Genomic DNA, 55,734 nt, shown 5'->3' on the forward strand with positions numbered 1-55,734 from the left:
AGGACCTCGGGGTCCGCCGTGAGGGCGCGCGCGAGCACGAGCCGCTGCCGCTGGCCGCCCGAGAACGTCCGGCCGCGTTCGGCGACCAGGGTGTCGAGGCCGTCGGGCAGGGCCACGAGGATGTCGTCGGCCGAGGCGGTGTCGAGCGCCTGGGCGACCGTGCCGGTGCCCGTGGTGTCCAGTCGGTCGCCAAGGCGCCCGGAGAAGAGGATGGCGCCGGTGTCGGAGACGACGATGCGGTCGCGGACCTCGGCCCGTCGCAGCGAGGTGAGCGGCACCCCGCCGAGCGTGACCTCGTCGTCGACGACGGCGGCGCACAGGCCGAGACGATCGGCCAGCGCGGCGGACTCGTCGGGCTGCTCGCTGACCACCGCGGTCAGGCGGCCGGCGCGGACGTGCAGGCCGGTGCGCGCGTCGAGCAGGTCGGAGCCCGGCGGCGGCGACGCGGCCGGGACCTCCGGGTCGACCACGTCGGGGGTCAGGGCCAGGACCCGGCAGACGCGGCGCGCCGCGACCCGGGCCCGGATGATCTTGTTGGCGTACTCGGTCGCGGTGCGCAGCGGGATCATCAGGAACGCCGAGTAGCCGTAGAACGCGACCAGCTCACCGGGGGTGATCCGGCCCTCGACGGCGTAGCGGGCGCCGAGCCAGACGACCAGCACGACGAACACGCCGGGCAGGAAGACCTGCAGCGCGTCGAGCACCGACTGGAGCTTGGCGACCTCGACGCCGGCGCGTCGTACGGTCTGGGACTCGCGGCGGTAGCGGTCGTGGAAGACCTGCTCGCCGCCGATCCCGCGGAGCACCCGCAGGCCGCCGACGATGTCGCTGGCGGTGTTGGACAGCTCGCCCATCAGGTGGCGCTGGGTGGCGGAGCGCTCCTGGAGCGGCGAGAGCAGGGGCCCGACGAGCAGCATCAGGAGGGGTACGCCGACCAGGACCACCAGGCCGAGCGTGACCGAGGTGCTCAGCAGGATCACCGACACGAGCAGGAACGACACGACGGCGCCGGCGAACCGCGCGGACACGTCCATGACCTGGCCCAGGTGGGACAGGTCGCTGGTGCCGATCGCGACGACCTCGCCGGTGGAGACCTTGCGGGGGAGCGTGCCGCCGAGGTGGACGGTCTGGCGACCGACGAGCTGCACGGTCCGGTAGGCCGCCGTGAGCCAGTTGGTCACCGCGAACCGGTGCCGGATGATGCCGCTGACCGCCTGGACCAGGCCGATCGCGAACATGACCGTCGCCCACTTCAGCAGCTCGGAGCCGTCCCGGGCAGCGACGCCGCGGTCGATCGCGCGGCCGATGACGGCCGGCAGCACTGCCTGCGAGCTCATCCAGACGATGCCGAAGAACATGCCGAGCGCGAGGGTGTGCCACTGGCCCTTCGCCATCCACAGCAGGAACCGTCCCGGCGAGCGGTGGTCGGCGGTGCCGGGATGGTCGAGAGGCAGGTGTCGCACCCCCGAACGGTACGGATCCGGGGGTGGTCGGGGCGAACCGTTTATCGCCGACGGGTCGGCGGTGGGATCAGAACGTCTCGTCCGACAACCGGGCGGGCAGCAGCACGAGGACCGTCACCAGGTAGGCCAGGAGGGCGCCGGCCACCGCCACCGCGACCCACCGGTCCACCACGACGTCGAAGATCAGCAGCGCCATGCCGGCGATCAGGGTCGAGACGCCGAGCAGCACGACGTGGACGAGCCGGTGCGCGGTGACGACGACGCGCTCCTTGACGTGCTCGCCGGAGAGTCGCCGGTGCACGGCCACCGGACCCATGACGGTGGCGGTGGTGAGGGCGGCGACCGCGACCAGGAAGAGGTAGAGGGTGCGCTGGAAGTCGTCGAGCGTGGCGAACTTCTGCTGGAACGGCAGCGTGAGCAGGAAGCCGGCCGTCAGCTGCGCGCCGGTCTGCATCACCCGGAGCTCCTGCAGGAGGTCCTCCCACTTGCGGTCCAGGCGCTCCTTGTCGGTCTCCTCGGCGTCATGCTGGTCGTCACTCATGGCGACAGTCTGGACCCGATCCGGGGCGAGCGTGGGTCACACGCCGAGGTCGGTGACCACCTCGGCGCCGGGGATCTCGGCGAGCAGCCGCCCGGGCAGGAGCAGCTTGCAGCTGCGGACCCCCGCACCGACGATGGCCACGTCGATGTCGACGCAGCGCGCGTCGACCAGCAGCCGCCAGTCGTTGGGCAGGCCGACCGGCGTGATGCCGCCGTACTCCATACCGGACTCCTCGACGGCCCGGTCGGTGGAGAGGAACGACGCCTTGCGCACGTCGAGGGTCCGCTTGACGAGGCTGTTGACGTCGGCCCGGGTGTCGGCGCGTACGACGCAGGCCGCGACCCGCTCCTCGCCACCGCGGCGGCCGGCGACGACCACGCAGTTGGCGCTGTTGAGCATCGACAGGCCGTAGGCCTCGGTCATCGCGGCCGTGTCGGCGAGGTCGGGGTCGATCTCGACCACCGCCACCTCCGCGGCGCCGGGCCAGGAGCGGAGCGCGGCCGCGACCGGCGCACCGACGAGGTCGAGGTGCTCGAGGACGGGCAGGGACGTCAGGGTGCCGAGGCTCGGGATCGTCACGCGCCCATCCTGACGGGCTCGTCCCCCGATGGTCACCCGGGGTTCACGCGCACCCCGTCGCACGGTCACGATGCCCCCGGACGCTGGAGGTCATGACGACCCGCCGTCTCCCCGAGCAGCTGCCCCTGGTGATCGGCCACCGAGGCGCCTGCGGCTACCGGCCCGAGCACACCCTCGCTTCCTACCGGCTCGCGATCGCGCTCGGCTGCGACTACGTCGAGCCGGACCTCGTCTCCACCCGCGACGGGGTGCTCGTCGCGCGTCACGAGAACAACATCGCCGCCACCACCGATGTGGCCGACCACCCGGAGTTCGCGGACCGCTGGGCGACGCGCAGCGTCGACGGGGTCGTGGTGTCCGGCTGGTTCACCGAGGACTTCACGCTCGCCGAGCTCAAGACCCTGCGCGCCACCGAGCGGCTGCCCGAGCTGCGCCCCCGCAACACCCGGTACGACGGCCTGTTCGAGGTCCCGACCTTCGACGAGATCCTGGAGCTGGTCGCCGCCGAGTCACGCCGCACGGGCCGCCGGATCGGCGTCTACCCGGAGACCAAGCACCCGTCGTACTTCGCGGGCCTGGGGCTGGCGCTCGAGGAGCCGATGCTCGCGGCGCTGCGCCGCCACGGCCTGGACCACCCGGGCTCGCGGGTCTTCCTGCAGTCGTTCGAGGAGGGCAACCTGCGGGCGCTGGCCCGGCGCACCGAGCTGCCGCTGATCCAGCTGGTCGACGCGCCCGACGCGGGGATGCTCACCCGCGCGGGCCTGGCCACGATCGCGACGTACGCCGCCGGCGTGGGCGTCCACAAGGACCTCGTGCTGCCGCGTGACCCGGCGACGGGGGCGACGGGGGAGGCGTCGACGCTGGTGGGCAACGCGCACGCCGCAGGGCTGGTCGTCCACGTGTGGACGCTCCGCGACGAGAACCACTTCCTCGGCACCAACTTCCGGGTGCCGGGCTCCGCGGGAGTCCGCGGCAACGCCCTCGGCGAGGCCCGGGCGTTCCTCGAGGCGGGTGTCGACGGCGTCTTCACCGACGCCAGCGACACCGTGGCGGAAGCGCGCCGCCTCTGGGCCGAGGCGGCACGCGTCCTGGTCTGACCGGGCTCACTCCTCGGGCAGCAGCAGCCACATGACGGCGTAGGCCACGACGAGCGAGCCCATGCCGAAGATCGCGCCGAGCACGGTCAGCACCCGCACGAGCGTGACGTCGATGCCGAGGTAGTCCGCGACGCCGGAGCAGACGCCGCCGATCATCCGGTTGTCCGAGCGGCGTACGAGCCGCCGCGTGGGGATCGGGGACGGCTGGGGCTGGGTGGTCATCGGGTCTCCTCGTGGGTGATGGGGGTGGTCTCGGTGGTCGGGTCGGCGGCGTCGTTCGTGCCCACCCAGCCCGTGCTGCGCGTGGACCAGCGGTCACGGCTGGTCATGGTCGTGGCGATGAGTCCGGCGAAGCCGGCGACCACCCACGGGACCGGCAGGAGCCAGCGGATGTCGTCGCCCTGGACGACGTCGCCCTGGACCAGCGCCCAGACCCCGATGAGTCCGACGAAGGCCAGGCCCATGACGAGGTGGCCGATGCTGACGGGGTGCCAGCCGGAGATGCGCTCGGGCTGCCCGAGCTGGTCGGTGTCCATGGTCTGCTCCTTCATCACTGGTGCACCTCGATCGAGCCGACGCTGAGCTCGGCGTCGATGGTCAGAGTGGGTGCCTTCGGGTTGGTGGCCGGGCGGACGCGGGACATCTGGACGTCGATGCCGCCCGACTCCTCGCCGAAGAGCTTGATGTCGCCGGGCCCGTGGACGCGGGCGGTGACGGAGGTGCTCAGGCCCGGAGGCACGATCACCTCGATCCGGCCGAACTTCGCGTCCAGGTGGAGGGTGCGTCCGTCCAGGGCCCCGAGGTCACGCACCTGCCGGAGGTCGAGGACCACCTCGCCGTTGGAGATCTCGTAGCCGTCCGCCAGGGCGACCGACGACGTCGGCGTCGGGTGCAGCTGGGTGCCGTCGAACTCACCGGCCGCGGTGGTGCCGGCCAGGGCGGCCGCACCGATCAGGCCGACCAGGATCAGGCCTCCGGCCCGTCCGAAGAACGCGCCGACCAGCAGCATCACGCCGGTGATCGCGACGGCCAGCGCCGGGTAGGCCGACGGCACGACGTGCAGGCCCGCGACGTCCACGATCCCCAGGGTCCCCTCGGCCAGGGCGATCAGCGCGAGGGTGAACCAGAACAGGATGGGCCCGCGCCGCTTCGGCGGCCACGGCCGCGCCGGGGCGACGGTGGAGGCCGGCGGCACCCAGCGGATGTCGGAGTACTGCGCGCCGCTCGGCGGGACGGCGTACTGCGCGGTGTACGGCGCGGGGCTGGTGGCCTCGTGCGGCGCCGTCTGCGGAGCGGCGTCGGGGGCGGCGTACGGCGCTGCGTACGGCGCTGCGTACGGCGCTGCGTACGGCGGGGGGCCGGCCGCGGGCGGGACCGCCGCGCGGCGGTTCTTCCGGGTGAGGAAGAACAGCACGGCGAGGGCGATGATGACGAGCGGCCACGGGTACCAGACGCCGGACCAGGTGTTGCCCATCAGCGTCAGCGCCGCGATGACGCCACCGATGATGAGCGCGACGGCGCGGCTGCGGTCGTCGAGGCCGAAGGGCCGGCGCGGGCTGCCCTCCTCGGGCAGCAGCAGCCAGCAGGCGCCGTAGAAGATCAGGCCGGCGCCGAAGAACGCCGTCACGACGAACGTCACCCGCACGACCAGGGGGTCGATGTCGAGGTGGCGTGCGATGCCGCCCGCCACGCCGGCGACCTTGCGGTCGTCGACCGTGCGGCGCAGGCGGCTCAGGTCACGGACGTCGTCGCGGTTGACGCGGGGTCCGTGGTCGGCGCCGGGCGCCGGGCCGGAAGGTGCATCGGGCGGTGTCGTTGTCATGGCACCAGCCTCGTCCGCCGCGAGTCCGCGCACCATCGGGGAAATACCTGATCTGTGGACCGTTCGGCCCGTCTCGACCCCGGGAGGCGGTCAGGGTCGTCTCGGGGTCATGCCTCATGGTTGGCGGCCCCGCGCTGTGTGACGATTGCGGCGAGATGACGACCACCGCACCCACCGCGGCCGGCACGAGCCGTGCCACCCGCCGCGCCACGCGCAACGCGCAGGACCCCATGATCGGCGGCGTCGCCGGGGGCCTCGCGCGGCACCTCGCCGTGCCGGTGCTGTGGGTGCGGATCTTCTTCGTCGTCTCCGGCGTGCTGGGCGGCCTCGGCATCGCGCTGTACGCCGGCCTCTGGCTCGTGCTGCCGTCCGACAGTCGCTTCGACACCGGGGCCCCGGGCCTCGAGAGCGCCAGCCGTGCCGGCATGCGGCCGGGCCGGATCCGCCGGCTCGCCGACGCCGGCCCGGCGGTCGCGGTCGCGGCGCTGTGCTTCGGCCTGATCCTGCTGGCCGAGGCGGTGCTGGGCCAGGGGGCGGTCTTCTGGCCGCTCTTCATCGGCGTCGTCGGCGTCGCGCTGCTGTGGCGTCAGGCCGACGAGGCGCAGCGCGAGCGGTGGCTGGACACGACCGGCCGCATCGACCCCGTGCGCGTGGTCCTCGGCTCGGGCGGCTGGGCCGCCTGGGCGCGGCTCGCCGCGGGGGTCGGCATGGTCATCACGGCGCTCTCGCTGTTCGCCTTCCGCGGCGGCTCGCTGGCGATGGCCCGCGACGTCACGGTCGCGGCGGCGCTCGGGGTCGTCGGCATCGGCATCGTCGTGGGTCCGTGGGTCTACCGGCTGGCCTCCGACCTGACGGCCGAGCGCGCCGAGCGCGTGCGCACCCAGGAGCGCGCGGACGTGGCGGCGCACCTGCACGACTCGGTCCTCCAGACGCTCGCCCTGATCCAGAAGAACGCGTACGACGGCACGACCGTCGCCCGTCTCGCCCGCGCCCAGGAGCGCGACCTCCGGTCGTGGCTCTATGCCGGTGAGTCCACCGACGACTCGACCCTGGCCAGCGCCCTCCGGGGCGCAGCGGCCGCGATCGAGGACGCCCACGGCGTCACCGTCGACGTGGTCACGGTCGGCGACTGCGACTTCGACGAGAGCCTGCGGGCCGTGGTCGCGGCCGCCCGCGAGGCGGTCACCAACGCGGCCAAGCACGCCGGCACCGGTCGGGTCGACGTCTACGCCGAGGTGACGCCCACCGCCGTCGACGTGTTCGTGCGCGACCGGGGCCACGGCTTCGACCCCGCGGACACCCCGGCCGACCGCTACGGCGTCCGCCACAGCATCATCGACCGCATGGACCGACACGGCGGCACCGCCGAGGTGCGGTCCACCCCGGGCGAGGGCACCGAGGTGCGCCTGCACCTGCCCCGTCACCCCGGCGCCGAGGCGCCCCGACAGGAGGACTCCGATGACTGACGCACCGACCCCGGTGGGCCCGGTGACGATCGTGATCGTCGACGACCACGGCATGTTCCGCCGCGGCGTCCGGGCCGAGCTCGAGTCGGCCGGGGCATCGGAGATCGACGTACGCGCCGAGGCGGCGGACGTCGACGAGGCCGTCGCCGCGATCGCCGAGCACCACCCCGACGTCGTGCTCCTCGACGTGCACCTGCCCGGCGGTGGCGGCGTCGAGGTGATGCGCAGGCACCCCTGGCCGGACTCCCGCTACCTCGCACTGTCGGTCAGTGACGCGGCCGAGGACGTGATCGGCACGATCCGCGGGGGAGCCCGCGGCTACGTCACCAAGACCATCACCGGCCCCGAGCTCGTCCAGGCGATCCAGCGCGTCGCGACCGGCGACGCCGTGTTCAGCCCCCGCCTCGCGGGCTTCGTGCTCGACGCCTTCGCCGGCACCATCGAGGTCTCCGCCGTCGACGAGGACCTCGACCGCCTCACCGAGCGGGAGCGCGAGGTGATGCGCCTGATCGCGCGGGGCTACGCCTACAAGGAGGTCGCGAAGGAGCTGTTCATCTCCATCAAGACCGTCGAGACCCACATGTCCAACGTGCTGCGCAAGCTCCAGCTGTCCTCGCGCCACGAGCTGACGCGCTGGGCCTCGGACCGGCGCCTCCTCTGACCCTCGCCGCTAGGTGCAGGTGGCCGCGCCTACGGCGCGGTTCAGAGAATTACGTGGTCACCGCAGGGCTCGCACGAGGTGCCTCCGGGCCCTGCTTGCCGGCTTTCGGTCGCCTGGCTCGACCGTCGTGATCAAGGTTCACAGATGGGTCGTCCGTCGGCCTATGTCCGCCTGGTGAAGGCGACCTTCCCGCCGGCCTGTGTGGTCATCGTGAACTTCGGGTCATGGGCCCGGGCGTGGTGGTGCGGGCAGAGCAGCATCCCGTCTTTGTTGGTCTCCCCGTCCTGGCTCCAGGGGATGGGGTGGTGCCCGTGGCACAGCCCCGGCGGCCAGTCACACCCTTCGGCGTTGCAGCCGCCCTGCTCGATCGCCATCGCGATCCGCTGGGACTCGCTGTGGAAGCGGCGCTTGCGGCCCAGGTCGAGCACCTGGGACTTCCCGCCCAGGACGGCGGGGATGATCCCCGCCTCGCACGCGAGCCTCCTGGCTTGGCCGGCGGTGATCCGCTCGCCGGTGTCCAGCGACGCCGCCTTGAGACCGCCCATCAGGGTGGAGATGTCCATCGTGACCACGACGGTGGCGGACACACCACCGGCCTTGGGAAGCTTCTTGACGGGGTAACGCTCGATCAGCTCGACGAACGCCTGCCCCATCCGCTCCGCCGACGGCCGACGTTCACCCAGCCCGCCGTCGACCGCGGCGCGGTGCTTTGGCGCGGCGAACGCGAGCAGTGCCTTCTTCAGCATCGCGGCCTGCGCCGAGGGCAACGTGAACCGGCCGTGGACCTTGCCGTGCCCGTCGTCGGTCATGGTCAGCTTGGTCGACATCGCGGCAGCGCGTTCTTCGTCCTCGAGCTGCTTGGCCTCGTGTGCCTCGGCCGCTTCGGGGTCGAGGAAGTCCAGGATCCGCCGGCCCAGCACCTTCAACGCCTTCGCGTCGTGGTCGGCGGCGAACTTGATCAGCATCGCTTCGGCCTCGTCGCGGTGCTCGGCGGGGAGGACCTCGACGGCGTCGACGATGACGCGGGCCTGCTCCACGAGGACGTGACCGGTCGCGACCGCCGTGCGCAACGCCGGCCGGGCCGCGAGGGCGAGGGCGAGGCGCATCTTCCCGTGGGCGGCAGGGCGGGTCTGGTGGGTGGCGTGCGCCCAGAAGTTCGTGGTCGAGGTGGCACCGACGGAGTCCCCGACGCCGACGGTCTTGGCGTGCTCGGCGACCCGCATCTCCAGCTCGGCGAGCTGGGCGGACAGCCGGGTCACGGCCGTCAGCGTCGCCGCGGACTCGTCCGCATCCATTGACCACAACGACACATCCGAGAGCTCCGAGAGCTGCGACTGCATGGTCTCGACAGCGCGCGACACCTGGTGTCGAGGAGGCTGGGTGACCATCGCTGTCATGGGTCAATTCCAGCAGGGACCACCGACAAAACCGCAGGCCAGAGCCCCTATTTCGACCGGAGAAAGGTAAAGAATCGAAAGATTTTTGAACCCTGATCACGACGGTCGAGCCAAGTGACCGAAAGCCGGGAATCAGGGCCCGAAGGCACCTCGTGCGAACCCTGCGGCGACCAAGAAATTCTGGAAATACGCGCCGAAGGCGCGAAATCCCGCAGCAAGACGTCGGCGAACAAGTCCCCACGTCCACCAGCGAAGCGAGAATGTCCGAATGGACGCGCACCACCTGACCCGCACCGACGCCCGGCGCATCGCGGTCCGCGCCCAGCTGCTCGACCTGCCCCGCCCCACCGGCCTGCACGAGGTGGCCCGCCACCTGACGGTGCTGCAGGCCGACCCGACGGCGGCGGTGGCGCCGAGCGCCGACCTGGTGGTGTGGTCGCGGCTGGGGGCGGAGCACCGGCGCGGTGACCTCGAGGACGCCGTGGCGTCGGGCTCGCTGATCGAGCTGCAGGGGATGCTCCGGCCGGCCGAGGACATCGCGCTCTTCCGGGCGGAGATGGCGGTGTGGCCGGGGACCGGGGACCTGATCGAGTGGCAGCGCGACACCCGAGACTGGCTGGAGACCAACGACGGGTGCCGTCGCGACATCCTCGACAAGCTGTACGACGAGGGGCCGCTGCCGTCGAGCGCGCTGCCCGACACGACCGTGCTGCCGTGGGAGTCGAGCGGCTGGAACAACGACCGCAACGTGCGGATGCTGCTCGGGCTGCTGGTCCGCCGCGGGGAGGTGGCGGCGGCCGGCTACGAGGGTCGCGACCGGCTGTGGGACCTCGCCGAGCGGGTCTATCCCGATGTGCCGGTGGTCCCGCTCGACCAGGCGCTGCGGATCCGGGACGAACGCCACCTGCGCTCGCTGGGGATCGCCCGGCGCGCCGGACAGGCGGGGGAGCGGGCCGTCGTCGAGGGGCTGCGGGGCACGTGGCGGGTCGACCCGACGTACCTCGACGACACCTTCACCGGGCGCACCGTGCTGCTGTCCCCGCTCGACCGGCTGGTCTTCGACCGCAAGCGGATGGAGGACCTGTTCGAGTTCGACTACCAGCTCGAGATGTACAAGCCGGCGGCCAAGCGGCGCTTCGGCTACTGGGCCATGCCGATCCTGCACGGCGACCGGCTGGTCGGGAAACTGGACGCGACGGCCGACCGCCGGGCCGGGGTCCTGCGCGTCGATGCGGTGCACGAGGACGAGCCGTTCGGCAAGCGGCTGGCGGCCGAGGTGCGGGAGGAGATCGAGGACCTCGCCGACTGGCTCGAGCTGGAGCTGGAGATCAGCTGCGGGTGAGGTGGGCGCTCCAGCGCTCGTCGATCCGCCCGAGCTTCCAGATGGCGACCGAGGCGGCCCAGGTGACGACGAAGAGCAGCACGATGCCGTAGCCGACGTACTCGAGGTCGACGTGGGCGGCCGCAGCGAGCGGGCCGTGGGTGACGCCCGCCTTGTCGGCGAGGAGGCCGACGATCTCGATGCCGCCGATGATGAGCGCGACAGCGACCGAGAGGGCCGTGACGGTCATGTTGTAGTAGATCTTGCGCACCGGGCGGGCGAAGGCCCAGCCGTAGGCGACGGTCATGAAGGCGCCGTCGAGGGTGTCGAGCAGGCTCATGCCGGCCGCGAACAGGATCGGCAGCGTGATCACGGCCCACCACGGCAGGCTGGCCGCGACCGCGCCGCCGGCGATGACCAGCAGGCCGATCTCGGTCACGGTGTCGAAGCCGAGGCCGAAGAGGAAGCCGGTGGGGTACATGTGCCACGGCTTGGTGACCGCGCGGGTGACGCGTCCCAGGATCCGGTTGAGGAAGCCGCGCTGGTCGAGCTGGCGGTCGAGCTCGGCCTCGTCGAAGTGGCCGCGGCGCATCGACCGGAAGACCTGCACGATGCCGATGAGCGCGGCGAGGTTGATCAGGCCGATGGCGAGCAGGAAGCCGCCGCTGATCAGCGTGCCCCAGACGCCGCTGAGCTGCTGGAGCGCGGAGTTCTGGTCGTTGATGCCCGAGGAGAGGGCGCGGACGCCGAGCGCCACCCCCATCACCATCACGAACACGACCGACGAGTGGCCCAGGCTGAACCAGAAGCCGACGCTCATCGGGCGCTTCCCCTCGGCCATCAGCTTGCGGGTGGTGTTGTCGATCGCGGCGATGTGGTCGGCGTCGAAGGCGTGCCGCATGCCGAGTGTGTACGCCGTCAGGCCCAGCCCGACGCCGAGGACCTTGCCCCCGACCTCGTAGTCGTGCGGCGCGACGACGCCCACCAGGAGGCCCCAGCCCACGACGTGCAGCAGGAGCACGAACCCCAGCGTGCGGACGAGACTGCGCTTCTCGCCGGCCGAGAGCGGCCGACGGACCGGGCGGTCGATCGTCGTGGGCGTCATGTTGCCCAGCGTACCCACTTGCGAACAATGTGCAATAAGCAGGTCGGCGTGCCCCTAGGATCTGGCCATGGAAACGCTCCGGCTGGTGCTGCTCTTCCTCCACATCGTCGGCTTCGCCGCCCTCCTCGGTGGGTTGCTGGTCCAGGCCCGGCTCCCCGAGAAGGTCGTCAACGCCCCCATGCGCGACGGCATCGGCACGGCCTTCCTCGCCGGCCTGCTGCTCGTCGGCGTGCTGGAGTCCGGTGACGACCCGGTCAACCACGCCAAGATCGCGGTGAAGTTCGCGATCGGCCTGGTGATCCTGGTGCTGGTCATGGCCAACATGCGCAAGGAGCGCATCCCGCAGGGGCTGTGGGCCGGGATCCTCCTGCTCACGCTGGCCAACGTCGCCGTCGCGCTCTTCTGGTCGCCGGTCCACGCGTCCTGACGGACAGGCGCGCGGTCAGCCTCCCGGGCAGAAGGCCGTGCCCGGATCCAGGTCCGGGTGGATCGGGCCCTCGCGGCCGCTGATCGCGCCCGCGCCGGCTGCGCCGCGTCGTACGGCGACGATCTCGGCGAGGATCGAGACCGCGATCTCACCGGGCTCGTCGGCGCCGATGTCGAGGCCGATCGGCGCCCGCAACGCGGCCAGGTCCGCCTCGGTGACCCCGTGCTCGGTGAGCCACTCGCGGCGGCGGGCCTGGGTCTTGCGCGAGCCCATCGCCCCGACGTACGACGTCCCGGACGTCAGTGCCGCCTTGATGGCCGGCGCGTCCACCTCGTCGTGGTGACTGAGCACCACGACGGCATCGACGCCCGCGAGGCCCGTCCACACCTCCTCCATCGTGGTCGCGACGACGGGTGACCAGCCGAGGGTCTCCAGCATCGGCACGAGCGCGGTGGCGACGGGTCCGTCGCCGACCACCAGCACGTTCGTTGCTTGCGTCATACGGGGCAGTATCCGCCCGATCCGGCTGTCCGTCATGGCACGTAGGGTTGGGCGGGAGATGAGCACCCCCTTCCCGATCCCCGGCCTCGAGCACCTGACCGCGACCGACGAGCCCCGGACCACGCGCCGCGGTCCGTCCCGCGAGGAGCTGCTCGAGGGGCTCAACGAGCCCCAGCGTGCCGCGGTGGTCCACGAAGGTGCGCCGCTGCTGGTCGTCGCCGGTGCCGGCTCGGGCAAGACCCGGGTGCTCACCCGCCGGATCGCGTGGCTGATCTCCGAGCGCCGGGCCCACCCCGGCTCGATCCTGGCGATCACCTTCACCAACAAGGCCGCCGCCGAGATGAAGGAGCGCGTCGAGGACCTCGTCGGCAAGCGCGCCCGGATCATGTGGGTCTCGACGTTCCACTCCGCGTGCGTGCGGATCCTGCGCAAGGAGATCGACAAGTTCGGCTTCAAGTCCAACTTCTCGATCTACGACGCCGCCGACCAGAAGCGGCTGATGGCCCTGGTCGCCAAGGACCTCGACCTCGACCCCAAGCGCTACCAGCCCAACGCACTGCTGCACTGGGTCTCCAACCACAAGAACGAGCTGCGCGACGCCGAGGAGGCGACCAAGGACGCGCACAACAAGCTCGAGGAGACGTACGCCGCGGCGTACACCCTCTACCAGCGCCGGCTGACCGAGGCCAACGCGCTGGACTTCGACGACCTGATCATGATGACCGTCCACCTCTTCCAGCAGTTCCCGGAGGTGCGCGAGACCTACCGGCGCCGCTTCCGGCACGTGCTCGTCGACGAGTACCAGGACACCAACCACGCGCAGTACGCCCTCATCCACCAGCTCTGCGCCGACCAGATGGAGGAGCCCGTCGCCGCCGGCGACGAGCCCCAGGAGCGGGTCGAGCCGGCCGAGCTGATGGTCGTGGGTGACGCCGACCAGTCGATCTACGCCTTCCGCGGCGCCAACATCCGCAACATCCTCGACTTCGAGCAGGACTTCCCCAACGCGACGTCGATCCTGCTGGAGCAGAACTACCGCTCCACCCAGACCATCCTCAACGCCGCCAACTCCGTCATCGGTCACAACAAGGGCCGCAAGCCCAAGCGGCTGTGGTCCGAGGCCGGCGACGGGGAGCGGATCGTGGGCTACGTCGCCGACGACGAGCACGACGAGGCCCGCTTCGTCTCCGAGGAGATCGACAAGCTCACCGACGAGGGCGCCCACAAGGCCGCCGACGTCGCGGTCTTCTACCGCACCAACGCCCAGTCGCGGGTGTTCGAGGAGGTGTTCATCCGCACCGGCCAGCCCTACAAGGTCGTCGGCGGGGTGCGCTTCTACGAGCGGCGCGAGGTGCGCGACGCGCTGGCCTACCTCCGGATGCTGGTCAACCCGGCCGACCAGGTCTCCCTGCGCCGGATCCTCAACACCCCCAAGCGCGGCATCGGCGACCGCGCCGTGGAGTGCGTGCAGGCCCTGGCCGAGCGCGAGCGGCTGACCTTCTGGGAGGCACTGCGCCGTGCCGACGACGCCCCGGGCCTCGCGACCCGGTCGCTGACCAACATCCGCGGCTTCGTCGCGATGGTCGAGGAGCTCCAGTCGATGGTGGACGCGGGGGAGCGGGCCGACGTGGTGCTCGAGAGCGTGCTGTCCCGCTCGGGCTACCTCGCCGAGCTCGAGGCCTCCGACGACCCGCAGGACGAGACCCGCGTCGAGAACCTCGCCGAGCTCGTGGCCGTCGCGCGCGAGTTCTCCGACGACCCGGTCGCCGGCCCCTCTGCCGACCCCTCGGACGTCGACGCCGGCCAGGTCGCGCCCGGGCTCTCGGACTTCCTCGAGCGGGTCGCCCTGGTCGCCGACACCGACCAGATCCCCGACGACGACGCCGGTGTGGTCACCCTGATGACCCTGCACACCGCCAAGGGCCTGGAGTTCCCGGTCGTCTTCCTGACCGGTCTCGAGGACGGCGTCTTCCCGCACGCGCGGGCGCTCGGCGACCAGCCCGAGCTGGAGGAGGAGCGCCGGCTCGCCTACGTCGGCGTCACCCGCGCCCGCGAGCGCCTCTACATCTCCCGCGCTGTCGTCCGCTCCGCCTGGGGCGCGCCCTCGCACAACCCCGGCTCACGCTTCCTCGACGAGCTGCCGATCGACCTCGTCGACTGGCGCCGAACCGAGGCCTCCCAGACCCGCTGGGGCCGGCCCGACCTGTCCGGCTCGGTCCGGATGGGCGAGCCCACCGCCGCCGGCCGCCGCAACTTCTCCTCCGCCGCCCTGCGGGCGGACGCCGCGTCCAAGGCCAAGCCGGCCCGGGCGATCCCGTCGCTGGAGCCCGGAGACCGGGTCATCCACGACTCGTTCGGCATGGGCACCGTCGTCGCCCTCGAGGGGGTCGCCGAGAAGGCCGTCGCCTCGATCGACTTCGGGTCCGAGGGCGTCAAGCGGCTGCTGCTGCGCTACGCGCCCGTCGAGAAGCTCTAGCCCTCCGCGAGCGGGCAGTTGGGGGAACTCTCGGGGGCGCGAGCGGGCAGTTGGGGGAACTCTCGGGGGAGCGAGGGGGCAGTTGGAGTCTCACAAGTGCCCGGTCGGCGGTCTGGGAGTGCCGCGGAGTGCCGTGTCGGCTGGGTCAGGGCTGGAGGCCGTGGACGACCAGCGCCTGGTACGGGTCCACCGGGTCGCCTCCACCGGGGCGGACCTCGAGGTGGAGGTGCGGGCCGGTGACGTTGCCGGTCGCTCCGACGTACCCGATCAGCTGGCCGGCGCGGACGGTCTCGCCCGGGCTGACGGCGTACGACGTCTGGTGGCAGAACCACAGCTCGGTGCCGTCGTCGAGGGTGATGACGGTCTTGTTGCCGTAGGAGCCGTCGTAGCCGGTGGAGGTGACGACACCGCCGGCGACCGCGACGATCGGGGTGCCGCTGGGCGCCGCGAAGTCGAGGCCGGTGTGGAAGTGGGACCAGAGGCCGCTGTACTCGCCGAAGCGGGCGGTCAGGTGGTAGCCCTGCACCGGCAGCACCCACGCGTTGAGCTTGAGCTTGGCGGCCTGCGCCTCGGCCAGCTTCGCGAACTGCGCGAGCGCGGCGTTGCGCTGCTTCATCTGCGCCTCGGCCTGCTGCACGAGCTCGGCGTTGGCGGCGTCGGCCTGCGCGTCCCGGCGCGAGTCACGGCTGACGGTGGCCTTGCGGCCGTCGAGGAGGCTGCTGGAGTCGGTGCCGCTCAGGCCGCTCAGCGCGCTGGCCTGGCTCAGGCGCGCGGTGTCCGAGCCGGTCAGGGCCGGGTCGGCGGCGACGACCGCGCCGCCGGCGGAGACGGCGAGGGCGGTGATGCCGATGAGGATCGGGGCGGAGGGCAGTCCGCGGAAGAGCGGTCCGCGCGAGCCGGAGCGGCGCGGGGTGGCCTTCTCGGCGCGGCGCTTGCCGGCGGCCTGCCGGGCCGGAGCCTGCTCGGTGGCGCGGCGGCTGACGGTGGTGGCCTCCGCGGCGGCCCGACGGGACCGGGCGGGGGCGGCCGGAGCGACCGCCTCGACCACGGGGAGCTCAGCGGTCGGGGTCTCCGAGGGACGGCGGCTGGAGCCGCGGCGTTCCGCTCGGTGGTTGCCCATGAAGAGATCTCCGCTGGTCGTCGGGGGGTATTTCAGCGAGCCATGACTGTAACGGACCGGTCACGGCCCGGGAAATCAGGACCAGTCGAGGAGTGTGCCCGACGAGGGGCCCGATCGGGCCATTTCCGGCGATCTGAGGCAAATTCAGGCGGAATCCGGCGTGTCCGGAGGTGCCGTCATCGCCCAGCGGACACGCCTCGTGGCGAGACTCACGCCCGCCTGACGCGTTCTGACTAGTCCGTTCGGGTGGTGTCAACCATCTCGGGTAGTCCGGGCGGGTGTCGCACCTGGGCGGCGCAGCCCGCGGCCGAGGCCGTCCGGGAGCGCTATGCCGTGCGTCACGTCGGCCCGCCCGGCCTCGTCGCCCGCGAGCCGTCGGGACTAAGGTGCCGGGGAGATACGTGCGGTCGCAGTCCAACGACCGGCAGCTTCGAACAGAACTGGGTGAATCAGTGGATCTGATGGAATTCCAGGCGAAGGAGCTCTTCGCCAAGCATGACGTGCCGGGTACCCCTGGCATTGTCGCGACCACGCCCGCCGAGGCCCGCGCCGCCGCCGAGAAGCTCGGTGTGTGCGTCGTCAAGGCCCAGGTCAAGGCCGGCGGCCGCGGCAAGGCCGGCGGCGTCAAGCTCGCCAAGACCCCCGACGAGGCCGAGGCGCACGCCACGGCCATCCTCGGGATGGAGATCAAGGGCCTCACGGTCCACCGGGTGCTCATCGCGCCCGCCGCCAGCATCGAGGAGGAGTACTACTTCTCCTTCCTGCTCGACCGCGCGAACCGCCAGTACCTCTGCATCGCCAGCGTCGAGGGCGGTGTCGAGATCGAAGAGGTCGCGAAGACCAACCCCGACGCCGTCAAGCAGATCCCGATCGACCCGGGCACCGGCGTCGACGAGGAGAAGGCCCGCGCCATCGTGGCCGAGGCCGGCTTCCCCGAGGTCCTCACCGAGCAGGCCGTCACGACCGTGCTCAACCTGTGGAAGGTCTTCGTCGAGGAGGACGCCACCCTCGTCGAGGTCAACCCGCTGGCCCGCCTCGCCGGTGACAAGCTCGAGGCGCTCGACGGCAAGGTCTCGCTCGACGAGAACGCCGAGTTCCGCCACGCCGACCACGCCGAGTTCGAGGACAAGGCCGCGGCCGACCCGCTCGAGGCGAAGGCCAAGGCCAAGGGCCTCAACTACGTGAAGCTCGACGGCGCCGTCGGCATCATCGGCAACGGCGCGGGTCTCGTGATGAGCACCCTCGACGTCGTCGCGTACGCCGGCGAGGCCCACGGTGGCGTCAAGCCCGCCAACTTCCTCGACATCGGTGGCGGCGCGTCCGCCCAGGTGATGGCCGACGGCCTCGACGTGATCCTGCACGACCCGCAGGTCAAGTCCGTGTTCGTCAACGTCTTCGGTGGCATCACGTCCTGCGACGCGGTGGCCAACGGCATCGTCGGCGCGCTGGACATCCTCGGCGACGAGGCCACCAAGCCGCTGGTCGTGCGCCTCGACGGCAACAACGTGGAGGAGGGTCGTCGCATCCTCGAGGAGCGGAACCACCCGCTGGTCACCCTCGTGGCGACGATGGACGGTGCGGCCGACAAGGCCGCCGAGCTGGCGAACGCCTGAGAACGGGACTGAGAACAACATGTCTATCTACCTGAACAAGGACTCCAAGGTCATCGTCCAGGGCATCACCGGCGGCGAAGGCACCAAGCACACCGCCCTGATGCTCAAGTGCGGCACCCAGGTCGTCGGCGGCGTCAACGCCCGCAAGGCCGGCACGACCGTCACCCACCAGGACGCCGACGGCAACGACGTCGAGCTCCCCGTGTTCGGCTCCGTCAAGGAGGCCATGAGCGAGACCGGCGCGGACGTGTCCGTGGCGTTCGTGCCCCCGGCCTTCACCAAGGACGCCTGCATCGAGGCGATCGACGCCGGCATCGGCCTGCTCGTGGTCATCACCGAGGGCGTGCCCGTCCAGGACACCGCCGAGGTGTGGTCCTACCTGCAGGGCAAGTCCACCCGGATGATCGGCCCCAACTGCCCCGGCATCATCACGCCGGGCGAGGCGCTGGCCGGCATCACGCCCGCCACCATCTCGGGCTCGGGTCCGGTCGGCCTCGTGTCGAAGTCGGGCACGCTGACCTACCAGATGATGTTCGAGCTGCGTGACTTCGGCTTCTCGACCGCCATCGGCATCGGCGGCGACCCGATCGTCGGCACCACGCACATCGACGCCCTCGAGGCGTTCGAGGCGGACCCCGACACCAAGGCGATCGTGATGATCGGCGAGATCGGCGGCGACGCCGAGGAGCGGGCCGCGGCGTACATCAAGGACCACGTCACCAAGCCGGTCGTCGGCTACGTCGCGGGCTTCACCGCCCCCGAGGGCAAGACGATGGGCCACGCCGGTGCGATCGTGTCGGGCTCGTCCGGCACCGCGCAGGCCAAGAAGGAGGCCCTCGAGGCCGTCGGCGTGAAGGTCGGCAAGACGCCGTCCGAGACCGCGGCCCTGATGCGGGAGATCCTGCAGAACCTCTGACCCACGCGCGAGAGGGCGTTCGCGTCCACTCTCGACGCACCGAGAGGGCACTTCCTGCGGCTGATGCCGCACGAAGTGCCCTCTCGGCCATTTCAGAGTCCCTCCCAGTGCCCTGTCAGCAGCCCCGGTCGGTGTAGAGGCACATCGCGTCGACGATGCCCTGCACCGACGAGAGGCCCTTGTCGACCTGGACGTTGACCTCCTGGTCGGGGTGCTGGCCGGCGCCCCCCTCGTTGTAGGTCTCCGAGAGGAGTACGGCGTTGCCGCGCTGCACGAGGGTGTCCACCCGGAGGCCGGGGGTGAAGCCGCCCTGGCGCCGGTACTGCGTCACGAGCGTGGCGTGCTCCTCGCCCTCGAGGACGGAGCGGACGGTGGTGTAGCCGTCGCTGGTCTGCTCCTCGGGGCAGTCGGCCCAGAGCCCGGTCAGCGACCGCACCCAGGCGGCGGCGGCGTCCGGTGTCGCGAAGGTGACCAGCTGGCGGGTCCGGAAGTCCTCGGGGTTGGTCCAGCCTCCCGTCAGCGTCGCGGTGGCCTCCGGCGCCGGGGACTTCGTCCCGCAGGCCTCGAGCCGGATCACGGGCTGGCCGGTGTCCGGGCCGGAGCGCCCGAAGGACCCGCTCTCGGACTGGCTGTCCTCGGGGTAGCCGTCCAGGATCGGGAAGTCCGCCGGGATCGTCGTGGCGCCCTGGGGCGGCTCGGCGCACGGGTTCGCGGCGAAGATGCACAGGTCGCTCAGCACCGGCGCGGAGTCGGTGGCCATCAGCTGCCGGGTGTAGTCGATGACCTGCTGGGCCGCACCGCCGGCCCCGTAGTAGGACAGCGCGTGGATCGCGTTGCCGACCCGCACGTTCTGCACCACCGTGAGCTCCGAGCTGAGCTCGCCGCCCTGCCGGACCCGCGCGATCCAGGTGAAGGACTGGTCGCCGTAGTCGGAGGGGACGGCGTCGAAGAGGTACGTCGTGCCCTGGTGGGTCTGGCTCGGGCAACCGGCGATGTCGTCCTCGACCGCCTGCATGGCCGCGATCGCGGCGTCCTCGTCGTCGTAGACCGCGAGCACCGCCTCGCGACGGTCCTCGGACTCGCCGAGGTAGGTCACGCTGGCCCGGTCGGCCGTCGGGGCCGGGCCAGACCGCTGGGTGCCGTAGCCCAGGCACGGCATGAACACCTCGACGTCAGTCGGCTTCTGGACGGTGACGGGCGAGCCGTCGTTGCCGTTGGTCTTCGGGAAGCCCTGGGTCAGCGGGAAGTCGGCCGGGATGCTCTGGCGCCAGGCGACCTTGGTCCCGCCATCGGCCGTGGCCGAGGGGCTGGTGGTGGCAGGGCCGGGCTGGGGCGCGGAGTGGTTGCTGCCACCCGCGGCGATGGACAGCGGGACGGCGACCAGGGCGATCGCGGCGATGCCGCCGGCGACGGCCACGGCCGTGTTGCGGCGCCGCATCCGGTCACCCCGGCGGCGCACCTCGGAGGCGGGGAGCGGGTTCACGTCGATTCCTTGCTGGAGGTGTCGGAGCTCGTCGAGGGGGTCAGACATGGCTTGCTCCTTCCTGGAGGCCACCGTTGGTGTCGTCGGAGAGCAGGGCGGCCAGCGCCGCGCGGCCGCGGCTGAGGCGGGCCTTGACGGTGCCCTCGGGCACCCCCATCTCGTGGGCCACGGCCTGCACGGGCAGGTCGCACATGTGGTGCAGCACCAGCGCACGGCGTTGCGGCTCGGGCAGCTTCTTCAGCGCCGCGACGACGGCCACGTGGGCCTCGCTCGGCGGGGCGGCGGCCGTGGGCAGCGCGACGGCGCGGTCGGCGGGGCGGCGGCCACGCGTCGTACGTCGCCAGCGGCTCACCGCCAGGCGGTAGGCCGTGGTGCGCACCCACGCCTCGGGGTGCTCCGCCTTCCGCAGCGTGCGCCGATGGGCCCAGGCCCGCACGAAGGCCTCCTGGACGCACTCCTGTGCCTCGTCGCGGTTGCCGATCATGGCGTAGACCTGGGCCGTGATCCGCTCGAACGACGCTGTGTAGAAGTCGTCGAACTCGCGCTCGTCCATCTCCTCGTTCCCCGTCCGGTGTGTGGTGTCGGGAGGGATACGCACCGGGTGCACCCACGGTTGCACGGAATCGGCAGAAATCTTCCGCACCCGGGCGGGTGCCGTCAGGACTTGGGCGCGGGGAGCTCCGGGAGCCGCTCGAGGGCACGGCGGACCAGGTTGACGAACGTCGCCGGCGGCATGGTGGCCCGACCGTCGGGGACGAAGCCGACCTGGGCGACCGACGTGCCGTCGCGGGCGATGCCCATGAAGAAGTCGACCTTGGACTTGTCGCTGAGCTCGGTCGTGACCCGCCAGACCGTGAGGTCCTGGCGCTTGGTCGTGGCCTGGGCGATCCGGGTGACGTCGGTGCCGAGGTTCTTGTCGTGGCAGGCGGCGAGGCGAGTGCGGACCTGCTCGACGAAGGCCTTGGCGCGCCTCTCGGGCAGCGAGCCCACGGTCTCGGTGAGACCGAAGGCGTCGGCGAGCTTCGTGCCGGGGACGAGGAAGGTCCGGGTCACGTTGTTGGAGATGCCGGCCGAGTTGAAGTCGGTCTGGTCGCAGCCGGTCGAGGCCGCGTTGGAGACGGCCTTGCGCGGCTCCGTGCCGACCCAGGGCTTGTCGATCCCGTTGACCGGCGGCAGGTCGACCTCGCCGAGCATCGCCTGGACCTGGCCGACCGGCAGCGGGGCGACGACCTCGAGCTTCGGGCCCACCTCGGCGCACGCGCCGCCGCCGGGGAGGTGGCACAGGCCGCCGACGGCGGTCGCGAGCATGCGGGCGCTGGCGCCGAAGTCCGGCGTCGCGTCGCCGGGGACGCTCGTCAGCGTCGTGGTGGTCAGCACGCCGGTGCGGGCGACGCCGACGACCGTCGTGGTCACGGGGGCGTCCCAGTCGCGCAGCACGAACAGCATCGCCTCGTCGCCGACGCGACCGACCCGGCGGGTGGAGAGCAGCTGGGCGCGCTCGTCGGTGCACCCGGCGTACCAGCCCAGGGCGCTGTCGTAGGCGGCCTTCGCGCGGTCCACGGTCGCGGAGACCTCCGCCTCCTGGCCGGCCGTGGAGCCGGGCGCCTTGCCCCTCCCCGGCGCCTCGAAGCGGCGGAAGAGGGCAGCGGTGCCCTTCGGGTCGGCGTACCGCTCCTGCTGGCAGGGCAGCACGATCCCGTCGCCGGCGGTGTTGTCGTCGGTGGAGGTGACCTTCCAGTGCCGGCTGTGGGCGAACGACCCGACCTCGTCGGCGGTCAGCAAGGCCTCCTGGGGCACCTCCGCGCGCGGGGCGTCCGGGGAGGCGGCGGGGTGGTCGAAGGTCGCGTCGGTGAGGCCCGCGCCGTCGCGCGACAGCGTCGGGTGCACGCCGGCGGTGTCGGTGATCAGGCTGCCGGAGACGATGAGCACGGCGACGGCGAGCGCCGCCCCGACGGCGGTGTGCGTACGCCGGCGCGCGGCCCCGGCCCGCCGGATGATCGTGGCCCGCGGCCAGCGGGTGTCCTCGACGTGCTCGCGCAGCGGCTCGAAGAGGGGCTGGATGCCGGTGGTGAGCACGTCGCGGTGCACGGCGAACTGCGCCGCGGCGGTCTGGAGGGTGCGCTCGGCCTCGTCGAGGGGGAGCCCGATCTCGCGGGCCATCTCGCCCATCGGCAGGTTGGTCAGGTGGTTGAGCAGCAGCGCCTTGCGCTGGGTGACCGGCAGCTTGCCGAGCGCGTCGAGGGTGGCCTTGACCTCGGGGTCCAGGCCCTTCTCGCGGTGCCAGATGCGTGCGGTGTGCCGACGCTGCGCGTGCGCCCAGGCGTGCGGCCGGGCCCACGTCTCCGGGTCGGGTTGACGCGTGATCTTGCGCCAGTGGTGCCAGGCGACGACGAAGGAGTCCCGGACGGCGGACCGGCTGGCGCCGAGGTCGCCGGTGAGCGCGTAGGTCTGCAGGAGCAGCCGCGAACGGGCGTCCTTGTAGAACGCGTCGAACTGGTCGGGATTCCTCATGGCCCGTCCACGGTACGGGAGTTGCGGGGGGCCGGGCCAACCGGCGTGGGAGCACGGATCGCCTTCCCGGCCGGGTCATGATGGCGGGGCCATGACTTCGCTGCTCCCTCGGTCGACCACGGCGTCCACCCGTCCCTCCCGCGACTCCGGGACCGACGCGGGACACCGCCGACCACTGGTCCTGCTGGCCACGCTGGGCGGGGTGGCCGCGGCCGCGAGCCCGCTCCTGATCTGCCTGGCCGTGGGCGTGATCGGCTGGTTCGTCACCGACGCCGGCGCCCACGGGACGCCCCGCGACGGCCTCCGGACCGGCGCCCTCGGGTGGCTGATGGCGCACGGCTCGGGCATCCACGTCGAGCACGTCGCGATCACCGCCGTGCCGCTCGGCCTGACCCTGCTCTGCGCGTGGGCGGTCTGGCGGATCGGCCACCGCGTGGGGGACTCGGTCTCCGGCCACGGTCCCGACGCCGACCGCATCGCCGACGGCGAACGTGACTGGACGGTGCCCGTGGCCACCGCCTTCTTCACGATCGGGTACGTCGCCACCGCGATCGTCACGGCCCGCCTCGCCTCCTCGCCCGACACGGCACCGTCGACCGCCCGCGTCGTGCTCTGGGCGATCCTCCTGTGCCTGCTGCTCGGCGGCCCGGCCATCGCGATCGGCTCGGGGCGCGCCGCGATCTGGACGTCGTTCCTGCCGATGTCGCTGCGCGCCGGGGCCTCGACCGCGCTCCGGATCCTGGGCGCCTACCTGCTCGTCTCGACCGTGATGTTCGTGGCCGCGCTGGCCGTCGACTTCGGCTCCGCGGCCAACGTGCTCTCGCAGCTCCACGCCGACGCCGGCGACGCCACCCTGCTGATCGGGCTCATGTCGGTCGTGGTGCCCAACGCCGTCGCCTTCTCCGGTTCCTACCTGCTCGGCCCGGGCTTCGCCGTCGGGGCGCAGACGCTCGTCTCGCCCGCGGTCGTGGTGCTCGGTCCGCTGCCGATGTTCCCGATGCTGGCCGCCCTCCCGGACGCCGGCAGCAGCGCGTGGACGCCGTACCTCATGGCCCTGCCGCCGCTCACCGCCGCGGTGGCGGCGGCCCGCACCCAGCGCCGCCTGCCCACCCTGCGCTGGGAGGAGGGCGCCCTGCGTGGCTGCGTCGGCGGCGTCGTGGCCGGCCTCCTGTTCGCCTGCCTCGCCGGGCTGTCCGGCGGCGCGGTCGGGCCGGGCCGGATGCGCGACGTCGGGCCGCTGGCCTTCGACGTGCTCGTCCACGCGATCACCGCGTTCGGCATCGGCGGCCTCCTCGGAGGCCTCGCCATGACGTGGTGGCAGCGTCGCGCGGCCCGCCTGTCGGCCGCCGAGACCGCGTAGACCGGGACGACCCGCGCCGTCGCTAGACTGCCGGGCGTGTCGACCTCTCCCGCGCGCCTCGTCGTGCTCGTCTCCGGCGCCGGCACCAACCTCCAGGCCCTGCTCGATGCCTGCGCGGACCCCTCCTACGGCGCCCGCGTGGTCGCTGTCGGCGCCGACCGTGACGACATCGAGGGGCTGGCCCGGGCCGAGCGGGCCGGCGTCCCGACGTTCGTGAAGAAGGTCGGGCAGTTCTCCAGCCGCGACAGCTGGGACCGCGCCATGGCCGAGACCGTGGCCGGCTTCGAGCCGGACCTCGTCGTCTCCGCGGGCTTCATGAAGCTGGCGGGCGAGCACTTCCTCGCGCGGTTCGGGGGCCGCTACGTCAACACCCACCCGGCCCTGCTGCCGTCGTTCCCGGGGATGCACGGCGCCGCGGACGCTCTGGACTACGGCGTGCGCGTCACCGGCGCCACGCTCTTCATCGTCGACGCCGGGGTCGACACCGGGCCGATCCTGGCCCAGACGGTCGTCGCCGTGGAGGACGACGACACCGTCGAGTCGCTGCACGAACGCATCAAGGGCGCCGAGCGGGAGATGCTCGTCGACGCCGTGGGCCGTATGTCCCGCGAGGGATTCCGGATCGAGGGCCGCAAGGTGAGGTACGGCGCCCCCGTCCACTAGGCTGGGGCTTCACGACTGGCGCAGGTGGGCCACCACCAGGGAGTGCCCCGGGAGACCGGGGAGAGCGCGCATCGAACGCCTGGGTGCCCTCATCGACAACGAACCGCATCGATGAGGAGAAGTACATGACTGCCACCGACGCACGCATCCCGATCAAGCGGGCGCTCGTCTCGGTCTACGACAAGGCCGGCCTCGAGGGCCTGGTCCGCGGGCTGCACGACGCAGGCGTCGAGCTGGTCTCCACCGGCGGCTCCGCCAAGCTGATCGAGGGCCTGGGCCTGCCGGTCATCAAGGTCGAGGACCTCACCGGCTTCCCCGAGTGCCTCGACGGCCGCGTCAAGACGCTGCACCCGCGCGTGCACGCCGGCATCCTCGCCGACCGCCGCCTGGAGTCCCACGTCAAGCAGCTGGCCGACCTCGGCGTCGAGCCCTTCGACCTCGTCGTGTCCAACCTCTACCCGTTCACGGCGACCGTCGCCTCCGGCGCGACGCCCGACGAGTGCGTCGAGCAGATCGACATCGGCGGACCCTCGATGGTCCGCGCCGCCGCCAAGAACCACCCGTCGGTCGCGATCGTGACCTCGCCCGACCGCTACGACGACGTCCTCGCGGCCGCGGCCGCCGGCGGCTTCACGCTCGAGCAGCGCAAGGGCCTGGCCGCCGAGGCCTTCGCCCACACCGCGGCGTACGACGTCGCGGTGGCCTCGTGGATGGGCAGGACGCTCGTGGAGCCCGAGGGCGAGTCGTGCTTCCCGGAGTTCGCCGGCGCCACCTTCACCAAGTCCGCGGACCTGCGCTACGGCGAGAACCCCCACCAGGTGGCGGCGCTCTACACCGACGGCACGGGCGGGCTCGCGGGTGCCGAGCAGCTGCACGGCAAGGAGATGTCCTACAACAACTACGTCGACACCGACGCGGCGCGACGCGCCGCCAACGACTTCGACGAGCCGGCCGTGGCGATCATCAAGCACGCCAACCCCTGCGGCATCGCGGTGGGCGCGGACGTCGCCGAGGCGCACCGGCGGGCCCACGAGTGCGACCCCGTGTCGGCCTTCGGCGGCGTGATCGCGGTCAACCGCCCGGTGTCGGTCGAGATGGCCCGGCAGGTGGCCGAGGTGTTCACCGAGGTGATCGTGGCCCCGGGCTACGAGGACGGCGCCGTCGAGGTGCTCCAGGGCAAGAAGAACATCCGGATCCTGGTCTGCGCGGCGGAGCGGTCCGAGGGCCCCGCCTTCGAGTTCCGCCAGGTCAGTGGGGGAGTGCTGCAGCAGCAGGTCGACCGCGTCGACGCCCCCGGGGACGACCCCTCCTCCTGGACCCTGGCCGCCGGCGAGGCCGCCTCGCCGGAGGTGCTCGCCGACCTCGCCTTCGCCTGGAAGGCCTGCCGTGCGGTGAAGTCCAACGCGATCCTGCTCGCGAAGGACGGCGCCTCGGTCGGCGTCGGCATGGGCCAGGTCAACCGCGTCGACTCCTGCAAGCTCGCCGTCTCGCGGGCGGGGGAGCGGGCGGCCGGCTCGGTCGCGGCCTCGGACGCCTTCTTCCCCTTCGAGGACGGCCCGCAGATCCTCATGGACGCCGGCGTCACGGCCATCGTCCAGCCGGGTGGGTCGGTGCGCGACGAGCTCACGATCGAGGCCGCCAGGGCTGCGGGCGTGACGATGTACTTCACCGGCACCCGGCACTTCTTCCACTGATCGCACTGACAGGATGACCCCCGTGACTGCACAGAAGCTCGACGGCACCGCGACCCTCAAGGCGATCAAGGCCGAGCTCACCGAGCGCGTCGCCAAGCTGCGCGAGCAGGGCATCGTCCCCGGCCTCGGCACCGTGCTGGTGGGCGACGACCCGGGCTCGCACTGGTACGTCGGCGCCAAGCACAAGGACTGCGCCGAGATCGGCGTGGAGTCCATCCGGGTCGACCTCCCCGCCACGGCCACCCAGGCCGAGGTCGAGGCCGAGATCGACCGGCTGAACGCCGACCCCGCCTGCACCGGCTTCCTCGTGCAGCAGCCGACCGGGCTCGACGAGTTCGCCCTGCTGTCCCGCGTCGACCCCGACAAGGACGTCGACGGGCTCCACCCGGTCAGCCTCGGCAAGCTCGTGCTCGGCGAGGAGGGCTCGCTGCCCTGCACGCCGGTCGGCTGCATCGAGCTGCTCCGCCGGCACGGCGTGGAGATCGCCGGGGCCGAGGTCGTCGTGGTCGGGCGCGGCCTGACCGTGGGCCGCCCGCTCGGCCTGCTGCTCACGCGTCGCTCCGAGAACGCCACGGTCACCCTCTGCCACACCGGCACCCGCGACCTGGCCGCCCACGTGCGCACCGCCGACATCGTCGTCGCCGCCGCCGGCGTGCCCGGCATCATCCGCGGCGACATGGTCAAGCCGGGCGCCGCCGTGCTCGACGTCGGGGTCTCGCGGGTCGACGGCAAGATCGCCGGCGACGTCGCCGACGACGTGTGGGAGACCGCGGGCTGGGTCTCGCCCAACCCGGGCGGCGTCGGTCCGATGACCCGCGCCATGCTGCTGTCCAACATCGTGCAGATGGCCGAGAAGGCCGCAGGCTGACCCGACCGTGACCGATCCCGAGGACTCACCCGAACCCGTGGAGCAGACCGAGCCGGACCTGGTGCCGCCGCTCGACGTACCCCTCGACGAGCCCGAGCTGTTCCCGATCGACGGGCGGCGCTACCCCTCCACGATCGGCGGCATCTTCTACCTCGTGGTGCTCGCGATCACCGCGGTCGGCATCGGGATCGTGTGGACCGGCAACTGGCGGCTCGGCACGCGCTGGGTCGCCGGCGCGCTGATCTTCGCGGCGCTGCTCCGGCTCGTGCTGCCCAACAAGGACGCCGGCATGCTCGCCGTCCGGCACCGGGCCTTCGACTGCATCCTGCTGGCCGGGGTCGGGGCGGCGCTGATCTTCCTCGCCACGACGATCCCCAACCAGCCCGGCCTCTGACCGACCCGTCGCTCGTTGACGCCCTGGGGCGTCGACCCGTCGTGAGTTGACGCGAAATGACGTCGACCCGTCGCTTCTCGATGACAAGAAGCGACGGGTCGAGGTCGTGACGCGTCGACAAGCGACGGGTCGGCGTCAGATCAGGCCGAGCTCCGTGACCGCGGCGCGCTCGTCGGCGAGCTCGGCGGTGGAGGCGTCGATCTTGGCCCGCGAGAAGTCGTCGATGTCGAGACCCTGGACGATCGACCAGTCGCCGTCCTTGGTGGTGACCGGGAACGACGAGATGAGGCCCTCGGGCACACCGTAGGAGCCGTCGGAGACGACCGCCATGGAGACCCAGTCACCCTCGGGGGTGCCGTGCAGCCAGTCGCGGGCGGCGTCGACGGTGGCGGACGCGGCCGAGGCGGCCGAGGACGAGCCCCGGGCCTCGATGATCGCGGCGCCGCGCTTGGCGACGGTCGGGATGAAGGTGTTCTCCAGCCAGTCCTGGTCGCCCACGACCTCGGCGGCGTTCTTGCCGCCGATCTCGGCGTGGAACAGGTCGGGGTACTGCGTGGCGGAGTGGTTGCCCCAGATCGTCATCTTCTTGATGTCGGTCACGGACGCGCCGGTCTTGGCCGCCAGCTGCGAGATCGCGCGGTTGTGGTCGAGGCGGGTCAGCGCCGAGAACCGCTCCTGCGGGATGTCGGGGGCGTTGGTCATCGCGATGAGCGCGTTGGTGTTGGCCGGGTTGCCGGTGACACCGATGCGTACGTCGTCGGCGGCCACGTTGTTGAGGGCCTTGCCCTGCGCGGTGAAGATCGCGCCGTTCGCGGAGAGCAGGTCGCCGCGCTCCATGCCCGGGCCGCGCGGACGCGCGCCGACGAGCAGCGCGAGGTTGACGCCGTCGAAGATCTTCTCGGCGTCGTCACCGATCTCGACGCCGGCGAGCGTCGGGAAGGCGCAGTCGTCGAGCTCCATCACGACACCCTCGAGCGCCTTCAGCGCGGGGGTGATCTCCAGGAGGCGCAGCTCGATCGGGCGGTCGGCCCCGAGCAGCGAACCGCTCGCGAGGCGGAAGAGGAGGCTGTAACCGATCTGGCCGGCGGCGCCGGTCACGGCCACCTTGAGGGGGGTAGAGCTCACGACGACTCCTTGTCGACAAAGGCTGGGTGGTTCCCCGGCGACGCTAGCAGCGTGTCGCGCCCCCGGCGACGGAGGGTTCGACAGGTGTGCATGCGCCATGCTGGCGCCCATGAACGGCTCCGGCGTACGACGCGTGCTGGCTGCGCTGTCCCTCCTCCTCGTGCTGCCCGCCGGCCTCGCGGCGTGCGCGGGCGGGCCGCCGACGGTCGCACCGACGGGCGTGGACGAGCTGACGATCCCGACCCCGACGCCGGACCCCTCGGACTTCGTGGACCCCGACACCGACGAGTCCGCGGTCAACCCGTGGTTCCCGCTCGAGCCCGGACGGGTGTGGACCTACCGCCGCCACGAGCTGCAGGACACCTACGTCGAGCGGGTCACGGTCACCGACCGGACCCGCGTCGTCGCCGGGGTCACCACCCGGGTGGTCGGCGACGAGCTCGTGGACACCTCGCAGCGGGTGGTGTCCTCCCACGAGCGCTACTACGCGCAGGACAGCTTGGGCAACGTGTGGTTCTTCGGGGTCGCCGGTGACTGGGAGGCCGGTGCCGCCGGCGCCGAGGCGGGCCTCGCGATGCCCGCGCACCCGCGGCTCGGCGACGGCTTCGTCGTGGACGCCGGCCCCGGCACCGCCGAGGACCGGGCGGAGGTGCTGGCGCTGGACGCGAAGCGCGACGTGCCCGCCGGCTCGTTCGACGACCTGCTCGAGGTCGAGCAGACGACGCCCCACCAGACGGGCCTGGTCCGGCGCGCCTACTACGCGGCCGGGGTCGGGCTGGTCTTCCAGGAGACCGTGGCCGGCGGCACCGAGCTCGTGGAGCTCGTCGCCCGCGGCTGAGGGCTACTGCGTCGGGGGACGGACCTGGGTGCCGCCGTCACCCTCGCCGGGCCAGACCTCGTCGAAGCCCGGGATGCGCTCCCACTGGTGGGCGGCGGCGTTCCACTGCCAGCCCGCCGCGGCGGCCTGCTCGACAGTCCACGCCTGCTCCTGCTGGGTCACCGGCGCGGCGACCTGCTGGTTCCACTCCTGCTGGTAGGCGTCGGGGGCGCCGTAGCCGGGCACGGCCGCCGGCGCCCGCCGGGCGAAGGTGAGCCCGGAGCCCGGCACCGGCTCGTCGACCTGCCCGAACAACATCGCGTACGTCGCTCCCGCGGCCGCCGCGCCGAGCAGCGGGGCCAGGATGAACAGCCACAGCTGGACGATCGCGTCGGTCCCGGCGAAGACGCCGACCCCGATCGAACGGGCCGGGTTGACCGACGTGCCGGTCAACGGGATCGAGGCGAAGTGGATGATCGCCAGGGTGAGGCCGATCGTCAGCGGCGCCATCGAGGGGTGCTCGTTGCGGGCGTCGGTGACCGCCAGGATCACCCAGACGAAGATCGCGGTCAGCACGGCCTCGAGCAGGAACGCCGCCCACCAGGCGTAGCCGCTGCCCTGGTCGCCGTAGGAGTTCTGCGCGAAGTGGCCCTTCGCGGTGAAGCCCTCCAGGCCCTGCAGCAGCGTGAAGAGGACGGTGCCGGCGAGCAGCGCGCCGGCCAGCTGCGCCGCGACGTACACGACGACCTCGCTCCACGCGATCCGTCCGCCCATCGCGGCGCCGACCGAGACGGCGGGGTTGAAGTGGCCGCCCGAGGCCCGCCCGACGGCGTAGGCCATGACGAGGACCGCGACGCCGAAGGCGAGGCCGGTGGCGACGTAGTCGCCGCTGACGATGGCGGTGCCGCAGCCGAGGAAGACGAGGACGAAGGTGCCGAGGACCTCGGCCGCGACCTTCTGCGCAGTGGTGGACGTGGTAGCCATGCCGACCCCCTGTGACCGGGTCCCCGCCAGTCCGGGGAACACCTCGGATCGTAGTCCCGTGAACGGCCCGTTGCCGGGATCACGCACGGGTGCGAGGCTGGGCGGGTCCGGCCTCCGGACCACCCGTCAGGTATCTTGACGTCAAGCAACTTTTTAGGCATCCGCAGACCGTTCAGGAGTCGCGAAACCCATGGCCAAGATCATCTACACGCACACGGACGAGGCGCCCCTGCTGGCGACGTACTCCTTCCTGCCGATCATCCAGGCGTACGCCGCCAAGGCCGGTGTGGAGGTCGAGACGCGCGACATCTCCCTCGCCGGGCGCATCCTCGCCCAGTTCCCCGAGCGACTCACCGACGAGCAGCGCGTCGACGACGCCCTCGCCGAGCTCGGCGAGCTCGCCACGAAGCCCGAGGCGAACATCATCAAGCTGCCCAACATCTCCGCCTCCATCCCGCAGCTCAAGGCCGCGGTCAAGGAGCTGCAGGAGAAGGGCTACGACCTCCCCGACTACCCGGAGAACCCGCAGTCGGAGGAGGACAAGGAGACCCGCGCCAAGTACGACAAGGTCAAGGGCTCCGCGGTCAACCCGGTCCTGCGCGAGGGCAACTCCGACCGCCGCGCGCCGGCCTCGGTGAAGAACTACGCGAAGGCCCACCCGCACCGCATGGGTGCCTGGAGCAGCGACTCGAAGACCAACGTCGCCACCATGGGCAAGGACGACTTCTTCTCCAACGAGAAGTCCGTCGTGATCCCCGCCGACGACTCCCTGACCATCAAGCACGTCGCCGCCGACGGCACCGAGACGGTCCTCAAGGAGGGCGTGAAGGTGCTGGCCGGCGAGGTCGTGGACGGCACGTTCATGAACGTCGCCGCGCTGCGCCGCTTCCTCACCGAGCAGATCGCCCGCGCGAAGGCCGAGGACGTGCTGTTCTCGGTGCACCTCAAGGCCACGATGATGAAGGTCTCCGACCCGATCATCTTCGGCCACGTGGTGCAGGCGTTCTTCCCGACGCTGTTCGAGCAGTACGGCGAGCAGCTGGCCGCCGCGGGCATCTCGCCCAACGACGGGCTCGGCGCCCTGCTCGGCTCGGTCGCCTCGCTCCCCGAGGGCGACGCGATCAAGGCCGCGATCGAGGCCGGCCTGGCCGACGGCCCGGCGATGGCCATGGTCGACTCCGACAAGGGCATCACCAACCTGCACGTCCCCTCCGACGTCATCATCGACGCCTCGATGCCGGCCATGATCCGCACCAGCGGCCACATGTGGGGCCCCGACGGCGAGGAGGCCGACACCCTCGCGGTGATCCCGGACTCCTCCTACGCCGGCGTCTACCAGACCGTCATCGACGACTGCCGCGCCCACGGCGCCTTCGACCCGTCGACGATGGGCTCGGTGCCCAACGTCGGCCTGATGGCCAAGGCGGCCGAGGAGTACGGCTCCCACGACAAGACCTTCGAGGTCCCGGCCGCCGGCCAGGTCCAGGTCGTGACCTCCAACGGCGACGTGCTGATCCAGCACGACGTGGAGCCCGGCGACATCTGGCGCGCCTGCCAGACCAAGGACGCCTCGATCCGCGACTGGGTCAAGCTCGCCGTCACCCGCGCCCGCGCCACCGGCTCGCCGGCGGTGTTCTGGCTCGACGAGCACCGCGCCCACGACGCCAACCTGATCGCCAAGATCAACGAGTACCTCCCGGAGCACGACACCGACGGGCTCACGATCGAGATCATGGCGCCGGCCGAGGCCACGGCGTACTCCCTGGAGCGGATCCGCAAGGGCGAGGACACCATCTCGGTCACCGGCAACGTGCTGCGCGACTACAACACCGACCTCTTCCCGATCCTCGAGCTCGGCACCTCGGCGAAGATGCTCTCCGTCGTCCCGCTGATGAACGGCGGCGGCCTGTTCGAGACCGGCGCCGGCGGCTCCGCGCCTAAGCACGTGCAGCAGCTGGTCAAGGAGAACTACCTGCGCTGGGACAGCCTGGGCGAGTTCTTCGCGCTGGCGGCGTCGTTCGAGCACCTCGCCGGCTACGCCGACAACGCGCGGGCCAAGGTCCTCGCCGACACGCTCGACAAGGCGACCGGCACGTTCCTGGAGAAGGACAAGTCCCCGACGCGTCGCATCGGCGGCATCGACAACCGCGGCTCGCACTTCTACCTCGCGACCTACTGGGCGCAGGAGCTGGCCGCGCAGTCCGAGGACGCCGAGCTGGCCGCCGACTTCAAGGCGCTGGCCGAGCGGCTCGCAGGCGACGAGGAGACGATCGTCGCCGAGCTCAACGGCGTGCAGGGCTCGCCCGCGGACATCGGCGGCTACTACCAGCCCGACGACGCCAAGGCCGACAAGGTCATGCGTCCGTCGAAGACGCTGAACGAGGCGCTCGCCAGCCTCTGAGCCCTGGGGTCGTGCTGCTCAGGGTGCGCTCCGGCGCACGCTGGGCAGCACGACTGCATTTCAGGGCAGCTGCGGCGTCGGCCAGGACGGGTCGGGGCGGAACGTCTCCCACCCGTCGCAGAACGGCCGCCCCCAGGCACGGATGACCGCCTCGACCTCGGCGGCCACCGCCGTGATCCGTGCGGCCTCGGCGGGGGAGTAGCGGCCCTGCTCGACGGCGAGCACCAGCTCGTCCTCGTCCTTGCGGCTGTGGGTGCGGTCGGGCTCGACCCAGACGTCGAGGACGTGGTCCCTGGAGTACGTCGTGTCCGCGTCCCGGACGTGCGTGTCCTCGAGGTTGACGTACCACCCCTCGAACGTCGCCTCGCCCGCCGGGAAGAACGCCCACACCGACCAGGGCCGGCCGGTCGGCGCGACCCGGAGGACGTCGTACTCGTCCCACGTGCCGGTCAGCTGGACCCGCTCGGCGGTGAACATCCGGTCGCGGTCCTCGTGCCGCCCCCGGCCGTCGGCGCGGCCGACCTTGAGGATCGGGGTCCCGGCCGGCAGCCACGCCACGAGGGCGTCCGCGTCGTCGCGGACCACGGTCATCGGCGTGGCACAGTGGGGCAGGGACGGGTCGCCGTAGCGCCACATGATCTGCGTGCCGGGCTCCCAGAACGGGGGCGTGCCGGAGGGGCGGGCGTCCGAGAGGCTCACGCCTGCGGACGATAGTCGAACGCCCTAGTGGTCGTTGTGGTCACACGGCAGGAGCCCGAGGAATAGGCCGGCGACGCCGCTCCTTGGAGACTGGTGACGCCCCAGAGACAAGCCGAGAGTGAAGATGACGACGACCGCGACCACCGAGCTGGCCCCCACCGAGACCCGGCAGCCGCGCGCGTCCCACTTCCTCCTCGCAGTCCTCGCGCTCGCGATGGGCGGCTTCGCGATCGGCACGACGGAGTTCGTGACGATGGGGCTGCTGCCCGAGATCGCCGACGGCGTCGGTGCCTCCATCCCGTCGACCGGCCACGTCATCTCGGCGTACGCGTTGGGCGTGGTCGTGGGCGCCCCGGTGCTCGCCTTCTTCGGCGCCAAGTGGCCCCGACGCGGGCTGCTGGTCGCGCTGATGCTGGCCTACGCGGTCTTCAACGCGGCCAGCGCGCTGGCCACCGACTACCACCTGCTCTTCGCGGCCCGCTTCCTCGACGGCCTGCCCCACGGCGCCTACTTCGGTGTCGCGTCCCTGGTCGCGGCCAGCCTGGCCCCGCCGGAGCGCAAGGGCCGCGCCGTCGCGCTGGTCATGCTCGGCCTCTCGGTCGCCAACGTGGTCGGCGTGCCCGCCGCGACCTGGATGGGCCAGCACCTCGGCTGGCGCTCGGCCTTCTGGGGTGTCGCGGCGCTGTCGCTGCTGACCGTGGCGCTCGTGCTCGCGTTCGTGCCGGCCTGCCCCGGGGACCCCGAGGCGACCGGTCGCCGCGAGCTCAAGGCGTTCTCCACACGGCAGGTCTGGCTGACCCTGCTGGCCGGCGCGGTCGGCTTCGGCGGCATGTTCGCCGTCTACACCTACATCAGCCCGACGCTGACCGGCGTGGGCGGCCTGTCGGAGGGCTCGATCCCGGTCGCCCTGTTCGTCTTCGGCCTCGGCATGGTCGCCGGCACCTGGGTGGCCGGCGAGCTCGCCGACTGGTCGATCTTCCGCTCGCTGCTGATCGGATCGGTCGGCATGGGCGCCGTCCTGCTGCTGTTCTGGTTCGTGGTGCCCCACGGCTGGTGGTCGCTGCCCGTCGTCTTCCTCATCACCGTGCTCGGCTCGGTGCTCGTGGTGAACCTCCAGCTCCGCCTCATGGACGTCGCCGGTGAGGCCCAGACCCTGGGCGCGGCCATGAACCACGCCTCCCTCAACGTCGCCAACGCGCTCGGCGCCTGGCTCGGCGGGCTCGTGATCGCCGGCGGCTACGGCTACCGGGCCCCGGCGCTGGTCGGCGTCGCGCTGTCGGTCGGAGGGCTCGTCGTCATCCTCGCGTCCGCCGCCCTCCACTCCCGCGCCAGCAGGTCGTAGCCCGCCAGGTCCACGACCTCACCGGCGCCGGTCCTCGCCGCCTCGCGCAGTACGCCGGTGGGCCGCATGCCGACGGCCTCCAGGACGCGCCGCGAGGCGACGTTGGGGGCCGAGGCGTAGGCCACGAGCCGGTCGAGGCCGAGAGTGCCGAAGGCGTGGTCGACGGCCAGGGCGGCCGCCCGCTGCGTCAGGCCGCGCCCGCGGGCGTCCGGGTGCGTCCAGTAGCCCAGCTCGGGATCCTCCATGCGGTAGAGCCCCACGACGCCGAGCAGCACGTCGTCGGCCGGGTGGCAGAACGCCCACGTGATCGTGTGGTTGGTGGCGAGCCGTTCGGTCACCCGGTCGACGTAGGCACGTCCGGCGGCCTCGTCGGGGTCGCGCGGCATGAACGCCAGCCAGTACTGCACCTGCGGGTCACCGATGCCCTCGACCACCCGCGGCACGTCGGCCTCGGTGAAGGGCCGCAGCCGGACGCCGTCGCCCTCGACGACCGGGTTGTCGAGCCACGTGGTGCGCGGCGCCATCGCGTCCCCGCGGAGCAGTGTGCCGACCCAGGCGTCGGTGAGCTCGCCGCGGTGGTCCAGCCACTGGCGGACCGTCCCGTCGATCGAGAAGCCGAGCCGCCAGGCGACCTTGCGCGAGGCCCAGTTGCCGTGGTTGGCCCACCAGATGATCGTGTCCAGCTCCTTCTCGGCGAAGCCCCACTCGATGAGCAGGCGCAGCCCGCGCTCCATCGCCCCGGTGCCGCGGGCCGCCGGGTGCGAGCCGTAGGCGATCTCGGCCCGGCCGGAGCCGCCGTTGCGCAGCGAGATCGTGCCGGCGTACCGGCCCTCGTGCTCGACCGCGAAGCCCCACTCGGTGTCGTCGCGCCAGCCGGCGGGCAGCACCTCCTCGACGAAGCCTGCGGCGTGGTGCTGCTCGTAGGGCACCGGCACCGTCGTCCACCGCTGGGACAGCGGGTCCGTGCCCTGCTCGTAGACGCCCGCGATGTCGCTGGCGCGGTGCGCTCGGATCGTCACGGTGCCGTCGGTGAGCGTGGGCGCGGTCGTCATGGCCGAACCCTGCCAACGCCGGAGGCGCGGGGCAAACCGATAACCCCGCGGGGGCCCCGCTCGTTGGCTGCCCATGCGCCTGATCCGTCTCGCCCTCGCCGCCCTGGTGGCCGGCCTCCTCGCCCTCACCGCGGTGCCGGCCCACGCCGACGGCGGCGCGTCGCGCGCACGCCCGCACGGTCGCTTCATCCTCGACCCCGCGGGACGCGTGCTGGTCCTGCACGGACTCAACATGGTCTACAAGCGCGGCTCCTACGCGCCCGACGAGACCGGCTTCGGCCGTGACGACGCACGCTTCCTGGTCCACCACGGCTTCACCACGGTCCGGCTCGGCCTGATCTGGAAGGCCGTGGAGCCGCAGCCGGGGCAGTACGACGACGCCTACCTCGCTCGGGTCCGGCACACCACCCGCGTGCTGGCCGACGCCGGGATCTGGACCCTGCTGGACTTCCACCAGGACCTGTTCAACGAGCGCTTCCAGGGCGAGGGCGCTCCCGACTGGGCGGTCCAGGACGACGGGCTGCCGGCCGAGCCGCAGACCGGCTTCCCCTACAACTACTTCGGCATGCAGGCCCTCAACCGCGCCTTCGACCACTTCTGGGCCAACGACCCGGGTCCCGGCGGCGTCGGGCTCCAGGACCGGTACGCAGCCGCCTGGGCCCACGTGGCGTCGTACTTCTCCGGGACGCCGCGGGTCCTCGGCGTCGACCTCTTCAACGAGCCGTGGCCCGGCACCGGCTGGCAGCAGTGCGCCAACCCCGCCGGGTGCCCCGCCTTCGACGCCACCCTGCAGTCCTTCACGCAGCGCTCGATCGACGCGATCCGTGCGGTCGACCGGCGCACCGCCGTCTTCTACGAGCCGCAGGTCCTGTTCAACAACGGCTCCCAGACGTCGGTCACCCCGACCGGGAGCCGTCTCGGCTTCTCCTTCCACGACTACTGCCTCACCGCCGACGCCGGCACGGGGGAGAGCGGCGGCCAGGAGGGCTGCAGCACCTTCGACGACCTGGTCTTCAGCAACGCCGACGACCACGTGGCCGCGAGCGGGGACGCGCCGCTGCTGACCGAGTTCGGCGCCACGACCAAGCAGTCGACGATCACGACCATGGTCGACCGTGCGGCCGCGCACCTGACCGGCTGGCAGTACTGGGCCTACTGCGGCTGCGAGGACCCGACCACCACCGGCCCGGGCGCCACCCAGGCGCTGGTCCTCGACCCGTCGAAGGCGCCACGGGGCGACAACGTCGACTGGGCCAAGATGCGCTCCCTGGTCGTCCCGCACCCCCTCGCGGTGGCCGGCACGCCGACTTCGTACTCGTTCGCGCGGGGGTCGCGCGTCTTCCGCGCCGCGTGGTCGACCGCGCGGGCCGGAGGCTCCGGCAGCTTCGCCGACGGCAGCCGCACCACGATCTCGGTGCCGGCGTACGTCTACAAGCGTGGGTACGCCGTGCGCGTGACCGGCGGGCACGTCGTCTCGCGCGCCGGTGCCGGCACGCTCGTGGTGGCGCAGGACGCCGGCGCCCAGGCGGTGCGCGTGGTCGTGCGCCCGGCCTGAGCCGGGGCACCACCCGATCGGGGTGGCACGTTCGGGTCATTGCCGGGCCTCCGCGCCACGCCCTGCAATGGAGGCCGACCCCGACGGAGGAGAGCCCCCATGGAGATCCCGACCACGCGCCCGATCCTGACCCCGGACGACGAGGGCTACGACGAGGCGAGGCGGGTCTTCAACGGCATGATCGACCGCCGGCCGGCACGGATCGTGCGCTGCGCGAACGCGCACGAGGTCGCCGCGGGGCTGATGGCGGCCCGGGCCGAGGGCCTCCCGGTCTCGGTCTACGGCGGCGGGCACAGTGTCACCGGCTCCGCCGTCGTCGACGACGGCGTCTGCCTCGACCTGCGGCTGATCGACGACATCGCGGTCGACGCGGAGCGGCGCGAGCTCAGGGTCGGCGGTGGCGCCCGCTGGGGCGAGGTCGACGCGGTGACCCAGGAGCACGGCCTCGCCGTCACCGGGGGCCGGGTGTCCACGACCGGTGTCGGTGGGCTCGCGCTCGGCTCGGGCAGCGGCTGGATCGAGCGCTACGCCGGCCTGACGTGCGACAGCCTGCTCGAGGCCGAGGTCGTGACCGCCGACGGCCGGATCGTGATGGCCTCGGAGAAGGAGAACCCCGACCTGTTCTGGGCGATCCGCGGCGGCGGCGGCAACTTCGGCATCGTCACCCACTTCACCTTCCGCCTGCACGAGGTCGGCCCGATCGTGCTCGGCGGCATGCTGCTCTACCCCGGCCACATGGCCCGCGAGGTGCTCTCGTTCTGGCGCGACTTCGTCACCGACGGCCCCGACGCGCTCGGCAGCGGCGTCGCCCTCATCACCGCCCCGCCGGCCGACTTCGTGCCCGAGCCGGCTCGCGGCAAGCCGGCCGTCGGCGTGATCATCTGCTACGTCGGCCCGCTCGACGAGGCCGAGCACGTGCTGGCCCCGATGCGCGAGTTCGGGCCGCCGGCAGTCGACCTGCTCCAGCCGATGCCGTACGTCGCCGTGCAGCAGCTGCTCGACCCGGGCAACCCGGCGGGCATGCACAACTACTGGAGCGGCGACTTCCTGGCCGAGTTCCCCGACGAGGCCATCGACGCGTTCGTCTCGCACGCCCAGCCGCCGGTCTCCCCGATGAGCCAGATGATCGTCGTCGCCGGGGGCGGCGTGCTGGCCCGCGTCGAGGAGGACGCGATGGCCTTCGGACAGCGGCAGGCGCCGTTCAACCTGCACCTGCTCTCGATGTGGGAGCCCGACCACGCCCAGGACCAGGCCAACATCGACTTCACCCGGCGCCTGGTGGCCGCGATGCAGCCCTGGACGACCGGCAACGCCTACCTCAACTTCATCGGTGACGAGGGGGTCGGCCGCGTCGAGGCGGCCTTCGGGCCCGAGAAGTACGCCCGGCTCCAGCAGATCAAGGCCGTCTGGGACCCCACCAACGTGTTCTGCCACAACCAGAACATCGTCCCCGCGACGGCCCCCGCCGCGACCACCGTCTGACCCCGCCGCCGAGACCGCCGCGCGCGCCCGCGCCCGCGCCTGACCCCGCACGGGTCGGGCGCGGCCGGATCGTGAACAATGGCGGCCATGTCCACCACGACCGAACCCCAGGTCGCCGTGTCCGCGGCAGCCTCCGCGACGGCCCGGCCGCGTGTGCTCTCCGGGATCCAGCGACCGCGGACTCGTTCCACTTCGGCAACTACCTCGGCGCGCTGCGCCAGTGGGTGGACCTCCAGCAGGACTACCAGCCCTTCTTCTTCATCGCCGACCTGCACGCGATCACCGTCGAGCAGGACCCCAAGGTGCTGCGCGAGCGGTGCCTGCGCGCCGCGGCCCAGCTGCTCGCCATGGGCATCGACCCCGACCGTTCGGCGATCTTCATCCAGAGCCAGGTCCCTGCCCACGCCCAGCTCGGCTGGGTGCTGCAGTGCCTGACCGGCTTCGGCGAGGCCCGCCGGATGACCCAGTTCAAGGACAAGTCGGCCAAGGGCGGCGAGGGCGCGGCCTCCGTCGGGCTGTTCACCTACCCCGTCCTGCAGGCGGCCGACATCCTGCTCTACCGCCCGCACTTCGTGCCCGTGGGCGAGGACCAGCGCCAGCACCTCGAGCTGACCCGCGACCTCGCGCAGCGCTTCAACCACCGCTACAAGAAGACCTTCCGGCTGCCCGAGCCCTACATCCTCAAGGCCACGGCCAAGATCGCCGACCTGCAGGACCCGACGTCGAAGATGTCGAAGTCCGCCTCCTCGCCCGCCGGCATCGTGGAGATGCTCGACGAGCCCAAGGTGAGCGCCAAGAAGATCCGGTCGGCCGTCACCGACTCCGAGGCCGAGGTCCGCTTCGACACCGACAAGAAGCCGGGCGTCAGCAACCTGCTCACGATCTACTCCGCCCTGACGGGCGAGGCGATCAGCGACCTCGAGGAGCAGTACGCCGGCCGCGGCTACGGCGACCTCAAGGGCGACCTGTCGGAGATCGTCGTCAACTTCGTGACGCCCTTCCGGGAGCGCACCCTCGAGCTGCTGGACGACCAGGCCTACCTCACCGAGGTGCTCAAGCGTGGCGCCCAGCAGGCCGGGGAGGTGGCCGAGGCCACCCTGCGCGACGTCTACCAGCGGGTCGGCTTCGTCGCCGCGAGCCAGTAGGGTTTTCCAGATGCCGACCATCGGAGTAGCCGTCGCGATCCCGGAGCCCTGGGCCACCGAGCTCCAGGACTACCGCACGGCCATCGGCGACACGACCGCGGCGATGATCCCCACGCACATCACGCTGGTCCCGCCGACCGACGTCACCGACGAGGACCTCACCGAGATCGAGCAGCACCTCGCCGACGTCGCGGGGGAGACCGAGGGCTTCTGCGTCCACCTGCGCGGCACCGGCACCTTCCGCCCGGTCTCGCCGGTCGTCTTCGTGACCCTGGTCGAGGGCATCTCCCAGTGCGAGCAGCTCGCGGCCGCCGTACGCCGTGGTCCGCTCGACGTCGAGATCTCGTTCCCCTACCACCCCCACGTCACCGTCGCGCACCACCTGGCGGACGACCTGCTCGACCGGGCCTTCGAGGAGCTCGCGGGCTTCGACTGCACCTTCGACGTCGACGACTTCCACCTCTACGTGCACGACGAGAAGATCGGCTGGCAGCCGACGCGTGACTTCCCGCTCTGCGGGGCACGCTCCTGACATGGCATCACTCAAGGAACGGGCCACCGCCCGACTGGCCGAGCTGCGCCGCCGTCGACCCTCGGTCGACCACGCGGTGCGGATGCAGCAGCACTACGGCGCGGTGAAGGCCGGCCAGCAGGCGGGCGCGGTGACCTACTTCGGCTTCTTGTCCTTCTTCCCGATCCTGGCCCTCGCGGTGTTCGTGGTCGGCTACGTGTCGTGGGTCTACCCCGCGGCCAACAACAACCTCCGCGACGCGATCGAGTCGGTGCTGCCGGGACTGATCGGCGACCAGAAGGGCCAGATCTCACTGGCCAACATCCGCACCTTCTCCGGCTGGGCCGGGCTCGTCGGCGTGCTGGGTGTCCTCTACTCCGGCCTGGGCTGGGTCTCGGCGCTGCGCGACGCGCTGACCGTGGTGTTCGAGCTGCCAGCCAAGCAGCAGCCCGGGTTCGTGCGCGGCAAGGCCCGTGACCTGCTCACCCTGGCCGCGATCGGGTTGGTGCTGCTGGTCACGGTCGCGGTGGCCGGCTTCGCCCGCGGCTTCTCGGGCAACCTGCTGAACTGGCTGGGCCTCGGCACCCAGCTCGGCTGGGTGGTCGGACTGGTCACCGTCGTCCTCGGCCTGGCTGCCAACACGCTGCTGTTCTTCCTCATGTTCAAGCTGCTCGCCGAGCCGCCCACGCCGAGCCGCTCCCTGTGGCGTGGCGCCCTGCTCGGGGCGGTGCTGTTCGAGGTGCTGAAGCAGGCCTCGCAGTACCTCCTGGCCTCGACCAAGGGCCAGCCGGCCTTCCAGGCCTTCGGGATCGCGCTGATCCTGCTCGTCTGGATCAACTACTTCTCGCGCGTCGTCCTCTACGCCGCCGCCTTCGCCCACACGACGCCCGAGGCGCGCGCCCAGCGCGTCGCCGACCCGGCCGAGCCCGTGCAGGGCCCGCCGTCGCCGCCGGTGACCGTCGACCACGTCCCGCAGGAGTCCACGATGGCGGCGCCCGGCCGGACCTGGGTGGGCCCCTTCGCCGCCGGCAGCGTGACCGCGCTCGGACTCGTCGCCGCTCTCCGGAAGAAGGACTCGTGAAGTTCGAACGCAAGCACGCCTGGCTGCTCCTCGTGGTGGCCCTCTGGAACGTCCTCATCTGGCTGACGTTCGCCAAGAACCTCTCCGCGGCCCACTCCCGCGGCGAGTCCCACCCCACCGGCTACTGGGTCGCCCACACGATCCTGATCATCGTGGACCTCGTCATCGCCGCCGTGCTCGGGGCCCTCGCTGCGAAGGCGTTCCGGGCGACGCGGTCCTCCTGATTCCTGCTGCCCCGGCACTCTCCTGCGCCGCGCGGTCGCGGGTGAGGTGGCTTGGGGAGCTGTGTGGGTCGGAATCGCCGGTTCACCGGCGATTCCTCCCTCGTGCGTGCGCAGGATCATCACGGGGCGCGCGGAAATGATGATCGTGCGCACCTGGGCCCTTGGCCGTGATGTCGTCGCCGGCGGGACATGTGCGACGTCTTAGCAGTGTAAGTTTATGTAGTTGATATACATTGGTCGCATGTCCGACCTCACCGTCACGCTTCCCCTGCTCGAGACCCTCCGGGACCAGGCCCGGGACCCCGGCCTCGTCGACCTGGTCCAGCGCCACCCCACCGAGAGGTCCTGGCTCCAGCTGCCGTCGCACGACGACGTGACCATGTGGCTGATCGCCTGGCCTGCCGGCACCAGCACCGACTGGCACGACCACGGACCGGCGTCCGGGGCGTTCGTCGTGCTGGAGGGGACGCTGGTCGAGCACAGCTGGCTGGGGGCGCTCCGGGTCTGCCGCCTGGGCGTGGGCGACGCCCGCGAGTTCGCCCCCGACCACGTCCACGACGTGCGCAACACCTCGGCGAGGCCGGCGGTGTCCCTGCACGCCTACTCTCCGCGGCTGGAGGTGATGACGCGCTACCGTTTCCTGGGGGACCGCATCGAGGCGATCGGGGTCGAGAGGGCCGGTGAGGGCTGGTGAGCGGTGACGAGACGCCCCGCTACGACGGCGTGGACGAGATGCTGGCCGACGCCCGCTCCCACCTCGACCGCGTCGACGCCGCCCAGGCCCACCGCGAGCTGCTCGCGGGCGACGCCATCCTCGTCGACATCCGGCCCGCCGCCCAGCGTGAGGCCGAGGGTGAGGTGGACCCCGCACTCCCGCTGCAGGTGATCGAGCGGAACGTGCTCGAGTGGCGGTTCGACCCGCGCAGCGAAGCGCGGGTCCCGGAGGCGTCGTACGACGCCCGGGTGATCGTGCTGTGCCAGGAGGGCTACACGTCGTCGCTGGCCGCCCACGCGCTGCAGCAGCTGGGGATCCACCGCGCCACCGACGTGGTCGGAGGCTTCGCTGCGTGGCGGGAGGCCGGCCTGCCCGTCGCAGCCGACCCCCTGCCATGACGCGACCCGTGGATCTCGACGCGCTCGCGCGAGTCGCGTCGCCTGCTCAATCCCTGAGCCGAGGCCGGCGCACCATCAGCGGCACGTGAGGGCATCTCAACAGGCCCCGTGACGCGAGGTCCGGGGTTCGTGTCAGGGGCTGGATGTGCTGTGCCTGATGCGGCGGGCGCTCATCCGCAGCTGCGTCACGCGCGCCACCCCGGCGATGGCTACCACGACGCCGCCCGCTACCGCGGCGATGAACAGGGCCATCCCGAGGGGGATGGTGCCAGACATGCCGAGGAACTGGACGTCGACCTTCGTCGAGTTCTGCAGGATGAAGACGATGAGCAGGATCAGCAGCACGAGGGCGACGCCGGTGGCCATCCAGGCGGCACTGGCCCGAGTGACTCGTGAGGCGCGTCGCGGAGGCGAGGAACCTGCCCCCGACGTGGTGGTCTCGGTTGGTCCGTCGCCGGTCCGCGGGGAGGATGGGTCTGTGGTCATGACCGCCACCATCCTCGCGTGTGTGAGGACGCGCCAAAAGGGCGATGCCCAGGGTCCTTCTCGAGCGTGACTCCGCCACGCGCGCGGACGACCTGACGCGGGACGTCATCCGCTGCGGCGGCCACGGCGACCAGGACGTATGACGTCCCACCCCCACCCCCAGCGTCCGGGTCTCGACTCGAGGGTCTGGAGCGCGGCAGGTGCGCCGACTCGACCTACAGGCCGTGACGCATCGCGGCGTGCAGGTCCCAGTTGAGGCGGGAGATCACGTCGAGCGGGATCTCCTTGGGGCACGCGGCGGTGCACTCGCCGATGTTGGTGCAGCCACCGAAGCCCTCGTGGTCGTGCTGGCCGACCATCTCCACGACGCGGGTGTCGCGCTCGGGCTGGCCCTGGGGCAGCTCGCCGAGGTGGGTGATCTTGGCACCCATGAACAGCGAGGCCGAGCCGTTGGGGCAGGCGGCGACGCAGGCGCCGCAGCCGATGCAGGTCGCCACGTTGAACGCGCGCAGCGCGTCGTCGCGGGGGACCGGGGTGGCGTGCGCCTCGGGCGCCGAGCCGGTGTTGACCGAGATGTAGCCGCCGGCCTGGATGATCCGGTCGAACGCGCCGCGGTCGACGCAGAGGTCCTTGACCACCGGGAACGCGTCGGCGCGCCAGGGCTCGATGACGATCTCGTCGCCGTCCTTGAAGGAGCGCATGTGCAGCTGGCAGGTGGTGGTGACCTCGGGGCCGTGGGCCTGGCCGTTGATCATCAGGCCGCACATGCCGCAGATGCCCTCGCGACAGTCGGAGTCGAACGCGACCGGCTCCTCGCCCTTGGCCTGCAGCTCCTCGTTGAGCACGTCGAGCATCTCGAGGAACGACATGTCCTCGGAGACGTCGTCGATGTCGTAGGTGTGCATGGCGCCCTCGGAAGCCGCGTCGGCCTGGCGCCAGATCTTGAGGGTCAGTCTCACTTGTAGCTCCGCTGCTTCATCTCGATGGCCGTGTAGGTCAGTTCTTCCTTGTGCAGGACGGGCGCCTCGCCCTCGCCGGCGAACTCCCAGGCCGCGACGTAGGCGAACTCGTCGTCGTGGCGCAGGGCCTCGCCGTCCTCGGTCTGCGACTCGCCACGGAAGTGGCCGCCGCAGGACTCGCGACGGTTGAGCGCGTCGATGCACATGAGCTCACCGAGCTCGATGAAGTCGGCCACGCGGCCGGCCTTCTCCAGCGACTGGTTGAGGCTCTCGGCGCTGCCGAGGACCTTCACGTTGCGCCAGAAGTCGTCCTTGAGGGTGCGGATGAGGTCGATGGCCTTCTTCAGGCCCTCCTCGGTCCGCTCCATGCCGCAGTACTCCCACATGATGTTGCCGAGCTCGCGGTGGTAGGAGTCGACGCTGCGGGTGCCGTTGCTGTTCATGAAGGTGTCGATGCGCGTGCGCACCGCCTGCTCGGCCTCGACCACGGCGGGGTGGTCGGCGGGCACGGGCTCGAAGGGCCCGTCCGCGAGGTAGTCGCGGATCGTGTGGGGCAGCACGAAGTAGCCGTCCGCGAGGCCCTGCATCAGCGCCGAGGCGCCGAGACGGTTGGCGCCGTGGTCGGAGAAGTTCGCCTCGCCGGTCACGAAGAGGCCGTTGATCGTCGACATCAGGTCGTAGTCGACCCACAGGCCGCCCATGACGTAGTGCACGGCCGGGTAGATGCGCATCGGCGTGGAGTAGGGGTCCTCGCCGGTGATGCGGGCGTACATGTCGAAGAGGTTGTCGTACTTCTCCTCGATGCCGTCGCGGCCCAGGCGCTCGATGGCCGCGCTGAAGTCGAGGTAGACGCCGCGGCGCACGCCCTCGACGGCCGGGCCCACGCCGCGGCCCTCGTCGCAGACGTTCTTCGCCGCGCGCGAGGCGATGTCGCGGGGGACCAGGTTGCCGAAGGAGGGGTAGATCCGCTCCAGGTAGTAGTCGCGGTCCTCCTCGGGGATGTCGCGCGGGTCCTTCTCGCAGTCCGAGGCCTTCTTGGGCACCCAGATCCGGCCGTCGTTGCGCAGCGACTCCGACATCAGGGTCAGCTTCGACTGGTGCGCGCCCGAGACCGGGATGCAGGTCGGGTGGATCTGCGTGTAGCAGGGGTTGGCCATGTAGGCGCCCTTGCGGTGTGCACGCCACGACGCGGTGACGTTGCAGCCCATCGCGTTGGTGGAGAGGTAGAAGACGTTGCCGTAGCCGCCGCTCGCCAGGACGACGACGTCGGCGAGGTGGGTCTCGATGGCACCGGTCACCATGTCGCGGGCGATGATGCCGCGGGCCCGGCCGTCGACGATGATCAGCTCGAGCATCTCGTGGCGGGTGAAGGTCTCCACCGTGCCGGCCGCGACCTGGCGCTCGAGGGCCTGGTAGGCGCCGAGCAGCAGCTGCTGGCCCGTCTGGCCGCGGGCGTAGAACGTGCGGGAGACCTGGACGCCGCCGAAGGAGCGGTTGTCGAGCAGGCCGCCGTACTCGCGGGCGAAGGGGACGCCCTGCGCCACGCACTGGTCGATGATGTTCGTCGAGACCTCGGCGAGGCGGTAGACGTTGGACTCCCGCGAGCGGTAGTCGCCGCCCTTGACGGTGTCGTAGAACAGCCGGTGGACGGAGTCGCCGTCCTCCTTGTAGTTCTTGGCCGCGTTGATGCCGCCCTGCGCCGCGATGGAGTGGGCCCGGCGCGGGGAGTCCTGGTAGCAGAAGGACTTCACGTTGTAGCCGGCCTCGCCGAGCGTGGCCGCGGCCGAGCCGCCGGCCAGGCCGGTGCCGACGATGATGATCGACAGCTTGCGGCGGTTGGACGGGTTGACCAGGCGGGCCTCGAACTTGCGGGTCTGCCAGCGGTCGGCGATCGGGCCGCCCGGCGCCTTGGTGTCGGCGATCGGGGCGCCGGGGGTGTAGTAGCCCGCGGCGTCGTCGCTCTGCGCACCCGGGGCGTCGTGCGAGGGGTCGGACGTGAGGGTGGTGTCCGGCATGTCGGTCATGTGCGAGTCCTTACTTGGTGATGACGCCGGCGAGGACGAAGATCGGCACGAGCGAGAAGCCGCCGGCGATCAGCACGGCGATGATCCAGCCGAGGCCCTTGGCGTTGCGGCGCGCCTTCGCGTTGTTGGTCAGGCCCAGCGTCTGCGCCGAGCTCCACACGCCGTGGTGCAGGTGCAGGCCCAGCGCGGCCATCGCCACCAGGTAGATCAGCGTCAGCCACCACGTGTCGAAGCTGTCCACGAGCAGGTTGTAGGGGTCGTTGGTCGGACCGCCCTGCACGTTGACCTTGCCCACGGTGAAGTTCAGCAGGTGCCAGATGATGAACAGCAGCAGCGTCAGGCCGCCCCAGCGCATCATGCGCGAGGAGAACGACGACGCGAGGTTCTTCTTCACCTGGTAGCGGACCGTGCGGGCGCGCTTGGCGCGCTTCCACAGGGCCGCGGCCGAGTAGACGTGCACCACGAGCGCCACGATCAGCACCAGCCGGATCACCCACAGGAGGCCCGAGTGCGGAAGCATCGGCTCGCCGATGGTCCGCAGGTGCTCGGCGTACTCGTTGTAGGCGTCATGGCCGGCAAAGGCCTTGAGGTTGCCGTACATGTGCAGGAGCACGAAGCCGATGAAGATGATGCCGCTGACGGCCATCAGGAGCTTGAGTGCAATGGTCGAGCGCGTCGAGCGCGCTCCCTTGACAAGGGTCGTCGTTGCCACGAAAGGCCACGCTACCGTCCGGGGGCCGTGCCCCATGCCGCGGGGAGTGTGACATATGCCCGGTTACCGGGCGGTTGCCGCGGTTTTGTCACGCGTGGGCGTCGGCGAGGGGCCGTACGACGGGTGCCAGCCGGGCGTAGGTGCCCGCCACGAGCTCGTCCACGGCGTCGTGCCAGGTGCGTCCGGCCGCCAGCTCGCGGGCCCGGTCGCCGAGCAGCCCGCGGTGCGGGTCCGCCGCCACCGCGGCCACGGCCCGGCGGAGCCCGTGCGGGTCCGCGGGGTCGTAGAGCAGCCCGGTCTCCAGGCTGCGCACGACGTCGGGGGCGCCGCCCGAACGCGGCGCCACGACGGGTACGCCGCTCGCCGCGGCCTCGCGCAGTGCGTGGCTGCAGGTCTCGTGGCGGCCCGGGTGGACCAGGACGTCGAGCGACGGCATGGCCACGGTCAGGTCGCCGGTCTCGAGCGCGCCGGTGAACCGGGCCCGGGGGAGCCGGCCCTGCAGCCAGCCGCGCTGCGGACCGTCGCCGATGACCACGGGCCGGATGCCGGGCACGGCCGCGAGCTCGGCCAGCCGGCGTACGTCGTGGCGCCGGTGCAGCGAGCCGACGTACCCCACGACGACCAGCGGGCCGCCGGCCGAGCGGGCGCGGGACCAGCTCGCGTGCAGCCACGGGTCGCGGAGCTGCGGGGCGAACGCGGCGGTGTCCACGCCCGGCGTCCACAGGTCGGCGGCCACGCCGAACTCCGTCATCCGCTGGACCATCCACGGCGAGGTGACCACGACGGCGTCGGCCCGGTCGGCGACCTTGCTGCGCCAGTGGTCCGCGGTCTCGTCGAGGACCGAGGACTGCTCGACCACGACCGAGGGGATGCCCAGGCGGCGGGCGTGCTTGAGGGCCTTGCGGCCGATCGTCCCCGGCGAGGTCACGTGGACCAGGTCGGGGGCGAAGTCGGCGAGCGCGTCGCGCACCTGGCTGCCCGGCTTCTCCAGCGGGCGGGTGCGCACGACGGGGCTGCGCCGGTAGGTCGACAGACCCGGCCCGGGCGCGATGATCCGCACCTCGTGACCGGTGTCGATGAGGCGATCGGCCACGGCCTTCACGGTCGTCGTGGTGCCGTCCACCGCCGGGTAGAAGGTCTCGGTGACCAGTGCGATCCTCATGCTGCCAACGTGGGCGGCGCAGGCGACGCGCACCCTGCATCGCCGTGACGTGGGCATGAACAGTGGCTGAGACGTGGCGGTGTGGCCCCTTTCACATTGGCCCCAACCTGTGCAGACTCACCTCCAGCACCCGACCAGCGGAGGTGGCGATGGCGTCGACAGACGCTCGTACGGCTACAGGAGTGAACGGGCCCACCAGGGCCCGTATCGGCGTCAAGACCCTGCGGACGGACCGGTGGTGGCTCACGCCGCTGGCGACCTTCGTGGTGTTCACGGCCTTCGTCGTCTACGCGACGTGGCGGGCCTTCGCCGGGCACCACTACTACGCCGAGCCCTACCTCTCGCCGTTCTACTCGCCCTGCCTGACCGACTCCTGCGTGAGCGGGTCCTCGGACTTCGGGCAGCCGCTGAGCCTGTGGAGCCTGTCGCCGGCGCTGGTCATCCTGATCTTCCCGCTGGGCTTCCGGATGACCTGCTACTACTACCGCAAGGCCTACTACCGGGCCTTCTGGCTCTCCCCGCCGGCCTGCGCGGTGGCCGAGCCGCACGGCGCCTACTCCGGCGAGACGCGGTTCCCGCTGATCCTCCAGAACATCCACCGCTACTTCTGGTACGCCGCCGTGGTGGTCGCGCTGATCCTCAGCTACGACGCGATCCTGGCGTTCGGGCCGGCCGAGGGCGAGTCCGACGGCATCCACATGGGCCTCGGCACGGTGCTGATGGTCGCCAACGTGGTGTTGATCTGGCTCTACACGCTCTCGTGCCACTCCTGCCGGCACATCACCGGCGGCCGGCTGCGGCACTTCTCCAAGCACCCGGTCCGCTACCGGATGTGGACCTTCGTCTCGAAGCTCAACACCAACCACGCCCGCTACGCGTGGTACTCCCTGTTCTCCGTCGCGCTGGTCGACCTCTACATCTACCTGCTCGCGACCAACGTCTTCGACGACCCGAGGTTCTTCTGACATGACCGAGTCCTCCACGCGGCACCCCATGACCGGCAACGAGATGTCCGGCGAGTCGGCCGGCGGCATGGAGCGCCACCAGTACGACGTCGTGGTGGTCGGGGCCGGCGGCGCCGGCCTGCGGGCCGCGATCGCGGCCCACGAGTCCGGCGCCCGGACGGCCATCGTCTGCAAGTCCCTGCTGGGCAAGGCACACACCGTGATGGCCGAGGGGGGCATCGCGGCCGCCATGGGCAACCGGTGGCCCGAGGACAACTGGGAGGTGCACTTCCGCGACACCATGCGTGGCGGGAAGATGCTCAACAACTGGCGGATGGCGCAGCTGCACGCGCAGGAGGCCCCCGAGCGGGTGATGGAGCTCGAGGACTGGGGCGCCCTCTTCGACCGCACCGACGACGGGCTGATCTCCCAGCGCGACTTCGGCGGCCACAAGTACGCCCGCCTCGCCCATGTCGGCGACCGCACCGGCCTGGAGATGATCCGCACCCTCCAGCAGCGCGCGGTGGCGCTGGGCATCGACGTCTTCATGGAGCTGACCGTCACCGACCTGATGAAGGACGGCGACAGGATCTCGGGGGCCTTCGGCTACTGGCGCGAGTCCGGCCGGTTCGTGCTGTTCGAGGCGCCCTCGGTGATCCTGGCGACCGGCGGCATCGGCAAGTCCTTCAAGGTGACCTCCAACTCCTGGGAGTACACCGGCGACGGCCATGCGCTCGCGATGCGGGCCGGCGCCAGCCTGATCAACATGGAGTTCGTGCAGTTCCACCCGACCGGCATGGTCTGGCCGCCGTCGGTGAAGGGGCTGCTCGTCACGGAGTCGGTGCGCGGCGACGGCGGCATCCTGAAGAACTCCGAGGGCAAGCGGTTCATGTTCGACTACATCCCGGACTTCTTCAAGGCCGAGACCGCGGACACGGTGGAGGAGGCCGACCGGTGGTACGACGACAAGAAGAACAACCGGAGACCTCCCGAGCTGCTGCCCCGTGACGAGGTCGCGCGGGCGATCAACTCCGAGATCAAGGCCGGCCGCGGCACGCCGCACGGCGGCATCTACCTCGACATCGCCTCGCGGCGTACGCCCGAGTTCATCCGCAAGCGGCTGCCGTCGATGTACCACCAGTTCAAGGAACTGGCCGACGTCGACATCACCGCGGAGCCGATGGAGATCGGCCCGACCTGCCACTACGTCATGGGTGGCGTCGAGGTCGACGCCGACAGCCAGGAGAGCGCGGTCACCGGCCTGTACGCCGTGGGGGAGTGCTCCGGCGGCATGCACGGCTCCAACCGGCTCGGCGGCAACTCGCTCGGCGACCTGCTGGTCTTCGGCAAGCGGGCCGGCGAGGCGGCCACGGCGTACGCCTCCTCGCTGGGCGCCAACCGGCCGCGGGTCGACGAGGCCGACGTGAAGGCGGCCGAGCGGAGCGCGCTCGCCCCGTTCGAGGTCGAGGGCGGTGAGAACCCCTACACGATCCAGTCCGACCTCCAGCAGTCCATGAACGACCTGGTCGGCATCATCCGGACCGCCGCAGAGCTCGAGGAGTCCCTCACCGAGGTCGAGGCGTTCAAGGTGCGCGCGAAGTCGATGAAGGTCGAGGGACACCGGCAGTACAACCCCGGCTGGCACCTCGCGATCGACCTGCGCAACATGCTGATCGTCAGCGAGTGCATCGCCAAGGCCGCGCTGGCGCGCGAGGAGTCCCGCGGCGGCCACACCCGCGACGACTTCCCCGGCCCGAATGCCGAGTGGGGCACCAAGAACCTCGTCGTGAACCTCAACGCCGAGGGCACCGGGGTCGACCTGCACGAGAAGCCGCTCCCGGTGATGCCGGACGAGCTCAAGAAGTACTTCGACTGAGAGGCACGGACATGGGCTATCACCTCAAGATGCGGATCTGGCGCGGCGACCAGACGGGCGGCGACCTCGGCGACTACACCGTGGAGGTGTCCGAGGGCGAGGTCGTCCTCGACGCGCTCCACCGCGTGCAGGCCACCCAGGCCGGGGACCTCGCGATCCGGTGGAACTGCAAGGCCGGCAAGTGTGGGTCGTGCAGCGCCGAGATCAACGGCCGGCCGCGGCTGCTGTGCATGACCCGGCTCTCCGACTTCGACCCGGCCGAGACGATCACGGTCACGCCGATGCGGACCTTCCCGGTGATCCGCGACCTGGTCACCGACGTCTCCTTCAACTACGAGAAGGCCAAGGAGCTGCCGTCGTTCGCGCCGCCGCCCCGCGACGCCGACAACAAGCGGCGGATGGCGCAGGTCGACGTCGAGCGCGGGCAGGAGTTCCGCAAGTGCATCGAGTGCTTCCTGTGCCAGAACACCTGCCACGTCGTGCGTGACCACGACGAGAACAAGTCGGCCTTCGCGGGCCCGCGCTTCTTCCTCCGGTACGCCGAGCTCGACATGCACCCGCTCGACACCCACGACCGGCGCGAGCTCGCGCAGGGCGCGGCCGGGCTGGGGATGTGCAACATCACCAAGTGCTGCACCGAGGTCTGCCCCGAGGGCATCAAGATCACCGACAACGCGATCATCCCGATGAAGGAGCGCGTGGTGGACCGGAAGTTCGACCCGCTGGTCTGGCTCGGGGCCAGGATCGGGATCCGCAACAAGGACAACGACGGCCGCACCGAGGTCTGAGGGGGAGCCAGCAATCTGGCTCAGCAGCGTCAGACGCGACGCGGGACGCCCCGGGGTGCTACCTCGCGGATGACCTCGTCGGCGTCGAGGGTGGTCAAGCTGGCCCCGACCGTGGTCAGCAGCTCGACGAGCTGGCGGCGCTGAGGCTCGGTCAGGGTGGCCAGCGCGGCCGTCTGCAGCGCGACGACCTCCGGCAGGAACTGGTCGACGATGGCCTTCCCGTCCTGCGTGATCACGATGAGCAGCCTTCGCCGGTCGGTGGGGTCGGGCCGGCGTTCGACCAGCCCGCGGCGCTCCAGGGTGTCGAGCAGAGAGGTGATGCTCGCCGTCGTCACGATGAGCCGTTCCGCGATGGCGGTCGGCGACAGGGGTTGTCCGGCCCCGTCGAGGACGGCGAGGGCCTCGCGCCCGGCCCTGGACAGCCGGTGGTGCCGGAGGGCCTGGTCGATGAGCGCGAGAAGTCTGTCCCCCGTGTGGGCCAGAGCCATGGCGCAGGAGTTGGCTGACTCGCTGCCCCCCGGGAACTCGCGCTCGAAGTCGGTCGCGACGTGACGCTGTGAAGGGCTCCCGGATCGGGAGCCCTTCTGGCCGGAGGTTCGCCCCGTGCTCAGTACATCTCCCGGGATGCCTCGGACCAGGTGCTGATGTCCGGTGCCCCGATGACGCCGGCGTTGGCCATGACCTCGCCCAGCTTCGGGTCGGTCTGGAAGGCCTGCGCGGCCGCGGCGTCGGGGAACTCGATCAGGGCCAGCACGCTGTTGCCGTCCTGGAGCACTCGGTAGCCGGTCGACCCGTGGCTACGACGCGCTTGGTCATGCCCGTCGAACCCGGCCTTCCAGGTGTTGAAGTCCTGCACTGTGTGTCGCACTGCCAGTGTGGTCATGTCGGTCCCTTCCTCTCTCGGTGGTGATTGCCCGACGTGTTTATTACTAGACCTCTAGTTACTAGGAGTCAAGTAAAACTCTCGGGCAGCAGGTCCACCACCCCCCGGACCGTGTCGAGACCGCGCGAGGTGACGCGGGCACCGGTGAGGTCCTGGAGCACGACGGTGGCGTTGCTGCCGCGCCCCGAGTCGTCGTGGAACGTCGTGACCGCGTGGCGGCCGTCGCCCGACACGATCCGGAGCCGGCCGTCGAGCGAGGTCCACGGGAGCGGGACCGGCAGGGTCGGGCCCGCGTCGAAGAACGCCACCTCCACCGGCACGTCCTCCGGCAGCCCGAGGGTGAGGGTGTGCCGGACGAGCTCCCGCAGCCACGCCGCACGGCGTACGACGACCACGTCGTCGTACCCGGTCAGCTCGCGCAGCCGCGTCCGGACCTCCCGGGCGGCCCGTGCGGGGGCGGGGTGGCTGAGGACGACGGTGCCGTTGCTCCGCACGCTGCGCACCCCGGTGGCGCCCGTCGCGGCGAAGGCCCCCTCGAGCTGGGTCCGGTTCGGCGCCCAGCCCTGCCCGAGGTTGAGGTTGCGGAAGAACGCGACGGCGGTGGCCATGACGGCCACGCTAGTTGTCGGTGAACCGGTCGGACAGGGCGTAACGGAGCAGCACGACGTCGTCGATCTGCCGGGTCTCGACCAGCCGGGCGCGGCGGTCGGGGGACCAGGGGAACTGGCCGTCCCCGACGAAGTGGCGGGCCCGCGAGTCACCCACGAAGAACGGGGCGATGACGAGGTGCAGCTCGTCGGCCAGGCCGGCGGTCAGGAACTGCGTGTGCACCGACGACCCGCCCTCGACCATGAGCCGACGGACGCCCCGGTCGTGGAGCTCCTCGCTGAGGCCGCCCATGTCGACGTGCCGGCCGCCGTCGACGACCGTGGCGACGTCCCCCAGCCGGGCGCGGGCCCGGGCCGTGGCTCCGGTGGGGCAGAAGACCAGCTTCTCGGCGTCGCCGGTGGCGAAGAAGGCGGCGCAGGGGTCGAGCCGGGCGTGCTCGCTCACGGTCACCTTGACGGGGGAGGGCGACATCCCTTGGGCGGACCGCTGGGCGATGCGTTCGGGGGCGCGCACGAGCAGGCGCGGGTTGTCGCGACGGATGGTGCGCGCGCCGACGAGGATCGCGTCGCACCGGGCCCGCAGGGCGTCCACCCGGTCGAAGTCCGCGTCGTTGGAGAGCATCAGCCGGGGTCCCGATGCGCGGTCGAGGTAGCCGTCGAGCGAGATCGCGCAGCTGAGCAGCGTGTAGGGGCGCTCACGCACGGGAGCCCACCTCCACCACCGGCCGGGCCGGGGCGGCCAGCAGCGGCAGCAGCCCCGGCAGGGTCGCGACGAAGGCCATGACGCCGAAGACGACGGCCGTGGTGACCCCGGCGGCCGCTCCCAGGCCGGCGGCCCCGAACGCCCAGGCGGCCATCCCCTCACGCGGTCCCCACCCGGCGACGTTGACCGGGATCGAGGCGGCGAGCAGGACCAGCATGGCGAGCGGCAGCAGGGTCGTGAGCGGCGCGGTGACGCCGGCGGCGCGTGCGGCCAGGAGGAACACCACGACGTGCCCCGCCACGGCCAGGACCGACGCCAGAAGGACCGGACCCGCCGTGCGCCAGCCGGCCCGGAGGCCGCCGACGACCACGAGGGCGAGCAGGAGCACGAGGAACGCGGAGGGGAGCACGCCCAGCACCGCGACGGCAACGAGGACCTGCACGCCCTGCCCGGCCGCCCGCTCCACGGCCACGGAGGCAAGTCCGCGGCCCCGGTCGCCGACGTCGCGACCGTGCCGCACCGCCCGGTGCACGTCGCCGACGACACCACCCGGCAGCGTCGCGTTGAGGAGCTGGGAGCGGTAGTAGGCAGCCAGCCCGTCGCGCACGGGCACGTCGACGCCGAGACGACGGGCGACGGCGTGCCACCGCCAGACACAGCAGAGCGTGGTGAGCAGGGTCAGCGCGACGGCGCAGGCCAGCGTGACGGGGTCGGCCCTTCTCAGGCCCTCGAGGAACGGGCCGGTGCCGACCCGGACGACGAGGGCGGCCAGGACCAGGGCGCCGCCGAGCAGGCGGGCCCGGCGCCACCATCGCGCGTCGATCGTCATCGGTCCTCCCACCAGTGGTACGTCGCTGCGCCGGTCCGGGTTCACCCCGACCCGCTCCGGGCCTGGGCCAGGGCCTCGGCGACCCGGGCGGCGGTCGAGGACCAGCGCGGGAGCGACCCCGCTCGTCGCCGGGCCGCGGAGCGCCAGCGGTCCCGGGTGCCGGGCTCGGTCAGCCAGCGACGCAGGACCTCGGCCAGCGCATCGGGGTCGTCGGCGGGCACCAGCGCGCCTGGCCGGGTCGACGCGTCGGTGCCGCCCAGGGCCTCGGGCACCCCGCCCACCTCGGTGGCCACCACCGGGATCCCGTGGGAGAGGGCCTCGGAGACGACCATGCCGTAGCTCTCCGCACGGGAGGCGCTCACGAGCAGGTCGCTGGCGGCGTACTCGTCGTCGAGGTCGGGCTCGGTGAGCGGGCCCGTGAACCTCACCCGGTCGCCGATCCCGTCACCCGTCGCCTGCGCCCGGAGGCCCTCCACGAGGCCGGGCTCGAGGTCGAGCGCGCCCACGGCCCGCAGGCTCCACGGGAGGTCCGCGACCCGGGCCAGGGCAGCGAGCAGGACGTCGTGGCCCTTGGCCGTCGTGATCGCGCCGGCGCACAGCAGCCGCCCGCCGTCCGGGGTGCCCGGGGCCGCCGGTGCGGCGTCGACGCCGGGCTCCGCGACGTGCACCCGGCCGGGATCGAGGCCGTCGCGCGCGAGGAGGTGCCCACGCGTCCAGCTGCTCGTCGTGACCACGACCGCACGGCGAAGGA

General features: G+C 71.7%; 54 protein-coding genes and 1 pseudogene (2 of these 55 cut by a window edge). 27 read left to right on the top strand and 28 right to left on the bottom strand.

The window, feature by feature from the left end; all coding sequences use genetic code 11:
* From EJF31_RS20715 to EJF31_RS20725, 3 genes are all read right to left on the bottom strand, one after another.
* On the bottom strand, positions 1–1,463 hold the 5' portion of the coding sequence (locus EJF31_RS20715) for an ABC transporter ATP-binding protein (protein ID WP_185736369.1). 262 nt of this gene lie to the left of the window's left edge; the window shows 1,463 of its 1,725 coding nt (coding positions 1–1,463); it begins with the start codon at positions 1,461–1,463; its stop codon lies off the left edge, out of view.
* Between the two features lie 67 nt (positions 1,464–1,530).
* Positions 1,531–2,004 carry a DUF6328 family protein gene (locus EJF31_RS20720; protein WP_125039082.1) on the bottom strand — a complete coding sequence of 158 codons (474 nt, stop codon included), beginning with the start codon at positions 2,002–2,004 and terminating at the stop codon, positions 1,531–1,533.
* Between the two features lie 36 nt (positions 2,005–2,040).
* Positions 2,041–2,583, bottom strand: coding sequence for a YbaK/EbsC family protein (locus EJF31_RS20725; RefSeq protein ID WP_125039083.1), 543 nt, complete (start codon positions 2,581–2,583; stop codon positions 2,041–2,043).
* A 92-nt stretch (positions 2,584–2,675) separates the two neighbouring features.
* Between EJF31_RS20725 and EJF31_RS20730 the strand changes: the two genes are divergently transcribed.
* Entirely contained in the window at positions 2,676–3,680 is a 1,005-nt protein-coding gene (locus EJF31_RS20730) for a glycerophosphodiester phosphodiesterase (protein WP_125039084.1), read from the top strand.
* A 6-nt stretch (positions 3,681–3,686) separates the two neighbouring features.
* Here EJF31_RS20730 and EJF31_RS20735 read toward each other — a convergent pair whose 3' ends face one another.
* From EJF31_RS20735 to EJF31_RS20745, 3 genes are read right to left on the bottom strand one after another with little or no spacing between them, the layout of a single operon-like run.
* A complete protein-coding gene (locus EJF31_RS20735) occupies positions 3,687–3,902 on the bottom strand; it encodes a PspC domain-containing protein (RefSeq protein WP_125039085.1) in 216 nt (71 codons plus the stop codon).
* A complete protein-coding gene (locus EJF31_RS20740) occupies positions 3,899–4,231 on the bottom strand; it encodes a hypothetical protein (RefSeq protein WP_125039086.1) in 333 nt (110 codons plus the stop codon). The genes EJF31_RS20735 and EJF31_RS20740 overlap by 4 nt, the downstream gene beginning before the upstream one ends.
* Positions 4,231–5,502 carry a PspC domain-containing protein gene (locus tag EJF31_RS20745; RefSeq protein ID WP_185736370.1) on the bottom strand — a complete coding sequence of 424 codons (1,272 nt, stop codon included), beginning with the start codon at positions 5,500–5,502 and terminating at the stop codon, positions 4,231–4,233. The genes EJF31_RS20740 and EJF31_RS20745 overlap by 1 nt, the downstream gene beginning before the upstream one ends.
* Positions 5,503–5,657: 155 nt before the next feature.
* Between EJF31_RS20745 and EJF31_RS20750 the strand changes: the two genes are divergently transcribed.
* Positions 5,658–6,968, top strand: a complete 1,311-nt coding sequence (locus EJF31_RS20750; protein ID WP_125039088.1) for a PspC domain-containing protein — start codon at positions 5,658–5,660, stop codon at positions 6,966–6,968.
* A complete protein-coding gene (locus EJF31_RS20755) occupies positions 6,961–7,629 on the top strand; it encodes a response regulator transcription factor (RefSeq protein WP_125039089.1) in 669 nt (222 codons plus the stop codon). The genes EJF31_RS20750 and EJF31_RS20755 overlap by 8 nt, the downstream gene beginning before the upstream one ends.
* A gap of 161 nt (positions 7,630–7,790) precedes the next feature.
* Here the strand turns inward: EJF31_RS20755 and EJF31_RS20760 are convergent, their stop codons facing one another.
* A complete protein-coding gene (locus EJF31_RS20760) occupies positions 7,791–8,888 on the bottom strand; it encodes an HNH endonuclease signature motif containing protein (RefSeq protein WP_260430996.1) in 1,098 nt (365 codons plus the stop codon).
* 406 nt (positions 8,889–9,294) lie between these two features.
* Between EJF31_RS20760 and EJF31_RS20765 the strand changes: the two genes are divergently transcribed.
* Complete coding sequence (locus tag EJF31_RS20765; protein WP_125039091.1) at positions 9,295–10,368, top strand: DNA glycosylase AlkZ-like family protein; 1,074 nt, start codon at positions 9,295–9,297, stop codon at positions 10,366–10,368.
* Here EJF31_RS20765 and EJF31_RS20770 read toward each other — a convergent pair.
* On the bottom strand, positions 10,355–11,452 hold the full coding sequence (locus tag EJF31_RS20770) for a HoxN/HupN/NixA family nickel/cobalt transporter (protein ID WP_125039092.1): 1,098 nt from the start codon (positions 11,450–11,452) through the stop codon (positions 10,355–10,357). The two genes, EJF31_RS20765 and EJF31_RS20770, sit on opposite strands and share 14 nt — an antisense overlap.
* A gap of 67 nt (positions 11,453–11,519) precedes the next feature.
* Here EJF31_RS20770 and EJF31_RS20775 point away from each other — a divergent pair, with 67 nt between their 5' ends.
* Positions 11,520–11,879 carry a hypothetical protein gene (locus EJF31_RS20775; RefSeq protein WP_125039093.1) on the top strand — a complete coding sequence of 120 codons (360 nt, stop codon included), beginning with the start codon at positions 11,520–11,522 and terminating at the stop codon, positions 11,877–11,879.
* A 15-nt stretch (positions 11,880–11,894) separates the two neighbouring features.
* On the opposite strand, the gene EJF31_RS20780 is transcribed toward EJF31_RS20775, so the two are convergent.
* Positions 11,895–12,380 (bottom strand): XdhC family protein, encoded by a 486-nt coding sequence (locus tag EJF31_RS20780; protein WP_185736371.1) that lies wholly within the window; start codon positions 12,378–12,380, stop codon positions 11,895–11,897.
* 58 nt (positions 12,381–12,438) lie between these two features.
* Here EJF31_RS20780 and pcrA point away from each other — a divergent pair, with 58 nt between their 5' ends.
* Complete coding sequence (gene pcrA, locus EJF31_RS20785) at positions 12,439–14,856, top strand: DNA helicase PcrA (protein ID WP_125039095.1); 2,418 nt, start codon at positions 12,439–12,441, stop codon at positions 14,854–14,856.
* A 145-nt stretch (positions 14,857–15,001) separates the two neighbouring features.
* Here the strand turns inward: pcrA and EJF31_RS22200 are convergent, their stop codons facing one another.
* Complete coding sequence (locus EJF31_RS22200; RefSeq protein WP_221767685.1) at positions 15,002–15,976, bottom strand: M23 family metallopeptidase; 975 nt, start codon at positions 15,974–15,976, stop codon at positions 15,002–15,004.
* Positions 15,977–16,428: 452 nt separating this feature from the next.
* Between EJF31_RS22200 and sucC the strand changes: the two genes are divergently transcribed.
* On the top strand, positions 16,429–17,589 hold the full coding sequence (gene sucC, locus EJF31_RS20795; RefSeq protein WP_125039096.1) for an ADP-forming succinate--CoA ligase subunit beta: 1,161 nt from the start codon (positions 16,429–16,431) through the stop codon (positions 17,587–17,589).
* Between the two features lie 19 nt (positions 17,590–17,608).
* Positions 17,609–18,505, top strand: coding sequence for a succinate--CoA ligase subunit alpha (gene sucD, locus EJF31_RS20800; RefSeq protein WP_125039097.1), 897 nt, complete (start codon positions 17,609–17,611; stop codon positions 18,503–18,505).
* Between the two features lie 115 nt (positions 18,506–18,620).
* Here the strand turns inward: sucD and EJF31_RS20805 are convergent, their stop codons facing one another.
* From EJF31_RS20805 to EJF31_RS20815, 3 genes are all read right to left on the bottom strand, one after another.
* Positions 18,621–20,036: a hypothetical protein gene (locus EJF31_RS20805; protein ID WP_125039098.1), complete on the bottom strand. Its 1,416-nt coding sequence runs from the start codon at positions 20,034–20,036 to the stop codon at positions 18,621–18,623.
* On the bottom strand, positions 20,029–20,541 hold the full coding sequence (locus EJF31_RS20810) for an RNA polymerase sigma factor (RefSeq protein ID WP_125039099.1): 513 nt from the start codon (positions 20,539–20,541) through the stop codon (positions 20,029–20,031). The genes EJF31_RS20805 and EJF31_RS20810 overlap by 8 nt, the downstream gene beginning before the upstream one ends.
* A gap of 104 nt (positions 20,542–20,645) precedes the next feature.
* Positions 20,646–22,499 (bottom strand): sigma-70 family RNA polymerase sigma factor, encoded by a 1,854-nt coding sequence (locus tag EJF31_RS20815; protein ID WP_125039100.1) that lies wholly within the window; start codon positions 22,497–22,499, stop codon positions 20,646–20,648.
* Positions 22,500–22,590: 91 nt separating this feature from the next.
* Here EJF31_RS20815 and EJF31_RS20820 point away from each other — a divergent pair, with 91 nt between their 5' ends.
* From EJF31_RS20820 to EJF31_RS20840, 5 genes are all read left to right on the top strand, one after another.
* Positions 22,591–23,859 carry a DUF6350 family protein gene (locus tag EJF31_RS20820; RefSeq protein ID WP_125039101.1) on the top strand — a complete coding sequence of 423 codons (1,269 nt, stop codon included), beginning with the start codon at positions 22,591–22,593 and terminating at the stop codon, positions 23,857–23,859.
* Between the two features lie 27 nt (positions 23,860–23,886).
* A complete protein-coding gene (purN, locus tag EJF31_RS20825) occupies positions 23,887–24,522 on the top strand; it encodes a phosphoribosylglycinamide formyltransferase (protein ID WP_221767696.1) in 636 nt (211 codons plus the stop codon).
* A gap of 125 nt (positions 24,523–24,647) precedes the next feature.
* The gene (gene purH, locus EJF31_RS20830; RefSeq protein ID WP_125039103.1) at positions 24,648–26,216 is read left to right on the top strand and encodes a bifunctional phosphoribosylaminoimidazolecarboxamide formyltransferase/IMP cyclohydrolase; all 1,569 of its coding nucleotides are present in this window, start codon (positions 24,648–24,650) and stop codon (positions 26,214–26,216) included.
* A gap of 22 nt (positions 26,217–26,238) precedes the next feature.
* Complete coding sequence (locus tag EJF31_RS20835) at positions 26,239–27,084, top strand: bifunctional methylenetetrahydrofolate dehydrogenase/methenyltetrahydrofolate cyclohydrolase (RefSeq protein ID WP_125039104.1); 846 nt, start codon at positions 26,239–26,241, stop codon at positions 27,082–27,084.
* A 7-nt stretch (positions 27,085–27,091) separates the two neighbouring features.
* Entirely contained in the window at positions 27,092–27,478 is a 387-nt protein-coding gene (locus tag EJF31_RS20840) for a DUF3017 domain-containing protein (RefSeq protein WP_260430997.1), read from the top strand.
* A 135-nt stretch (positions 27,479–27,613) separates the two neighbouring features.
* Here the strand turns inward: EJF31_RS20840 and EJF31_RS20845 are convergent, their stop codons facing one another.
* A complete protein-coding gene (locus EJF31_RS20845) occupies positions 27,614–28,603 on the bottom strand; it encodes a malate dehydrogenase (protein ID WP_125039105.1) in 990 nt (329 codons plus the stop codon).
* A gap of 109 nt (positions 28,604–28,712) precedes the next feature.
* On the opposite strand from EJF31_RS20845, the gene EJF31_RS20850 reads away from it, so the two are divergent.
* On the top strand, positions 28,713–29,441 hold the full coding sequence (locus EJF31_RS20850) for a hypothetical protein (RefSeq protein ID WP_125039106.1): 729 nt from the start codon (positions 28,713–28,715) through the stop codon (positions 29,439–29,441).
* Between the two features lie 3 nt (positions 29,442–29,444).
* Here EJF31_RS20850 and EJF31_RS20855 read toward each other — a convergent pair whose 3' ends face one another.
* A complete protein-coding gene (locus tag EJF31_RS20855) occupies positions 29,445–30,404 on the bottom strand; it encodes an aquaporin (RefSeq protein ID WP_125039107.1) in 960 nt (319 codons plus the stop codon).
* A 190-nt stretch (positions 30,405–30,594) separates the two neighbouring features.
* Here EJF31_RS20855 and EJF31_RS20860 point away from each other — a divergent pair, with 190 nt between their 5' ends.
* Positions 30,595–32,805, top strand: a complete 2,211-nt coding sequence (locus EJF31_RS20860) for an NADP-dependent isocitrate dehydrogenase (RefSeq protein ID WP_125039108.1) — start codon at positions 30,595–30,597, stop codon at positions 32,803–32,805.
* 60 nt (positions 32,806–32,865) lie between these two features.
* Here the strand turns inward: EJF31_RS20860 and EJF31_RS20865 are convergent, their stop codons facing one another.
* Complete coding sequence (locus tag EJF31_RS20865; protein WP_125039109.1) at positions 32,866–33,504, bottom strand: DUF402 domain-containing protein; 639 nt, start codon at positions 33,502–33,504, stop codon at positions 32,866–32,868.
* Between the two features lie 124 nt (positions 33,505–33,628).
* Here EJF31_RS20865 and EJF31_RS20870 point away from each other — a divergent pair, with 124 nt between their 5' ends.
* The gene (locus EJF31_RS20870; protein WP_125039110.1) at positions 33,629–34,846 is read left to right on the top strand and encodes an MFS transporter; all 1,218 of its coding nucleotides are present in this window, start codon (positions 33,629–33,631) and stop codon (positions 34,844–34,846) included.
* Here EJF31_RS20870 and EJF31_RS20875 read toward each other — a convergent pair.
* Positions 34,747–35,898 (bottom strand): GNAT family N-acetyltransferase, encoded by a 1,152-nt coding sequence (locus EJF31_RS20875; RefSeq protein ID WP_185736372.1) that lies wholly within the window; start codon positions 35,896–35,898, stop codon positions 34,747–34,749. The two genes, EJF31_RS20870 and EJF31_RS20875, sit on opposite strands and share 100 nt — an antisense overlap.
* A gap of 73 nt (positions 35,899–35,971) precedes the next feature.
* Between EJF31_RS20875 and EJF31_RS20880 the strand changes: the two genes are divergently transcribed.
* The 8 genes and pseudogenes from EJF31_RS20880 (at position 35,972) to EJF31_RS20915 (ending at position 43,009) form a co-directional block, all read left to right on the top strand.
* Entirely contained in the window at positions 35,972–37,453 is a 1,482-nt protein-coding gene (locus EJF31_RS20880) for a cellulase family glycosylhydrolase (RefSeq protein ID WP_125039112.1), read from the top strand.
* Positions 37,454–37,552: 99 nt separating this feature from the next.
* Complete coding sequence (locus EJF31_RS20885; protein ID WP_125039113.1) at positions 37,553–38,935, top strand: FAD-binding oxidoreductase; 1,383 nt, start codon at positions 37,553–37,555, stop codon at positions 38,933–38,935.
* 87 nt (positions 38,936–39,022) lie between these two features.
* Positions 39,023–40,080 (top strand): annotated as a pseudogene (gene trpS, locus EJF31_RS20890) (tryptophan--tRNA ligase).
* Positions 40,081–40,090: 10 nt separating this feature from the next.
* The gene (locus tag EJF31_RS20895; protein WP_125039114.1) at positions 40,091–40,612 is read left to right on the top strand and encodes a 2'-5' RNA ligase family protein; all 522 of its coding nucleotides are present in this window, start codon (positions 40,091–40,093) and stop codon (positions 40,610–40,612) included.
* Between the two features lies 1 nt (position 40,613).
* Positions 40,614–41,672, top strand: coding sequence for a YihY/virulence factor BrkB family protein (locus EJF31_RS20900; protein ID WP_125039115.1), 1,059 nt, complete (start codon positions 40,614–40,616; stop codon positions 41,670–41,672).
* A complete protein-coding gene (locus EJF31_RS20905) occupies positions 41,669–41,896 on the top strand; it encodes an SCO4848 family membrane protein (protein WP_125039116.1) in 228 nt (75 codons plus the stop codon). The genes EJF31_RS20900 and EJF31_RS20905 overlap by 4 nt, the downstream gene beginning before the upstream one ends.
* Positions 41,897–42,137: 241 nt before the next feature.
* A complete protein-coding gene (locus tag EJF31_RS20910; RefSeq protein WP_125039117.1) occupies positions 42,138–42,590 on the top strand; it encodes a cysteine dioxygenase family protein in 453 nt (150 codons plus the stop codon).
* On the top strand, positions 42,587–43,009 hold the full coding sequence (locus EJF31_RS20915) for a rhodanese-like domain-containing protein (RefSeq protein ID WP_260430999.1): 423 nt from the start codon (positions 42,587–42,589) through the stop codon (positions 43,007–43,009). Before EJF31_RS20910 ends, EJF31_RS20915 begins: the two co-directional genes overlap by 4 nt.
* Before the next feature lie 132 nt (positions 43,010–43,141).
* Here the strand turns inward: EJF31_RS20915 and EJF31_RS22205 are convergent, their stop codons facing one another.
* The 5 genes from EJF31_RS22205 to EJF31_RS20940 form a co-directional block, all read right to left on the bottom strand.
* Complete coding sequence (locus EJF31_RS22205) at positions 43,142–43,375, bottom strand: lipopolysaccharide assembly protein LapA domain-containing protein (RefSeq protein ID WP_221767686.1); 234 nt, start codon at positions 43,373–43,375, stop codon at positions 43,142–43,144.
* A gap of 335 nt (positions 43,376–43,710) precedes the next feature.
* On the bottom strand, positions 43,711–44,454 hold the full coding sequence (locus tag EJF31_RS20925; protein ID WP_125039119.1) for a succinate dehydrogenase/fumarate reductase iron-sulfur subunit: 744 nt from the start codon (positions 44,452–44,454) through the stop codon (positions 43,711–43,713).
* Positions 44,451–46,469 carry a fumarate reductase/succinate dehydrogenase flavoprotein subunit gene (locus EJF31_RS20930; RefSeq protein ID WP_125039222.1) on the bottom strand — a complete coding sequence of 673 codons (2,019 nt, stop codon included), beginning with the start codon at positions 46,467–46,469 and terminating at the stop codon, positions 44,451–44,453. The genes EJF31_RS20925 and EJF31_RS20930 overlap by 4 nt, the downstream gene beginning before the upstream one ends.
* A gap of 19 nt (positions 46,470–46,488) precedes the next feature.
* Entirely contained in the window at positions 46,489–47,190 is a 702-nt protein-coding gene (locus EJF31_RS20935) for a succinate dehydrogenase cytochrome b subunit (protein WP_125039120.1), read from the bottom strand.
* An 88-nt stretch (positions 47,191–47,278) separates the two neighbouring features.
* Positions 47,279–48,352 (bottom strand): glycosyltransferase, encoded by a 1,074-nt coding sequence (locus EJF31_RS20940; protein ID WP_125039121.1) that lies wholly within the window; start codon positions 48,350–48,352, stop codon positions 47,279–47,281.
* 182 nt (positions 48,353–48,534) lie between these two features.
* Between EJF31_RS20940 and EJF31_RS20945 the strand changes: the two genes are divergently transcribed.
* From EJF31_RS20945 to EJF31_RS20955, 3 genes are read left to right on the top strand one after another with little or no spacing between them, the layout of a single operon-like run.
* Positions 48,535–49,317, top strand: a complete 783-nt coding sequence (locus EJF31_RS20945) for a hypothetical protein (RefSeq protein WP_260431000.1) — start codon at positions 48,535–48,537, stop codon at positions 49,315–49,317.
* 1 nt (position 49,318) lies between these two features.
* Complete coding sequence (locus EJF31_RS20950) at positions 49,319–51,172, top strand: fumarate reductase/succinate dehydrogenase flavoprotein subunit (protein ID WP_221767688.1); 1,854 nt, start codon at positions 49,319–49,321, stop codon at positions 51,170–51,172.
* A gap of 11 nt (positions 51,173–51,183) precedes the next feature.
* On the top strand, positions 51,184–51,960 hold the full coding sequence (locus EJF31_RS20955) for a succinate dehydrogenase/fumarate reductase iron-sulfur subunit (RefSeq protein WP_125039123.1): 777 nt from the start codon (positions 51,184–51,186) through the stop codon (positions 51,958–51,960).
* A gap of 29 nt (positions 51,961–51,989) precedes the next feature.
* Here EJF31_RS20955 and EJF31_RS20960 read toward each other — a convergent pair whose 3' ends face one another.
* From EJF31_RS20960 to EJF31_RS20985, 6 genes are all read right to left on the bottom strand, one after another.
* Entirely contained in the window at positions 51,990–52,448 is a 459-nt protein-coding gene (locus tag EJF31_RS20960; RefSeq protein ID WP_125039124.1) for a MarR family winged helix-turn-helix transcriptional regulator, read from the bottom strand.
* A 119-nt stretch (positions 52,449–52,567) separates the two neighbouring features.
* Positions 52,568–52,843 carry a cyclase gene (locus EJF31_RS20965; protein ID WP_125039125.1) on the bottom strand — a complete coding sequence of 92 codons (276 nt, stop codon included), beginning with the start codon at positions 52,841–52,843 and terminating at the stop codon, positions 52,568–52,570.
* Between the two features lie 68 nt (positions 52,844–52,911).
* Complete coding sequence (locus tag EJF31_RS20970; protein WP_125039126.1) at positions 52,912–53,451, bottom strand: DUF1697 domain-containing protein; 540 nt, start codon at positions 53,449–53,451, stop codon at positions 52,912–52,914.
* A gap of 10 nt (positions 53,452–53,461) precedes the next feature.
* Positions 53,462–54,154: a dihydrofolate reductase family protein gene (locus EJF31_RS20975; protein ID WP_125039127.1), complete on the bottom strand. Its 693-nt coding sequence runs from the start codon at positions 54,152–54,154 to the stop codon at positions 53,462–53,464.
* Positions 54,147–54,983, bottom strand: coding sequence for a lysylphosphatidylglycerol synthase transmembrane domain-containing protein (locus EJF31_RS20980; RefSeq protein WP_125039128.1), 837 nt, complete (start codon positions 54,981–54,983; stop codon positions 54,147–54,149). The genes EJF31_RS20975 and EJF31_RS20980 overlap by 8 nt, the downstream gene beginning before the upstream one ends.
* Positions 54,984–55,024: 41 nt before the next feature.
* Positions 55,025–55,734 carry the 3' portion of a glycosyltransferase family 4 protein gene (locus EJF31_RS20985; protein WP_125039129.1) on the bottom strand. Its footprint extends 295 nt past the window's final position, so 710 of the gene's 1,005 nt are visible here — the last part of the coding sequence; its start codon lies off the right edge, out of view — the gene reads right to left on this strand; it ends in the stop codon at positions 55,025–55,027.

This window comes from Nocardioides sp. LS1 (assembly GCF_003865225.1).
GTDB lineage: Bacteria > Actinomycetota > Actinomycetes > Propionibacteriales > Nocardioidaceae > Nocardioides > Nocardioides ginsengisegetis.

Bases quoted from the DNA above. Each gene is read 5' to 3' on its own strand.
- EJF31_RS20720 (WP_125039082.1), bottom strand. From the start codon at position 2,004: ATGAGTGACGACCAGCATGACGCCGAGGAGACCGACAAGGAGCGCCTG.
- EJF31_RS20730 (WP_125039084.1), top strand. From the start codon at position 2,676: ATGACGACCCGCCGTCTCCCCGAGCAGCTGCCCCTGGTGATCGGCCAC.
- EJF31_RS20735 (WP_125039085.1), bottom strand. From the start codon at position 3,902: ATGACCACCCAGCCCCAGCCGTCCCCGATCCCCACGCGGCGGCTCGTA.
- EJF31_RS20740 (WP_125039086.1), bottom strand. From the start codon at position 4,231: ATGAAGGAGCAGACCATGGACACCGACCAGCTCGGGCAGCCCGAGCGC.
- EJF31_RS20745 (WP_185736370.1), bottom strand. From the start codon at position 5,502: ATGACAACGACACCGCCCGATGCACCTTCCGGCCCGGCGCCCGGCGCC.
- EJF31_RS20750 (WP_125039088.1), top strand. From the start codon at position 5,658: ATGACGACCACCGCACCCACCGCGGCCGGCACGAGCCGTGCCACCCGC.
- EJF31_RS20755 (WP_125039089.1), top strand. From the start codon at position 6,961: ATGACTGACGCACCGACCCCGGTGGGCCCGGTGACGATCGTGATCGTC.
- EJF31_RS20765 (WP_125039091.1), top strand. From the start codon at position 9,295: ATGGACGCGCACCACCTGACCCGCACCGACGCCCGGCGCATCGCGGTC.
- EJF31_RS20770 (WP_125039092.1), bottom strand. From the start codon at position 11,452: ATGACGCCCACGACGATCGACCGCCCGGTCCGTCGGCCGCTCTCGGCC.
- EJF31_RS20775 (WP_125039093.1), top strand. From the start codon at position 11,520: ATGGAAACGCTCCGGCTGGTGCTGCTCTTCCTCCACATCGTCGGCTTC.
- EJF31_RS20780 (WP_185736371.1), bottom strand. From the start codon at position 12,380: ATGACGCAAGCAACGAACGTGCTGGTGGTCGGCGACGGACCCGTCGCC.
- pcrA (WP_125039095.1), top strand. From the start codon at position 12,439: ATGAGCACCCCCTTCCCGATCCCCGGCCTCGAGCACCTGACCGCGACC.
- EJF31_RS22200 (WP_221767685.1), bottom strand. From the start codon at position 15,976: ATGGGCAACCACCGAGCGGAACGCCGCGGCTCCAGCCGCCGTCCCTCG.
- sucD (WP_125039097.1), top strand. From the start codon at position 17,609: ATGTCTATCTACCTGAACAAGGACTCCAAGGTCATCGTCCAGGGCATC.
- EJF31_RS20805 (WP_125039098.1), bottom strand. From the start codon at position 20,036: ATGTCTGACCCCCTCGACGAGCTCCGACACCTCCAGCAAGGAATCGAC.
- EJF31_RS20810 (WP_125039099.1), bottom strand. From the start codon at position 20,541: ATGGACGAGCGCGAGTTCGACGACTTCTACACAGCGTCGTTCGAGCGG.
- EJF31_RS20815 (WP_125039100.1), bottom strand. From the start codon at position 22,499: ATGAGGAATCCCGACCAGTTCGACGCGTTCTACAAGGACGCCCGTTCG.
- EJF31_RS20820 (WP_125039101.1), top strand. From the start codon at position 22,591: ATGACTTCGCTGCTCCCTCGGTCGACCACGGCGTCCACCCGTCCCTCC.
- purH (WP_125039103.1), top strand. From the start codon at position 24,648: ATGACTGCCACCGACGCACGCATCCCGATCAAGCGGGCGCTCGTCTCG.
- EJF31_RS20850 (WP_125039106.1), top strand. From the start codon at position 28,713: ATGAACGGCTCCGGCGTACGACGCGTGCTGGCTGCGCTGTCCCTCCTC.
- EJF31_RS20855 (WP_125039107.1), bottom strand. From the start codon at position 30,404: ATGGCTACCACGTCCACCACTGCGCAGAAGGTCGCGGCCGAGGTCCTC.
- EJF31_RS20860 (WP_125039108.1), top strand. From the start codon at position 30,595: ATGGCCAAGATCATCTACACGCACACGGACGAGGCGCCCCTGCTGGCG.
- EJF31_RS20870 (WP_125039110.1), top strand. From the start codon at position 33,629: ATGACGACGACCGCGACCACCGAGCTGGCCCCCACCGAGACCCGGCAG.
- EJF31_RS20875 (WP_185736372.1), bottom strand. From the start codon at position 35,898: ATGACGACCGCGCCCACGCTCACCGACGGCACCGTGACGATCCGAGCG.
- EJF31_RS20880 (WP_125039112.1), top strand. From the start codon at position 35,972: ATGCGCCTGATCCGTCTCGCCCTCGCCGCCCTGGTGGCCGGCCTCCTC.
- EJF31_RS20885 (WP_125039113.1), top strand. From the start codon at position 37,553: ATGGAGATCCCGACCACGCGCCCGATCCTGACCCCGGACGACGAGGGC.
- EJF31_RS20895 (WP_125039114.1), top strand. From the start codon at position 40,091: ATGCCGACCATCGGAGTAGCCGTCGCGATCCCGGAGCCCTGGGCCACC.
- EJF31_RS20900 (WP_125039115.1), top strand. From the start codon at position 40,614: ATGGCATCACTCAAGGAACGGGCCACCGCCCGACTGGCCGAGCTGCGC.
- EJF31_RS20910 (WP_125039117.1), top strand. From the start codon at position 42,138: ATGTCCGACCTCACCGTCACGCTTCCCCTGCTCGAGACCCTCCGGGAC.
- EJF31_RS22205 (WP_221767686.1), bottom strand. From the start codon at position 43,375: ATGGCCACCGGCGTCGCCCTCGTGCTGCTGATCCTGCTCATCGTCTTC.
- EJF31_RS20930 (WP_125039222.1), bottom strand. From the start codon at position 46,469: ATGCCGGACACCACCCTCACGTCCGACCCCTCGCACGACGCCCCGGGT.
- EJF31_RS20940 (WP_125039121.1), bottom strand. From the start codon at position 48,352: ATGAGGATCGCACTGGTCACCGAGACCTTCTACCCGGCGGTGGACGGC.
- EJF31_RS20950 (WP_221767688.1), top strand. From the start codon at position 49,319: ATGACCGAGTCCTCCACGCGGCACCCCATGACCGGCAACGAGATGTCC.
- EJF31_RS20955 (WP_125039123.1), top strand. From the start codon at position 51,184: ATGGGCTATCACCTCAAGATGCGGATCTGGCGCGGCGACCAGACGGGC.
- EJF31_RS20960 (WP_125039124.1), bottom strand. From the start codon at position 52,448: ATGGCTCTGGCCCACACGGGGGACAGACTTCTCGCGCTCATCGACCAG.
- EJF31_RS20965 (WP_125039125.1), bottom strand. From the start codon at position 52,843: ATGACCACACTGGCAGTGCGACACACAGTGCAGGACTTCAACACCTGG.
- EJF31_RS20970 (WP_125039126.1), bottom strand. From the start codon at position 53,451: ATGGCCACCGCCGTCGCGTTCTTCCGCAACCTCAACCTCGGGCAGGGC.
- EJF31_RS20980 (WP_125039128.1), bottom strand. From the start codon at position 54,983: ATGACGATCGACGCGCGATGGTGGCGCCGGGCCCGCCTGCTCGGCGGC.